Raw genomic sequence first — 57671 nt, 5'->3', positions numbered from 1 at the left:
TCAGAGCCAATCATGAAATCAACGTGCGTTTGTGATAAGTTTTGACCGAGGGCTTGACGTGCATCATCATCAAGCGTTGTTCCATTTTTAACGTTGAATGGATAAGCAGCACCGAGGGCTAAGTGATCAGAAGCATTTTCATCAATAAGAGTATTGAAGAACACAATACCTGATTCAGAGATTGGTGAGTGGAACGGTACTAGTGAAACTTCACCAAGTGAACGTGAACCTTCATCGGTATCAAGTAACTTGATAAGGGCCTCTTCACCCTTTGAGGCATGGGCTTCGATGACTTGTCCATTTTCAAAAGTTAGTTCAATATCTTCAATTAGCACGCCGGCATATGAAAGTGGTTTTGTTGAAACTACTTTACCGTGGATGTTATTAAAATCAGGTGAAGTGAAAACTTCTTCTGTAGGCATGTTAGCAACAAATAAATTACCTTGGCGATCAACTGAATCGGCCGCTTCCCAGATATGATCCTTAGCTAAACCAATAGTAAAATTAGTTACTTTACTAGAATATTGCAATTCCTTAAAGTTCAATTCATTTAACCACGTCGCTTTATTTTTAAGTGTCTTGATGTGTTCATCCCAACCAGCGATGGCATCATTAGTGTCATCAATACGGACAACCTTAAAAATTTCTTCCCATAAGCGGTCAACTGCAGCTTCACCAGTTAAGTCTGGGAAAACTTTTTCAGCCCATTTTTGGCCAGCAGCAGCTACAACTAACCATGAAATATCATTGCTCATAGTAGCTTGACGAATAACGCGTAAAGCCTTACCACTAGCAGCTGTGAATTTAGCAACTCGTTCTTGATCTAAATCACCATATGCATCAGGATCACTTGAAATCAATGAAATACGTGACGCATTTTTAGCCATGAGTTCTTCAGCTTCAACAGTCAAGTAATTAGGAATGTTCACTAGGCGTTCGTCAGAAGTGTTTTCAAGGAAAGCATGAACAATGTGACTATCATTCCACTTAACAATTACTTCGTTGGCACCAGCCGTATAGGCAGCGTCAACGATTTTACGTGCCAAAATAACATTTTCAACATCCGCATATAAAATAATTGTTTGCCCTTGTTGGACATTGACTCCGGTTTTTACGATTAGATCGGCATATTTGTCGAGTTTCAATTCAAAATTTGTGCTCATAAGTAAGCATCCTCCGTTAAAAATTAAAGTATAGTAATTATAACATGTTAAATACATGAGTAACGCATTAAATTTATTTAATGTTAGTAAATGAGGATGTTTTTGATTTAGTGAGGAACGGCTTGGGATTTATTAAACCAATAAGACAAAGTGTTTTTGCAATGCTATAATAATAAAGATTAGTATGTAAGAAAATTAATAAGATTTAGGGAAGGGATACTTATGATTAGTTTAAAATCAGCACGCGAAATTGAAGCAATGAAAGCTTCAGGAGCGATTATTGCGGGAATGCACCAAGAATTAGCTAAAATAATTGAACCTGGCATGGAAAGTTGGGCAATTGAAGAATTTTGTCACAAATACATCGAGGAACATGGTGGTGTTGCCGCACAAATTGGCTTTGAAACTTACAAATACGCAACTTGTGTTTCAATTAATGACTATGTTTGTCATGCCATTCCTCGAAAAGGCGTATTTTTAAAAGCCGGTGATATCGTTAAAGTAGATACAGTTGTTGAACTTGATGGTGCTTTTTCAGATTCATGTTGGACCTTTGCCGTTGGTGAAGTTAGTCCTGAAGTTGCGGGCCTTATGGAAGCAACTAAAAAGGCATTATACTTAGGAATTGATCAAGCCGTAATTGGTAACCGCATTGGTGACATTGGCGCCGCTATTGATGGTTACTTAACTGAACAAGGTTATGGTAATGTACGTGAATATATTGGTCATGGTATTGGACCAACAATGCATGAAGAACCATCTGTACCTCATTTTGGTAACGCTGGTCGTGGTTTACGTCTTAAAGAAGGGATGACAATCACGATTGAACCAATGGTGACGCTTGGTGGATGGCAAACACGGATTGTTGCTGAAGAAGCTGATTGGGATGCGGCCAAGACGGCTGATGGCTCATGGTGTGCCCAATATGAACACACATTAGCCATTACTAAAGAGGGCCCTAAGATTTTAACGTCACAAGACGCCGAAATGGATGCTAAATACTTATAATTATTAAAAACAGAGCCGACTTATAAAATGAGCCGACTCTGTTTTAATTAGATAGATATGAGTGTGTCAGGGATTGATATTTGTTACAATATAATTAGTAAAATTTATTATTGATGAGGTGACGAAAATGGTTTTAAAAATTGGAACAATTGGAACAAGCTGGATTACTGAACAATTTATTGAAGCAATTTTGGCAAGTAGTGCGTATGATTTAGGGGCAATTTATACGCGTGACGCTAGTAAAGCAGCGGTAATCAATGAGAAATTTGGAACTAAAGCAGCTGCATTTACTGATTTAGATGCTTTTTTTGCCAGTGATATTGATGTTGTTTATATTGCATCACCAAATGCCTTGCATTATCGTCAAGTGTTACAAGCAATTGAAAATGATAAACATGTGATTGTTGAAAAGCCAGCGGTAATTACACCAACTCAATTTGAGATGGTTTATTCTAAATTACGTGAGCATCCCAATGTCCGTTTCTTTGAAGCCGCTCGCCACATTCACCAACCTAACTTCAAAAAAATTGCAGAACAAATCAAGCAAATGGATCGTATTCAAGGGGCAACTTTTGTTTACAACAAGTACTCATCACGTTTTGATGCGTTCTTAGCTGGTAAAAATCCGAATGTCTTTAATCCAGACTTTGCTGGTGGTGCCATTGAAGATTTAGGAATTTACCCCGTTTATGCGGCCGTGGCATTATTTGGTTTACCACAAGACTGCCAATACTTTGCAACAAAATTATCAAACGGTGCTGATGGTCGCGGAACGGCCATTTTACGATATGCTGATTTTGATGTTACGTTGATTTTTGGGAAAAATTCAAATTCATACTTAGCTTCTGAAATTTATGGTCTTGAAGATTCAATTGTGATTGATAATATTGCGGAATTAAATAGTGTCCTTTACCACCGTAATCCGACTGAAGCTGAACAAATTGCTGATTTACCACATGAAAATCCAATGTTAGCCGAAGTTATGGTCTTTGCGGAAATTATTAATAATTTTGATGCACACAGTGAAGAGTATCAAAAGCTATTAATGCTTAGTCAACGTGTAAACAACGTTGTTTACCAATTACGTCAAACTGCTGCTTTATCTTTCCCAGCAGATCAGGAAAAATAAAGCTCGAAATTAGAAACGAGATAGAATATGCTACAAATTTTGCAAGACCACTTTAATGCTAAAGGGTTTACTCAACAAACTCCAATTCAACACGCTGTCTGGGAACCCTTAGTTCAAGGTGAGTCAATTATTGGCTTATCACCAACTGGTTCCGGAAAAACAATTGCGTTTACCTTGCCGTTATTAGCTAACCTTGTACCTAAAGATGGTACCCAACTTTTAATCTTATCACCATCACAAGAGCTCGCAATGCAAACGACTCAAGTTGTTCGAGAATGGGCGGCATTACTTGAATTAACAGTTACATCAATTACTGGTGGAGCTAATGTAAAACGACAAATGGAAAAATTAAAAACTAATCCTGAAATTGTCGTTGGTACACCTGGCCGTGTATTGAATTTATTGGCAGATCGCAAGTTAAAACTGCATAACTTACAAACAATGATCATTGATGAAGCGGATGAATTATTAACTGATGAAACATTACGTGATATTCAAGATATTGAACGTTATACCAGTTCAGATGTTCAGTTTGGCTTTTTCTCAGCAACTGATAAACCAGTCTTTGATAAACTTGCGGACTTGTTTGGGACGGAAGTTAAAACAATTGATGTTCGTGATATTGATAATACTCAAGGGGTTGTCCGTCACGGATTAATGATGGTTAATAATTCCCAAAAAATTGCGATGTTAAAGCGTTTTAGCCACATTAAAGGGTTTAAGGCGTTGGTGTTCTTTAACCAATTACCAAACTTAAAATATGCAGCTAGTAACTTAAAACATGAACATGTTAACATCGCTGTTTTAGGTGGTACCCAACGTGGAACAGACCGGGCCGATGCATTACGGTTATTCCGACAAGGAAAAGTGCAATACTTATTGACAACAGATGTCATGGCGCGGGGATTAGATATTGCTGATTTACCAGCTGTAATTAACTATGATTTACCAAATAGTGCCTTAACGTATACCCACCGGGTTGGTCGAACAGGTCGAATGGGTAAAGAAGGCACCGTTGTTAACTTTGGTAATGACCATGATTTACGTAAGTTAAAGCAACTAGTTGGTAAAGCCTTTGATTTACAAGCAATGTATTTTGCGAATAATAAATTAGTTGATCAAAAGCCAATGATGACAGGTAGTCAACAATCAGGTGCTCAAACGAGTACCCGAATTACGGTTGATAACAAGCCAAGCAGTGTTAAAACTACTGGTAGTTCTACTAATAAAGTTAGCCGTACTAAGGAGCTTTCACCTGTGGTTGCTGAACCGGCTAAATTATCTAAAAAAGAGCAAATTGCTGCTAAAAAGAAAGCTCGTTCACGTAAAGGATCGCAAAAGAATAAGGGAATGCGTCGCAAGAAAGACTAGCCCAAGTAAAAAATTCTTACATTTGTAAGAATTTTTTTTTGGCATAAATTTAGTATGAAAATATGCTATAATAACCCAGTTAGTCTTTTGACCCTATAGTTTAACTGGATAAAACGACTGCCTCCTAAGCGGTTGCTCCCAGTTCGAGTCTGGGTGGGGTCATTATTTGTAAAAAGGTGGAGTTATGGTGCAAACAATTAAAGCGGTTATTAATAAGTATTCAGCACAACTTTTGTACTTGATTTTTGGGGTATTAACGACAGTTGTTAATATTGCAGTTTTTGGAATTGGGATGAAATTGGGATTGAGTACAACGATTAGTAACATTCTAGCTTGGTTTTTATCAGTGTTAGTTGCCTATTTGACGAATCGAATTTGGGTATTTGGTTCAAAAGCAACGGAATTTGGCGAAAAGTTACGGGAAGTTATTGCATTCTTTTATTATCGAGGGCTTACGTTAATCCTTGATTTAGTGATTATTTATGTAGGGGTTAACCTTTTACATGGACAGCCATTACTTTGGAAAATTATTGATAATGTTGTTGTGATTATTTTAAACTACGTCTTGAGTAAGATGTTTATTTTTAAAAGTAATAAAATGGAACGTAACTAGTTATTACTTATTGATTTATAATTAAAATAGGCTTAGAATTATTAGTGTTATTTATTGCGCATTCGCCAAGGTGGTAAGGCAGTGGACTCTGAATCCATAATGCACTGGTTCGAATCCAGTATGCGCAATTGAGCAGGTTAACTTATTTAAGGCCGAAATGATTAGTGCATCGATTAGATTACTCATAATAACTAGTACACGTAAAAAAGAAAAGTGGTTGGAAAATTTTTTCTAATCGCTTTTCTTTTTTTATATAAATTGAATTTCGTTATTTATAATCGCTTAAATTTGTATGGAAGTATAATTGTTGTATAATATATATAGGGATAAAAACTACTATGAATTAGGAAATAACTATTTAATTTAGCGTCACGCATTAAATAGTCGACATGATGAATTAATACTATATAAATAAAAGCAACGTAAAAAATTGGGATTACTACCTTTACGTTAGATGATTTTTTAAGGGGGAAGTTCAATCGTGAAATCAGGAATTAAAGTTTTTAGTGGTAAGTATTTAGAAGAATTGGTTAACGAATTAGATCAATGGTTGGAACAAAATAACGCATCATTGTTCGGACAAGGTGCCATTAAGCAACGACGTTTAGCTGATGAAACTTACGAAATAACGTTAAAATATGTTCTTAATCATTAAAATTAATGAAACTATGGTCAAATTATTATGAAATTTATTTGACTATCGACTTTGTTTCGTCTATTCTTTTGATTAGCGATTGTTTACATGTTACGAAAATACAATTCTTTTGTGGTAAAAGTAGCATTATAGCAACGTTTGTGCTAACATTTTATGTGCTGAAGGTTCAGTACAAAATTTTAAATAAATGAGGAGTCTCCACATGGCTAACAAACAAGATTTAATTGACCAAGTCGCATCTACAACTGGTTTGACTAAGAAAGATTCTGCTGCTGCAGTAGAAGCTGTATTTAGCTCAATTCAAGATTTATTGGCAAAGGGTGAAAAAGTTCAATTAATTGGCTTTGGTAACTTCGAAGTTCGCGAACGTGCTGCCCGTAAGGGTCGTAACCCACAAACTGGAGCAGAAATTGAAATTGCTGCTTCTGTTGTACCAGCATTCAAGCCTGGTAAAGCCTTGAAGGATGCTGTTAAGTAAACTTAACAACACATTTAATTAAGTATGATTGTTATTGACTGATTAGTTAACAAGCATACGAATAAAAAAACGAGAGAAAAGTTATTTTTCTCTCGTTTTTTTATTTATAACAATGTGCCAGCTTATAAAAAGATATCTTTTTGTGCCAAGTTAGCTAAACATTCTGCCAGGTAATCTGCATCATGTTCTGGATAAATAGGCGTTGTCATTGGACAACTTTGCAAGTCTGTATAAGGCGTTGCCGTTTGACCGCGATAATTAGCATCAGCCCAGCGTAAGTCGGGTTTATAGCCGCGCTTTTGCATTTCAGTCATAATAAGTTGGTGATACTGAAAAAGCTTATACGGCGAATGGGTAAAGACGTAATTAACAGTTTGGTGTGGTCGGCCCCAACCCCGGCCACGCAGAGCACAACATTCACGATGTTGGCCTAAAAGTTGTTGTCGGGGGAGTACGGAAATTAAATTTTCATGCCATAAACGCATTGATGAACCTCCAAGAGATAATTTTAGTAGGGTAAACCTTTTCTTTTAATTATATGCCAAAAATATAATTCGTTTAATAATTTTATGATTAAGCCCGTTAAACTATGATAAAATTAACCAATGTAAAATATTTAGGATAGGTGAGAATCATGGCAGAAACAGAATTGACACGTGAAGAAGTCCGTCACGTGGCGGGCTTAGCAATGCTTGAATTTAATGATCAAGAACTTGATTACTTTAAAGAACAACTTGATGACATTATGAATTTAATTGACATCTTAAATGAAGTTGATACAACTAATGTACCTGCTACTTTTACTGTTACTGAAGATCATAATGTTCTTCGGGCAGATGAAGGCATCAATGCACAGCAAAAAGCTGAATTATTGGCGCGCGCACCTGAAAGTGAAAATGGCTTAATTAAGGTTCCAGCAATTATTAATGAAAGTGCAGGTGCTAAATAATGAATTATTTTGAAACCGACTTAACAAAGTTACACAACCAATTGGTTAATAAAGAAATTACATCAGTTGAATTGACAGAGCAAACAATTGCGAACATCAAAGCGACTGAACCAAAAGTCGATGCATTCATTACGATTGCTGAAGAAGAAGCTTTGGCTCAAGCAAAGGCCGTTGATGAACAAGGTATTGATCCTAATAGTTTATTTAGTGGTATTCCTGTGGCAATCAAGGATAATATTTTGACAAAAGATATCTTGACGACTGCGGGATCAAAAATGTTGCACAATTTTAAACCAATTTTTGATGCAACGGTAGTTGAAAAGTTGAATAACGCCGGAGCCATTATGGTTGGTAAGGCAAATATGGATGAATTTGCCATGGGTTCAACAAGTAAAAATTCATACTTTAAAATGACTAAAAATGCTTGGGACCAAACGAAGGTGCCAGGTGGTTCATCAGGTGGTTCTGCAGCCGCAGTTGCAGCCGGTGAAGTTTTGGCTTCACTTGGAACTGATACCGGTGGTTCAGTACGGCAACCTGCTGGTTTTAACGGAATCGTTGGTTTTAAACCAACTTATGGCCGCGTATCACGTTGGGGAGTAATTGCGTTTGCATCTTCACTTGATCAAGTTGGTCACTTAACACGTACAGTGCGTGATAATGCGGCAATGCTTAATGTTTTAGCTGGTGCTGATCACCGTGACCAAACCACTTCAACACGTGAAGTTCCTGATTTCACAGCTAATTTGAATGGTGATATCAAAGGGATGAAGATTGCTTTACCAAAGGAATACCTTGGTGAAGGTGTTTCAGCGGGTGTTCGTGAAACAATCTTAGCCGCTGCTAAACAATTTGAAGCGCTTGGTGCAACCGTTGAAGAAGTTAGTTTACCGCACTCAAAATATGGGGTTGCAGCATACTACATTATTGGTTCTGCCGAAGCGTCTTCAAACTTACAACGTTTCGATGGTATCCGTTATGGATTCCGTGCCGAAGATGTTAAAAATTTAAATGACTTATACATTAAGACTCGTTCACAAGGATTTGGGGATGAAGTAAAGCGTCGGATCATGTTGGGAACATTTTCACTTTCAGCTGGTGCTTATGATGCTTTCTTTAAAAAGGCTGCACAAATTCGGACATTATTAATTCAAGATTTTGATAATGTCTTTAAAGATTACGATTTAATTATTGGACCAAGTGCACCGTCTGTTGCATTTGGAATGGACTTCACACCTGAAGATCCAGCTGAATTATACATGTATGATGTACTTACAATTCCATCAAACTTTGCTGGCTTACCAGCAATTTCAATTAATGCTGGTTTCTCAGAAGGTTTACCAGTTGGATTACACATTATTGGTAAAGCATTTGATGAAGATACCGTGTATCGTGCGGCGTATGCCTTTGAACAAGAAACCCAATTATTTAAGCAAGTACCTAACTTGGGAGGAAACGACTAATGAATTTTGAAACAATAATTGGACTTGAAGTCCACGTCGAAATGAAGACAAATTCAAAGGCATTCTCTCCTTCGCCAGTTGCGTATGGAGCCGAAGTAAATGCTAATACTAACGTGATTGACTGGGGTTACCCAGGTGTCTTGCCACAAGCAAACAAAGGGGCGATTGAATTTGGAATGCGGGCAGCATTAGCCTTGAATGCTGAAATCACACCTGAAACACACTGGGATCGTAAAAATTACTTCTACCCAGATAATCCTAAAGCGTACCAAATTACGGAACATGATAATCCGATTGGCCGCAATGGTTACTTGGAAATCGAAGTTAATGGGGAAACTAAGCGTATCGGGATTCGTGAACTACATGTTGAAGAAGATGCGGGTAAAAATACCCACAACCCAAATGGTTACTCATATGTTGACTTGAACCGTCAAGGAACACCATTGATTGAAATTGTTTCAGAAGCTGATATTACTAGTCCAGATGAAGCGTATGCTTATCTTGAAGCATTACGCCAAACAATCCAATTTACTGGGATTTCTGATGTTAAAATGGAAGAAGGTTCAATGCGGGTTGATGCTAACTTATCAGTCCGTCCAATTGGCCAAAAAGAATTTGGTGTTAAGACTGAATTGAAAAACTTGAATTCATTTAACTATGTTCGTAAGGGGCTTGAATTTGAAGCTAAACGTCAAGTACAAGTTTTACTTGGTGGTGGTGAAATCAAACAAGAAACTCGTCGTTATGATGAAGCAACAGGTACGACTATTTTGATGCGGGTTAAGGAAGGTGCTGAAGATTACCGTTACTTCCCAGAACCAGATTTAGCACCACTTACAATTGATGATGAATGGATTGCAAAGGTTCGTGCTGAATTGCCAGAAGGTGCTAAAGCACGTCGTCAACGTTACGTTAGCCAACTTGGTATTGAAGCTTATGATGCGGAAGTTATTACACAAACGCTTGAAATGTCAGACTTCTTTGATGCGACCGTTACTGCCGGAGCGGAAGCTAAACGGGCTGCTAACTACCTTATGGGTGACGTTAACGCCTACATGAATGATAAAAAGGTTGAACTTCAAGATACTGATTTAACACCAGCTAACTTGGCGGGGATGATTAACTTAATTGAAGATGGTACTATTTCAACTAAGCAAGCCAAGAAAGTCTTTAAGGCGATTATGGAAGGTGAAGAACCAGTTGCTTACGTTGAAAAGAATGGGTTGAAACAACTTTCAGATCCAGCCATCTTGCAACCGATTATTGATGGTGTGCTAGATGCTAACGAACAATCAATCGAAGACTTTAAGAACGGTAAGGATCGGGCCGTTGGCTTCTTAGTTGGAGCGATTATGAAACAAACTAAGGGTCAAGCTAATCCAAATGTTGTTAATGAACTTTTGATGGCTAGTTTGAATGCACGTTAATCATTAATATATCTTTATTGACCAATCTAAGGTAAAATAGTTCTTTGTGGTTAAATAAAATTGAATCGATGGTCCCATTAGTGGGGACATCGGTTTGTACATAAATAAAATTTTTAAAAGGGGGGTTTGCGCATGAAACGTGCTCGAATCATTTACAATCCGACGGCAGGACGTGAACTAGTTAAACGTCAATTAGTCGATATTTTACAAGTTTACGAAGAAGCCGGTTATGAGACGAGTGCGTTTGCAACAACGCCTGAACCAAATTCAGCCGAAAATGAAGCTAAGCGAGCTGCTTTAGCCGGCTTTGATTTAATTGTTGCTGCCGGTGGAGATGGAACCATTAATGAAGTTGTTAATGGAATTGCCCCACTTGAAAAGCGCCCTAAGTTAGCAATTATCCCCGCTGGGACGACCAATGACTATGCGCGGGCTTTACGGATTCCGCGGGAAGATCCACTTGAAGCCGCAGAAGTGATTTTAAAAGGTAAAACGTTTAAAATTGACGTGGGGCAAGCTGGTGATGCTTATTTTGCCAATATTGCAGCTGGCGGAATGTTAACTGAATTAACATATTCAGTTCCTTCAAAATTTAAGACATTGTATGGATACTTTGCATATTTGGCAAAAGGAGCTGAATTGTTACCCCGGTTACGGCCGGTTAATGTAAGTATAGAATATGATGGTGGTAAGTATGAAGGTGCTGCCTCAATGATGTTTTTAGCGTTAACTAACTCCGTTGGTGGTTTTGAACAATTAGTACCGGATGCCAAGCTCGATGATGGTAAATTCACGTTATTAATCGTTAAAGCAGTCGGAATTGCTGATTTATTACAAATTGGGGCGGAAATCCTTAATGGTGGTAAGCACGTCGATGATCCACGAGTGATTTATAAGAAGACGAGTAAGGTGGTTGCTAAGCCGCTTTCAGATGATCGTTTAATGATTAACCTAGACGGTGAATATGGTGGCGATGCACCAATGCAATTTACTAATTTGCAACAACATATTGAAGTTGTTGCAAACATTGATGACATGCCAGATAGTGCCTTAACATCGCGTGAAGATAAAAAGTTACGCGAATATGAAGAAAAATTTATTGAAGAGTCAAAACACATAAATTAATATTTTTATTAATTTACATGTAGAAAAAAGGATATTTTATGAGTAAGAAAAACGCACCTGTTTCAAAAAATCAACAATTTGATGTTGAAATCTTTGACCTTACATACTTAGGTATGGGGGTTGCTAAAATTGATGATTTCCCAATTTTTGTCGCCAATGCTGTACCTGGTGAAACTGTAAAAATCGGAATCACTAAAGTTGCCAGTTCATACGCTTTTGCGCGGGTTATTAAAGTTTTAGTAGAATCAGATAATCGTAACAATGATGTTGATGCTGATTTGGTTACAACTGGTATTGCACCATTAGCTAATTTGAAATACCCAGCTCAATTGAAATTTAAGCAACAACAAATTGAAGCCTTATTGAAGAAACAACACTTGGATATTCCAGTTGCCGAAACAATTGGGATGGAAAATCCATTTGGGTACCGTAATAAAGCGCAAGTTCCAGTTCGTGAAATTAAAGGCCAATTAGAAACTGGTTTCTACCGTCGTAATTCACACAACTTGGTTCCAATTGAAAATTACTTTATTCAAGATCCAGAAATTGATAAAGCAGTTAATACTGTTCGTGATATTTTACGTAAGTACCACGTAGCCGCTTATGATGAAGTTAACCACCGTGGGGTTGTCCGGACAGTGATGGTTCGTCGGGGTTACTACAGTCACGAAATGATGATTGTAATTGTTACAAAGTCACGTAAATTGCCAATGCAAGAAGTAATTGTCGATGAAATTCGAGCTGCTTTACCTGAAGTTAAGTCAATTATTCAAAATATTAACCAAGAAAAGACTAACGTTATTTTAGGTGAAAAGAATGTTGTTCTTTGGGGTAACAAAGTTATCTTTGATACATTACTTGGCTTGAAGTTTGCCATTGGACCAAACTCATTCTACCAAGTTAACCCACAAACAACCGAAAACTTATATACTTTGGCAGCACAAAAAGCTGAATTATCTGGTGATGAAGTTGTTATCGATGCCTACTCAGGAATTGGAACAATTTCACTTACAATTGCACCTAAAGTTAAGCAAGTTTATGGTGTTGAAATTGTACCTGGTGCGATTGATGATGCTAAACGGAATGCTGACATGAACAACATTAAAAATGTTAAGTTCACGCTTGGTAAGGCTGAAGAACAAATGGTTAAGTGGGCGGAAGCTGACTTGAAACCGGATGTTATCTTTGTTGATCCACCACGTAAAGGTTTGACTGGTGAATTAATCACGGCAGCCGTGGAAATGGCACCAAAGAAAATTGTTTACATTAGTTGTAACCCAGCTACATTAACACGTGACTTGGAAGAATTTAAACAATTAGGTTATGAAGTTAAAGGTTCAATTCAACCAGTTGACCAATTCCCACAAACAACCCACGTTGAAAGTATTGCCGTTTTAGAAAAAAAGTAATATCAATTGGATAATTACAACATAACTAGATTTTAGTAGTAATTTGCTGGTCAAAGGCATTTTAGAAATCTGATATATTCAAAATATACACAAAAAGATCCGGAAAAAATTATTTTTTCGGATCTTTTTTTGGTTCTATTTTTCTTTTCGGATTTTTTTAATAGCTTGGGTACTATCTCCGGGGATATGCGTGGGGATGTAATTTAAGTAAACTAAATATTGGTAACTTAACGTATTCTCTGATAGATTTATTAATAATATTAACAAATTAGGGAGATAATGTTATGGTAGCAAAACTTTCATCACAAGATATTAATGAATTAGGTAAGTTAATGTTACTTCGTTTTAATGAAGACGAAGTCGCTACATATCAAAAAAATGTTCAAGTTTTTCTTGATTTAACTGCAAATTTTGCTGAATGTGATTGTACAGATGTTGAACCGACATATGTCGTTACGGAAGAAAATGATGGCTTACAAAATGATACAGGATTAACGATGATTCCCTCAGCGTACTTTAAATTGGAGGAACTATAACGATGAATTATTTTGAGACAGATTTAGTTACATTACACCAGCAATTAGTCGCTAAAAAAATTAGTGCTGTGGAATTAACCGAACAAACCTTGGCCCGAATTAACGCTACCGACGATAAATTAAAAGCCTATATTTTAGTGACAAAAGAACATGCATTAGAACAAGCGGCTGCAATTGATGCGCAAGGTATTAATCCGAATAGTTTGTTTAGTGGAATTCCTGTTGCAATTAAAGATAATATTCTAACGAAAGATATTATTACAACTGGAGCATCAAAAATGCTGCAAAATTATCAGCCAAGTTACGATGCCACAGTTGTTAAAAAATAACCCACGCTGGTGCTATTACGATTGGTAAAACTAATCTTGATGAATTAGCAATGGGATCAACTAGTGAAACTTCTGGGTATCAAGTGACCCGTAATGCCTGGAATCAAGATAAATTACCAGGTGGATCATCAGGTGGTTCCGGAGCAACAGTTGCAGGGGGGCAAGTTTTAGCAGCTTTAGGTTCTGATACTGGAGGATCTGTACGGCAACCAGCTAGTTATAATGGCATCGTGGGAATGAAGCCATCTTATGGCCGTGTTTCACGAGCTGGAGTTATTGCATTTGCATCTTCATTAGATCAAGTTGGACCATTAACCCGAAATGTGCATGATAATGCTGCACTTTTAAATGTGTTGTCTGGCTTTGATGAATTAGATGATGCAAGTTCACACGAAATTCTACCAGATTTTACTGCTAAGTTGACTGATAGTATTAAAGGCATGAAAATCGGGTTACCAGTTGAGTTTATGGGACCAGGCGTTTCTGATGGCGTTAAAACGCAAATTTTAGCTGCTGTACGCCAATTTGAAGCGTTAGGGGCTCATGTAGAAGAAATCAATTTACCCCACGTTAAATATGCGCGTAGTGCGTGGTATGTGATGTCTTATGCAGAAGCTGCTATTAACTTCGCTAATTTTGATCATAATACGAGTGGTTATCGGACTGAAAATTTAGATATTTTACAAGATTTTTATACAACTATCCGTTCAGAGGGCCTTGGTGAGAATGTCAAAAGTTGTTTGATGTTTGGGACCTTAGCCCTTGTACCGGAACAGTATCAAAATTTATATCGTAAAGCAGCGCAAATTCGGACGTTAATTAATCAAGATTTTGACCAAATATTCGCAAAATATGACTTAATTATCGGACCAACAACGCCGATAGTCGCTTATGGTGATAACTATCAAGAACCAACCCAGGCTGAAGCCGATATGTTTGATATTCTGGTGACACCGGCCAACTTTGCAGGGCTACCAGCGCTTTCAATCAATGCTGGTTTTTCAGAAGGGCTACCAGTTGGGTTACAGATTATTGGACCACGTTTTAGTGAACAAAAAGTTTATCAATTAGCGTATGCATTTGAACAAGTCAGTGACTTATTAAGTAAATATCCTAAGTTATAATAACGATTTGCCGATTCAGAAATAGGGATTAGCGGTCAAGTGGTATAGTTAAACATATTCTTAATAGAAAGTGGGATATTAAAATGTTTTTTTATGATAACGAACAGACATTGCAACGTGTTGATGATAATAGTTTACGTAAAGTCTTGGCTTATGGCGATGGCCTAATGAATACGTTAGTGGTTTTTGAACATGGGCTAGCAGTTGGGTCACCAATTCCATATCATCAACATAAGCACGTTCAGACAACTTTTGTTTTGCAAGGTAGTTTCGAATTTACCATTCAGTATCCTGATCATATTGAACGTCACCAAGTCCAAGTAGGTGATTCAATTTATTTTCCAAGTAATTATCCACATGGATGCATTCCTTTAGTTGATGATAGTAGGTTACTTGATTCATTTACACCGATTCGAAAAGACTTTCTATAGTATTTAAATTAGGAGAGTTAACTAGCAAGCAATTTATAAAAGATACCTTAATCAAATTGAATACATTATTAAGACTTTTGTAATGTGTTTTTAGCTGTTTTTTTGATAAGATAGATACTTATAAGATTTACTATTAAATTGTAAGCGTTTTTTTAACGAAAAGTAGAACCGGGAGGAAAAACTAAATGTCGCATTTTATCCAGACATTGATTTCAGAACGTTTTAATTTGTTCAATGCGATTTTGCAACATATTGAGATATCATTAATTGCGTTAGTAATTGTCATTATCATCGCAGTTCCAGTCGCTATTAGTGTTTTAAACCATAAAAAAGTTGCGTATGTGATTACACAATTTGCCGGAGTTTTACAAACGATTCCGTCATTAGCCCTGCTAGGTTTGTTAATTCCGTTCGTCGGAATTGGACAGGTGCCAGCCGTAATTGCGTTGGTGGTTTATGCAATTTTACCAATTTTTCAAAATACGTATATTGGATTAACGTCCATCGATGAATCACTTGATGAGGCTGCCGATGCATTTGGGATGACAAAGTTTGAGAAATTAACGAAGGTGCAATTGCCCATTGCGTTACCAACTATTATTGCGGGTATTCGCCAGGCCTTGGTAATGATTATTGGAACTGCAACACTAGCCGCTTTAATTGGGGCCGGTGGTTTAGGGAATTTGATTCTTTTAGGCATTGATCGTAACGATAATACGTTAACGATTATCGGTGCTTTGGCAGCAGCAATATTAGCGATTATCTTTAGCGCTTTAATTTACGTTCTGCAAAAAGGTAAATTACGCTATTCAATTGCCGCGTTGTTGTTAATCGTGGCAATTCCAGTTGGTAATAGTGTGTATCATGCCGTGCAGCCACAGCAAACTACCATAACAATTGCTGGTAAGCTGGGTTCAGAACCAGATATTTTAATTAACATGTATAAAGAGCTAATTGAAGCTAAAGATTCAAATACGAAAGTTATTTTAAAGCCTAATTTTGGACAAACGAGTTTCTTATTTAACGCCTTAAAAGCAAAACAAATTGATATTTATCCAGAATTTACTGGAACGGTATTAGAAAGTTTAGTTAAAACACCTAATGGGCAACGTGATACAGGGGTATCACCAGAACAGCTATATGGATATGCCAAAAAAGACTTAAAAGATCAATTTGGTTTTGATTACTTACCACCGATGGAATATAACAATACGTATTCAATTATTGTTACGAAAGCCTTTGCCGATAAGTATCATCTAAAAAACATTTCTGATTTACGCAATATTGAGGCTAAATTACATGCTGGTTTTGATTTAGAATTTCTCAATCGGGCTGATGGCTATAAAGGGTTGCAAGCGAAATATGGACTATCAGTGACTTCACAATCTGTTGATGCGGCCCTTAGGTATGAAGCATTACGAAGTGGAAAAGTTAATGTGATTGATGGCTTCTCAACGGATTCACAAATTCGCCAATATAATTTTGTTGAATTAAAAGATAATCATCATTTATTCCCAGTTTATCAAGGTGCACCGTTAGTTTCAGCTACACTGGCAAAAGAGCATCCAGAAATTATTGATACCTTGAATGTTTTGGCTGGTAAGATTACTGAAGATGAAATGCGAGAAATGAATTATCAAGTTAACGTTAAAGGTAAAGCACCAGCGGTTGTTGCTCGTGATTTCTTAGTTACGCACCATTTGTTAGGAGCTAAAGAAAAATGACAGACACATTAATTAAATTAGATAACGTTACCAAGATATATCAGGATAAGACCGTAGTAGCTAATTTATCACTTGATGTTCAAGCTGGTGAATTTTTAGTTTTAGTTGGTTCATCAGGAAGTGGTAAGACAACTACGCTTAAAATGGTTAATCAATTAATTACGCAAACTAAGGGTAATGTTATTTTTAAAGGTAAGAATGTTACCGAATATAATTTACGTGAATTACGCTTGCAAATTGGCTACGTTTTACAACAAATTGCGCTTTTTCCTAATATGACGGTTGCGCAAAACATTAGTTTAATTCCCGAAATGAAAAAACAACCTAAAGCGGCAACAAATAAAATGGTCGATGATTTGTTACGGGAAGTTGACATGGATCCGGCAAATTATCGTGATCGCATGCCCAATGAGCTTTCAGGTGGGGAACAACAACGGATAGGTATCTTACGAGCTTTTGCAGCCAATCAAGATGTGGTCTTAATGGATGAACCATTTAGTGCCCTTGATCCAATTTTACGGGGTCAATTACAAGCATTGGTTAAAAAAATCCATCAACAATTTGGAACAACCATTATCTTTGTGACGCATGATATGGATGAAGCTTTACGGTTAGGAGATCGCATTGCCGTTATGCGCCATGGCGAAATCCTACAAGTTGATACGCCAGAAGAAATTGTTCAAAATCCAACTAATACATTTGTTAGTGAAATGTTTGCTAACTCAATGGCTAAAGATGTCTTTGGCGTATATTTAAGTCGCCTTATTTTATTGGGGTACGTCAGTGTGCAACCAGATGCAACGGTAGTAAGTGATTTAGATACTACGGCGACGGTTGGTGAGGCCATGAAGCTTCTGGAAAACCGTGACTCGATTACGATTGAAACAAAAAGCCAAGGAACTAAGGTGTTGACAAAAAGCCAACTCTTTAAGTTTGTTAGTGATTTTCAAGATATGTAAATGATAATATGTTTTGCATGTAAAACTAGCCAATCCACATTAATCTGGGTTGGCTAGTTTTATTATTTTAACGCTTAAATCTTGGTGGAAATAATGACAAAGCACTAAATATTTCTCATAATCTTAGTTTTATTGAGCAAGGCTCTTCACAAACGTCGTAAAATTCCTTATTATTAATGAGTGTTTCTATCAGCCAGCGATTTTATTTAGAAAGAAGTGGATATTCATGATTTATTTTGATAATTCAGCAACAACGCAAGCTGATGCTTCAGTTTTAGAAACCTACACGAAAGTTTCGCAAAGTATTTGGGGCAATCCAAGTTCATTGCATAATTTTGGTGAAAAGGCCGATAAGTTATTAAGTCAATCACGCCAACAAATAGCTGCTATTTTAGGTGTGAAAAAACAAGAAATCTTCTTTACCTCCGGTGGTACAGAAGGTGATAACTGGGTAATCAAAGGAACGGCCATTGCAAAACGTGCCTTTGGTAAGCATTTAATTACCACCCAAATTGAGCACCCAGCTGTAATCAATACAATGCAACAACTCGAACAATTAGGCTACGAAGTAACGTATTTACCAGTTGATCGTACCGGACGGGTGAGTGCCAGTGATGTGGCAGCTGCAATTCGGCCGGATACCATCTTAGTATCAGTCATGGCTGTGAATAACGAAGTTGGATCAATCCAACCAATTGATGAAATTGGGGCAGTATTAGCTGACTATCCAACAATTCATTTTCACGTCGATGCTGTCCAAGCCGTTGGTAAAGGCTTACGTGATTTAGTATTTAATCCCCGCGTTGATTTTGCGACCTTTTCAGGGCACAAGTTCCATGCGCCTCGGGGGACTGGCTTTATTTACATGAAAGCTGGTAAAAAATTAGCACCGTTAATGTCAGGTGGTGGTCAAGAAAGTAATTTACGTTCAGGTACGGAAAATGTACCGGCAATTGCTGCGATGGCCAAAGCATTGCGGATGGTTACGACTGATGAAACGGTAAAAAATCAGCAAGAACAAACGGTTCGTAAAACGATCATCGACCACATCAAAGGGCAACCTAATATCACGATTTTTTCGGGAACTGATGACCATTTTGCCCCCCATATTTTAACGTTTGCGATTGAAGGTGTGCGAGGGGAAACAATTGTACATGCATTTGAAGATCATGGCATTTACATCTCAACGACGTCTGCTTGCTCTTCAAAAAAGGAACAAGTTTCAGGCACGTTAATGGCGATGCATACCCCCGAACATTTAGCCACATCAGCAGTACGGGTTTCACTCGATGCGACCAATACACTTGCTGAAGCAGCGGCGTTTAACCAAGCATTTGACACTATTTATGCCGGCTTTGGTAAAATTATGACCAAGCGTAACGCATCAAACTAGAAAGAGGTATACTTTGGAATATACAGAAATTATGGTTCGCTACGGTGAACTGTCAACCAAAGGGAAAAACATCAAAGATTTTATTAATCGGTTAGGTTCTAACACGATTCGGGCTTTACATGATTTTCCAGAAGTTCACGTTTATCCAAAACGTGACCGGATGCACGTTGTTTTGAATGGGACTGATCCAGAACCAATCATGAAACGGTTGAAGCTTATCTTCGGAATTCAGACTTTTTCACCCGTTGTGCAACTCCCAAAAGATATTGAAGTGGTTAAAGAAACAGCCATCACTATGATGCGTGAACAAGTTAAACCAGAAATGACTTTCAAGGTCAGCACAAAACGTTCAGATAAAGAGTTTCCCATGGATACGAATGCTATTAACCGTGAAGTTGGTGGGGCCGTATTTGAAGCATTTACAGAATTAGCGGTGGATGTTAAAAATCCTGACGTTGAAATCTTAGTTGATGTTCGTCAAAACGGTATTTTCATTTCATCTGAAACGATTAAAGGAGCTGGTGGTTTCCCAGTTGGAACGGCTGGTAAGGGGATGATGATGCTTTCTGGTGGAATTGATTCACCAGTGGCAGCTTACCTTGGAATGAAGCGCGGAGTGGACATGGAAATGGTCCATTTCTTTAGTCCACCATATACAACAGAACAAGCTTTAGCTAAATCAAAGCAATTGACGGAAGTGCTCTCACAATCAGTGGGGGCAATCAAGTTTATTCAAATTCCATTTACTGAAATTCAAGAAACGATTAAGGAAAAAGTTCCGGAAGGTTACTTGATGACGATTCAACGTCGTTTGATGCTCCGTTTGAGTGTCGCAATGGCTGAACAACGTGGTGGGATGGCAATTTTTAATGGGGAAGCGCTTGGTCAAGTGGCTTCACAAACCATGGAATCAATGATGGCCATCAATGATGTGACAACGATGCCGGTTATTCGGCCAGTTGTTTCAATGGATAAAACTGAAATCATTAAGGTTGCCGAAGAAATTGGCACGTTTGATCTTTCTATTATGCCGTTCGAAGATTGCTGTACTATTTTTGCGCCACCTTCACCTAAGACACGACCAAACTTAGAAAAAGCACGCCAATTCGAACAATTAATTGATGTTGAAGGATTAATGGAACGTGCTTTAGCTGGTACTAAAATTGTGACGATTAAACCGGGTGAAAACTACTTAAATCCAGATGAAGATATTTTTGCGGAATTATTGTAAAAATACCTTTGCATAATTAAGATTAATGTGATATCATAATTGTTATGCGATGAGTCGAGAATAACCAGCTGGTTTTACCGGTGCAAGTAATTGCCTAGTGGTTTTCGAAGGCAGGGCACATATACCACCGAATTGTGGGTGCTTGTTAAGGGGATTGTGGAATCTACCTTTTCTACTCATGACTACACTAATTTATTAGTGGAGTACTGCCGTGACGGAATTAGAAATAATTCCCCGGGCTTGACCGGTTATTCAAGCAAAATGCCAAATCGAGCTGTAGGGTAATCCTACAGCTCTTTTCTTTTGTCCCAAAATGACTATAATGGTATTTAAACATTTCTAGGAGTAGTAAGATGCGTAGTGGTGGTAAAGCCCAAACTAAGAAAATAATCCAACAAAAACAACGGGTTAGACAACAACAAACACATGAATTAGCCCCGTTTGATGCCGTAAAGTTTCACGAATTTATGCGTGTCCGTTGGTACTTAACAACCAATCAAGTTTTAACCGTTTATCAGCGAAATTTAAGCGAGTTATGGCTAGTAACTTTACTTGATATGATGATTAACCAACGACCAATGGCAGCTACTAAAGTACAGTCTTTAAATACACATGAACTCATCACTGAAAGTTTAAAGCACCTCCAAGGTTTTAAATATCAACACTTTTTAACGTTATTAGATTTGGCACCACGATTATTTAAATTTCTGAAACGAGAATTAGCAGTTAATCCATATTTTGTTTTAGATGCGATGCCAGATAAAGCTGAATTTACCGGCATGGTAGCCAGGGTATTAGCGCAAAATTTAAGTTACAGTCAAGGATTCAGTAATCAATTGACTAACCAGTATACAGCTTTATTTTTACCAGCTGACCAACTTGATTTAGCAACAATTAGTGAGTTATATCGAGGACAAACAACAATCCCGGTAAACGCAGAGCAAGCTAAGGCTGATTTAGCCACGTTGAGTACGTTAAAAACAGCATTAACGGCTAAGCTTTCGCAGACGGATACAAACGCATTTGCTTTGAGAGCTATTTGTAGCGATGCAGCGTTTTTGACGGCGCTTAGTCATCAAAGTGTCGATGAATTATTACTTAGTCCGTTTGCCATTATCCCAAACAGTTGGCAGCCGACTAATGAAACCTTACTTGGCATTGGTCATCAAATTGCAACTATTGTATCGACGAGTGAAATCAGTAATGCATTTTCGGCTGAGACTTGGCAACAGTTTGATGGCGTATTGGCGGTTGCAGCGCTGAATAGTTTAGTTAATTAAAAAACGACAAGGTGTTAGTTAAGCACCTTGTCGTTTTTTATATTATTAATCAACAATTTTTGTCCCGTGGACTTGATAAACGGTTAATGTTTTAGCAATGGTTTCGTAGTTTGCACTCGTAATACCACCAGGTAAGATACCAATATGGTTAGCAGCATGTGCAAGGAGTTCTTTTAAGTGGTTGATATTGGCATCAATTGGAGTTGCTAAGTCACCACCGTGGGTTAAAATACGTTCAACGCCGTGGTCTGTTAGCCAGTCGATTGTGTGAAGTTGTTCTTCATGATCAAGCGCATCAAAGGCCATGTGCATGGTGATCGTCATACCACCAGCAGCAGCAATCAAATTTTCCATGGCATCTTCATCGAGGGTGTTTTCATCAGTTAATGCCCCAAAGGCAACCCCATCAGCACCTAATTGTTGCGTTTCAAGAATATCGGCTTCCATAATTTTAAGTTCGATATCATTGTAGACAAAATTACCACCACGGGGACGAATCATAACTGTAATTTCTTTATCGTGATCATGGACGTATTGGATTGCTTCTGCAATCATCCCCTTTGATGGTGTAATACCACCAGCTGCTAAATCTGCATTAAGTTCAATGCGATCAGCTCCATTTTGAATAACGCGGACAAGGTCAGGGAAAGTTGCCACGACGGCTTCTTTAATAATTGCCATATTAAAACTCCTGTTCATTTTCTTAGTTAGATAATTGTATCAAAAAATTGAAAGAACACCAAATTATCTAGAGATGATTTGGTAAGTTGCTATCTTTAGACAGTAAAAACGAATCTGTATCACCAGATTCGTTTTTATTAATATTATTCGAAGTGAACACGGACACCTTCTGGTAATGCAAAGTCTTTTTGGACCAAGCTCAATTTACCAGTTGTAGCATCACGGCTAAGTAAAGATACGTTATCAGTATCTTGGTTAGCGACAACAATGAATTCTTCAGTGCTGTTAAGAGCAAAGTCACGAGGGAATTCACCTTCAGTACTGATTGTTTGAATTAATTCGGCGTGACTACCAGCTTCGGTAATTGCGAAAACAGCAATTGAGTTGTGGCCACGATTTGATGTGTAGACAAATTTACCATCGCTAGTTACACGAATTGCAGCGGTACCATTAAATTCAGTCCAATCAGCTGGGAGCGTTGCAACGGTTTGTTCAACATTAAAACTACCATCAGCTGAATTGTAAGTTAAGACGCTTAATTTAGATGAAAGTTCACCAAGTAAGTAGGCGTGCTTACCATCAGGACTGAAACGAATGTGACGAGGTCCAAAACCAGGTTCCGTTGTTAAGGTCGCAGCATGGGTTAATTTACCTGAATCTGCTACATCGTAAGTGTCAACACGATCAGAACCAAGGTCAACTACGACAAGACGTTGATCAGGTGTTAAACCAGTGAAGTGGACATGGGCAGAGCCTTGTTCAGGACGAGGACCGTGGCCTTCATTTTTAATTGAATCAACTAATTCAAGACTGTCACCATTAATTTTTAGGACTTCAGTCAAACCAATGTGGTAGTAACCAGCATAAACAAGTTGACGGGCTTCATCAACAGCAACATAGGCTGGTGCTGCTTCAAGCATGTGGTCAGAAAGCTTAGTTGCTGGTCGGGTTGTGTTATCTAACACAAAAACCCCACCTTGATCACCATGCTTATCAACACTGTAAAGCTTACCTGCTTTTGAGGTTGTAAGGTAAGTTGGATTACCAACCTTAGCAACTAAAGTCGCATTCGTTAATTCGCGTTTTTCAGTGTCAAGAATGGCTTCATAAATACCTTCAGACGTCTTTTTTGTGTATGTACCAAAGAGAATTTTTTCTTGCATCGTAATTGTGCCTCCAAAAAATTTTAGTTATAACGATAACGCTTTCATTATACCAGAAAAGTAATTATAATTGCGGGTTTCATAAATATCATGTTAAAAAAATGAGACCCCAGATAAGTCATTTTTTAAAAAATTTTTCCTAGTTAAAAAATATTAAAACTAATCGTGAGATGCTAATAAGCATGGAATAATGTATACTTAATAATGGAATTTAAGCAAATGAGGTTATTATGAAAAAAATAGACAAAGGACGTAAATTTGTCCAAGACAATTTGGCCTTGTTCCAATGTCCAAACTGTCAGGCGCCATTTATAAATGTCGTTGAAAATACGGTTAGCTGTGCTAATCAGCATGCTTTTGATTTGTCAAAAAAGGGGACATTATACTTTTTAAATCATGCCGTAAATACTGAATACGATGATGCTATGTTGGTTTCACGGCGCAAAGTATTAACCGCGGGTTTGTTTGATGGGATTGTTACGGCAGTAGCCGCCGCCTTACCAACAGATAAACAAACCATTTTAGATGTTGGGACTGGTGAAGGGACACCGTTTGCTAAGTTATTGGCCCAACGTGATAATATCGATACAGCTTTAGCATTTGATATTAGTAAAGCTGGGGTTAATCTGGCAACGCAATTAGAAACCGATGCTTTTTTTGCGGTTGCTGATTTAGCACAATTACCATTTGCTGATGCAACTTTTTCAAGTGTTGTGGAATTTTTTTCGCCTAGTGCATACGCAGAGTTTAATCGGGTTATTCAACCTAACGGAACGTTAATTAAAGTCGTGCCTAATCATTTTTATTTACGTGAATTACGTGAAATGCTTTATCCGGCAGGATCAAAGCACCATACGTATGATAATCAGCAGGTTGTTGATTTATTTATGCAAAATTATCCCAATACTGAAATTAGAGATGTTACTTATCAATGGAACATCCCCGCAGATTTATATGCTGATTTATTACACATGACTCCATTACATTGGGGTGCTCGTCCAGAAGCTCAACAAATGGCTGAAAATACACCTTTGACATCTATTACAGTGGATGTTCAATTATTAATTACTAAGTTTGATTAAACATATTGATGGAGGAAGTTGACATGATAAAAAAAGGACCGGATATGCTGAAAGGAACTCTTACCCGGCATGAGCGGGAGGCTGCTGCTATTGAGGCTGCTGCTCATAAAAAGCGGCGTACTCGCGCACGCATAATTGGCGTGCTAATTGGGATTGTAGTTGTGATTGTAATTGCAATTGGTGCCGTTATTGGCTTAAACCTTACACATAGTCACAATAAGGCAGCAGTTAGTCAAGCAACAAGTAAAGTGGTTACGAAGTCAGCCACAACAAGTAGTATGGCATCTTCAAGTAGCCAAGTACAACCAAGCAATCTTTTTGGTGATGCGGCGACTGAAATCTCACCGGTAAAATATATTAAAGAAATTTACGGTAAGACCGATGTACTATACTTAATTGTCGGTGATAGTAAAGATCCACGAACACAACAATTAGCCCAAGCGTTTAAAGATGATCACAATACTTTACATGCTCAAGTGCCGGTTTACTTTATCGATGCTAACAGCTTCTTACAAGGAAATGATGCAAAAGAAAAAATTGCGACATTGCAATTGTTAAATGGCCTTGGATTAGCAAAGGTTACGGGTAAGAGTGTGCCATCAGAAGTTAAATTTACAAGTACATTGTATGCTAATAAGTTGACTGATGTTGATGGTAAAAAAGCGTATACTAGCTATACTGCCGATGAAAACACCTTTACTGATCGGAATGCCCTCCAATCATTTTTATCAGCTGCCAACGATAAGCTTGGCATCAAGTAACAAATTAACTATTTAAAAAAGGAAATTAAAATTAATGAAAAACCATATTGTTTTATTTGAACCTCTTATGCCAGCTAATACTGGAAATATTGCCCGTACATGTGCCGGTACTGATACTGTCTTACACTTAATTGAGCCACTTGGCTTTTCAACTGATGACAAGATGATGAAGCGGGCGGGCCTTGATTACTGGGACAAGGTTGAAATCAAGTACCACAAAAATTTACCGGCATTCGTTGAATCACTTGGTGAAAATGATCGCCTATACTTAGTTTCAAAATTTGCGGAAAACAGTTACCACCAAGTAGACTATACAAACGAAGATTTAGACTACTATTTCTTATTTGGTAAAGAAACAACTGGATTACCAGAACCATTTATGCGTGCTAATCCTGAAAAGGCCATTCGCATCCCCCAAGATGATGAAAATATTCGCAGCTTGAATTTAGCTAACTCTGCAGCGATTGTTATCTATGAAGCATTGCGTCAACAAGATTTTCCTAACTTGGAAACAACGCACTTGTACGAAAACGATAAATTGAAGGATTAATATAGCTCGTGAACGCGCCTGATTTTTTTAGGCGCGTTTATGCTTGAAAGGAGGTTAGCATGCCAGCCAGAAAACAAACAACTACAACACCTCGTAAACGAAATACGACTAAAGCCAAGCCGAAAGCTAAACCACGTACGAGTAGTACGAAAAGTGAAGTTTTTATGTATCGTAATAACTTAATTGGTGTGGCCACGGTCTTTGTCTTATTATTAGCGATTTTAAAAGCCGGTGAACTTGGCTTACTCTTAGCGAATGGGTTACGTTATGTTGTCGGAAACTCATACCAAGTTTTTGCTAGTTTTTTAGCAATTTTATTTTTATATTTTGCGGTTTACGGTAAATGGGTGAATCTAAAAGGACGGGTTTATGTTGGCTTTGGTTTGACCTATTTAGGAGTCTTAGTCTGGCAAGCATTAGCATTTTTTACTAATGCTAATGTGCATAGTGGTAGACTAACGGTTTTAAGTAATGTCATTAAGTCTGATATGGTTAATCATCTTGCTCAAAGTGATATTGGTGGTGGGGCGATTGGGACTTTAGTTTATCAATTATTTGAACCGCTAGTCGCTAACTGGGGAACAATTGTCATTGCCTTAGGGTTGATAATTGCCGGTATTATTGTGCTATTTGATTTACCATTGCAAAAGACGCTAGGCATTTTCTTTAACAGTTTAGGTATTTTTGGACATAAGACAGCTCAATCAGCCCAAAAAGTTAGTGAGGAACTGCAAAAGCGGACTGAGCAAATTAAGACGGAACTTGAAGCAACACGTGAAGCGGAGCGACAAGCCCGAATTGATAATATTTTAGACCAAGATTTATTTCCAGCTACGAAACCATTACCAACACCTAAAGCAATGGCACCAGATGATAGCGGGACAAAAGGTGCCCCTAAAATAGTTGAGCCTAAAATCTCAACGTTTGATGTGAACCAATTAGATCAATCACTTGATCCGGTTGAACCATTAAGCGAACCGGTAATACCACAAATTAAAACGAATCAAGCCCCTGAAGCCGTTGTTGAAGCTGCAGTTGTGCCAACCACTGATTGGACATCTAAGCCGGCTAAAACCCCAATAATTGATGATGAATTTGACTTACCAACTGATACTGGCACGAATACTGTGCAACCACCAGTCCCAACAATGGCGGCGGCTAAAGAAGGTGGGTTTGATGAACAAGCTTATCAGTTACCATCAGCCAATTTATTAGATCAAGTTAAACAAACGGATCAATCGGCGGATTATCAACAAATTAAAGAAAAGTCACAGATTCTGCAACAAACCCTTAAATCATTTAATATCGATGTGACGGTTGAATCCGTGGCTTTAGGACCAACCGTAACGCAATACGAAATTAAACCGGCCATTGGGACGCGCTTATCTAAAATTACCGGTTTGGCGCAAGATTTAGCTTTAGCTTTAGCTGCTACGAGTGTCCGAATCGAAGCCCCAATTCCAGGGAAGTCATTAGTTGGAATCGAAGTGCCTAATGCGCATCAAGCGATGATTGGGTTCCGAGATGTCTTTGAAAATGCCCCCCAAGATGAGGAAGGGCAACTTGAAGTGCCTATTGGGCGTGGCATTACCGGTGAGGTTGTAACTGCTGATATCGGTAAAATGCCCCACTTATTAATTGCCGGTCAGACTGGTTCTGGTAAATCAGTCGCTATTAATGGGATTATCGCTGGTTTATTGATGAAAAATAAACCAAGTGATTTGAAAATGGTGATGGTCGATCCTAAGCAAGTTGAATTATCAATTTATAATGATATTCCGCACTTGTTAACGCCAGTCGTGTCTGATCCACGTAAAGCCGCCCGCGCATTACAAAAAGTGGCTAAAATCATGGATGATCGTTATAAATTACTTGCGACCGTTGGTGTGCGGAAAATTAGTGAATATAATAAGCAAATTGAAGCTTACAATGGTGAGCATCAGACGGGATATGTCAAGATGCCATATATTGTCGTCGTCGTTGATGAAATGGCTGATTTGATGATTCAAGTTAAATCTGAAGTTGAACAACCAATTATTCGGATTGCTCAATTGGGCCGGGCAGCTGGGATTCATATGATTTTGGCTACTCAACGACCAACAGTTGATGTTATCACCGGATTGATTAAAGCCAATGTGCCATCACGGATTGCTTTTGCGGTGGCATCTGGAATGGATTCACGGACGATTTTGGATAAAAATGGTGCGGAACAATTGCTTGGGCATGGTGATATGCTGTTTGAACCAAGTGGTAAACCATCTCAACGGGTTCAAGGGGCCTTTATCTCTGACCGTGATGTTAATAATTTAGTTGATTTCATCAAAGCCCAGACTACAGCTGATTACGATGATTCAATTACTGAAGAAATTGAATCTGAAACCGATGGTGGTGACGGTGATAATGGTGCACCGGCTCACGATATGCAATGGGCGGATGTCCTAGAGTTTATTGTGCGTGAACAAAAAGCCTCAACGTCATTATTGCAACGGCGGTTTGGCTTTGGTTATAATCGAGCAGCGCGAATTATTGACCAACTCGAAGCAGAAGGTTATATTGGACCAAATAATGGCTCAAAGCCACGCGAAGTATACTTGCAATCACTAGAAGATGCTAAATAAAAAACAGACGCCCCGGCGTCTGTTTTTTATTTGTTTTCAGCTATAACTTGGTCGGTGTACCATGCGTGTAATTTTGCATTTTCATTAGTCTCTAAGTAGCGCAATGTTAGCCGTGCAGCATGACTCCCTTCACGAATGACAAAATCTAAATGATGGGTAGTTCCTTTGACCATAAAAATTGATTGGTGATGATTAATACTTTGCAATTTGTGAGCCCGTAACAAAAAGATTTTTTTAGTCATGAAGACATTTGTTTGGATGTTTAATTGGTCAGCTGATATCGCATATTTAGTCTCTGCATTATCTAGCCATGCCCAAATGGTAATACATACAGCAATTAGGATCACGGTCATAATTACAGGAACATACCACCCAAAATACCATGGGATGATGCCTAAAGGTAACCAACAGAACCACAACCAACCCACCCGCCAGAAGTTCCAGAAATGGGATTTAGGATTATCACGGCTTAATTTATTAAAATCAAAATCATATTCAGGTAATAATTCGTGTAAGACACTTGGCAATGAGCGATGATCAATCACAGGAATTAAGACGAGTGATTGGTCATTGGCATCTTCTAGTTTATTGGAACCAGAGATGAATAATTTGACGGTATATAACTTAAATAACCGGCGTAAAAATGATTGTTCAATCGTGATACCTTGAATTTTACGTTGATCAAAGTGCACAGTTGTTTTATTCAAAAAACCTTTACTGATAGCAAAAGAATTTTTATTACGAGTGACTACGTGATGGTAATAGCGATTGATGATTTGTAATAAACTGACTAGCATGCCAAATAAGATGGCAAGAATTGCTAAAAGAATAATAATAACAATAGAACTTTTAACAATGGTCGTATTAGCGGTATCTAGAAGATCTTTTGGAACAAATTCATTAAGTCTAGAATATGCTAATAGTAAGACTGAGATACCTGGTAAGATTCCCAATGATGTTAGGCCATAAATCAATAAATCATGCATATTGATCTGATAGCTAATTTCATTTGTTGTTGGTGTTGTCGCTATCGATGTACTTGTCGGTGCAACCGAATTAGGGTAGAGAACTTCAACGTGCGGTTGAACTTGTTGATGATGCTTCCGGGTGTTTTCAATTTCATCAGCGGCGTTGAGTGAAAGTGCGGTGAGAATAACTGGTTTGTCATCTTGACTAGCGGTTTCAATTTTTAATTGAACTAGGTGGAATAACTGCATATACCATGGCTGAATGCGTTCAATTGACTGAATCCGATTATATGGAATATGGCGGGCTTGTTTATTAATAATCCCGGTCTTAAAAGTAAATTCTTGGGGCTCTAATGTATAGGTAGTGATTATATAGTTAATGATTGGTCCCAAAATATTTAATAAAATTACCACGATAAATAATCCCACGATAAGCCATAAAGGTAACTTGAATTGATTAGCGATAATCATAATTAGCACACAGGTCCCAATTAGATCGAACAGGCCAGAAACAATTGAAATGGGGATTAGTAGCCAGTGTAAATGTTTAGGCATTTTCTTCCCTAGCCTTTCTTGCCGCAGTAACAATTTGGTTACGCAATGTGTTAGCCTCATCCTCCGTGATCCCAGCAATTGAAAAACCATCGGCAGCTGTTACGACTTTGAGTTCTTTTAAATGAGCAAATTGCAAGAGGGGGCCTTGTTCTAAATCAACATTTTGAATTCGATTAATTGGAATGGTTTTTTGTTGCCGAATGAAAAACCCAGATTGAATAAAGACAAAATCATTATTGATCTCGTAACGCCAAAAACGGTAATAATAAGGAATAAGGGCTAAATTAATTAAATAGATTGCGCAAATAATTGCCGCAATTCCGAGAATATACGGGGTGCTAATGGGCCAAAAACGTTGACTAAAGTACCAGGCGCCACCACTGATAGCTAATAAGATAACAAGCCCAATTAACTTACTGACAAGCCAGACTGAAATTATTTTTTTAGGAAGTGCTTTTGTTTGTGTCATGACGACTCCTTTCTTGTTAAAATTTATAAAATGATAACATATGTTTATTTAAAAACCAAATTAACATCGAGTGCATTTAGATATTGTCGTTTGTTTCCTCAACGTGTTAAAATTTAATTAATCTAAATTACAAATGAGGTGGATACACATGGACATTTTCGTAGGTGAAGATAAATTTCAAACAGTTGGTGAACCAGTTTCAGTAGGAATGGAATTACCACACTTTAAGTTGGTTGATGCACAAGGTAACAAAGTTAAGACGGCAGACTTATTAGGTAAGGTTACTTTGATTAGTGTTGTACCAAATATTGAAACTGATATTTGTGCTTTACAAACTAAGCACTTTAACACTGTGATTGATAAATACAGCGATATTAACTTTATTACTGTATCAACTAACACCGTTGAAGAACAAACTAAGTGGTGTGCAGCAGAAGGTGTTGAAAACATGAAGATGCTTTCAGATAAAGAAGAATCATTTGGTTACGCAACTAACCTCTTTATTGAAGCAACTGCATTCGATGCCCGTACAATCTTCATTATTGATGAAAACGGCCAAATCGTTTACCGTCAAATCGTCGAAATTACTGGTAACGAACCAGATTACGCTGACGCACAAGCTAAGTTGGATGAAATTTTAGCTAAATAAGTAGTAGCGGATATTTTTTGAAAATGTTAATATAAAATGCAATGAAGTAAGAGGATTAGTAAAAATTCCTAATTTTAGCGACAAGGTGGTTGGTGTGAACCTTGATAGGAACTTACGAAGGTAGCTTACAATGCATCTGATTCTGAACTAATAGTAGGAATTAGCGGTTTAACAACCCGTTAATATTGTTAGAGTGGACCCTCAATTATTTGAGCGGTCAATTCAGGTGGTACCACGACTTTTACAGCCGTCCTGATTGCTAAGATGCAATCGGGACGGTTTTTTATTTTAGAAAGGGATTTTTATGGCAAAAGATATCGATATGTCAACCAAATATGACCCAACTTCTGTTGAAGCGGGTCGTTACCAAGCGTGGAATGAAGCAGGGTTATTTAAACCATCCGGCGACAAAACGGCCCACGCATATTCTGTTGTGCTCCCACCACCTAACGTGACTGGTAAGTTACACTTAGGTCACGCCTGGGATACAGCTTTACAAGATATTATTGTGCGTCAAAAGCGGATGCAAGGTTTTGATACAGTGTGGGTACCAGGAATGGACCACGCCGGAATTGCAACGCAAGCGAAAGTTGAAGCCCGTTTACGTGAAGAAGGTGTAACTCGTTATGATTTAGGCCGTGAAAAATTCATCGACCAAGTGTGGTCATGGAAAGATGAATATGCTTCAATCATTAAAGCCCAATGGGGTAAATTAGGTCTTTCACTTGATTACTCACGGGAACGGTTCACCCTTGATGAAGGACTATCAAAAGCAGTGCGGAAAGTCTTTGTTGACCTTTACAATAAAGATTTAATCTACCGTGGTGAATACATCATTAACTGGGACCCGCAAGCACGAACAGCCTTATCAGATATCGAAGTTATTCACCAAGATGACGAAGGCGCTTTCTACCATGTTAAGTATCCATTTGTTGATGCTGATGTAACTTACGATGGTAAAAACTACATTGAAATTGCTACCACACGTCCTGAAACAATGATGGGGGATGTGGCAGTTGCTGTGCACCCAAGCGATGAACGTTACAAGGATTTGGTTGGTAAGAAAGTTATGTTACCACTTGCTAATCGTGAAATTGAAATTATCGCAGATGAATATGTTGATCCTGAATTTGGAACTGGGATGGTTAAAATCACACCAGCGCATGATCCAAATGACTTCTTAGTTGGTAACCGTCACAACTTAGAACGGATTAACACGATGAACGATGATGCGTCTATGAACGAAAAAGCCGGTAAATACAACGGTATGGATCGCTTTGATGCGCGTAAAGCGATTGTAGCAGATTTAGAAGATCTTGGTTTAATGCTTGAAATTGAACCAATTGTGCACTCAGTTGGGCACTCAGAACGGACCGGGGTTCAAGTTGAATCACGCCTTTCAACGCAATGGTTCGTTAAAATGAAGCCACTTGCTGAACAAGCATTAGATATGCAAAAGGGTGAAGACCGGGTTGAATTTGTACCTGCACGTTTTGAAAATACCTTCACTAGTTGGATGGATGATATCCATGACTGGGTTATCTCACGTCAATTATGGTGGGGTCACCAAATTCCAGCGTGGTACAACAAAACGACTGGGGAAACTTATGTTGGTGAAGAAGCGCCTAAGGATATTGAAAACTGGGAACAAGATAATGACGTGCTTGATACGTGGTTCTCAAGTGCCTTATGGCCATTTACAACGATGGGTTGGCCAGATCTTGATGAAGAAGACTTTAAGCATTACTTCCCAACATCAACCTTAGTTACTGGGTATGACATTATCTTCTTCTGGGTTGCGCGGATGATGTTCCAATCTAAGGAATTTACTGGTCGTCGACCATTTAAAAACGTCTTGATTCACGGTTTAATTCGTGACGAACAAGGCCGTAAGATGTCTAAATCCCTCGGTAACGGGATTGACCCAATGGACGTGATTGAAAAGTACGGGGCTGATGCTTTACGTTGGTTCTTATCAACTGGTTCAACGCCTGGACAAGATGTTCGTTTTTCATACACGAAGATGGACGCTGCTTGGAACTTCATTAACAAGATTTGGAATGCGTCACGTTACGTAATCATGAACCTTGATGAAAATACCAAGCCGGAATTACCAGCGACTGAAGACTTAACATTAGCTGATAAATGGATTGTTTCACGCTTACAAGCAACAATCAAACAAGTTACCACAATGTTTGATAAGTTTGAATTTGGGGAAGCTAACCGGGCTCTTTACAACTTTATCTGGAATGATTTCGCTGACTGGTACATCGAAATGACAAAGGAAACTTTAAACGGGGATGATGCTCAAGCCAAAGCGAATGTGCAAAATACTTTGGCGTACGTCTTGGATCAAACATTACGCTTGCTCCACCCAACAATGCCATTTGTAACTGAAAAGATCTGGTTATCAATGCCACACAACGGGGAATCATTAGTTGTTGCGGCTTACCCAACTTATGACGAGACATTAGCTAACCCAGTTGCTGAAAAGCAATTCCAAAGCTTAGTTGACTTAATTACGGCTGTACGTAACATTCGTAGTGAAGCTAATGCTGCTATGTCAACGCCAATTGACTTGTTAATCAAGACTAACGATGCTGACTTACAAACAATTTTCAATGAAAATGCCGATTACATTAACCGCTTTGCACATCCAAAAGATATGCAAATTGGGGCCGATGTAGTGGCACCTAAGTTGGCAATGACCCAAGTTATTACGGGGGCTGAAATTTACGTCCCACTTGCTGAATTGATTGATATCAAAGATGAAATTGCCCGCCTTGAAGGGGAAGTTAAAAAGCTACAAGGTGAAGTAAAACGTGGTGAAGGTAAGCTTGGTAATGAACGTTTCGTTAACAATGCACCTGAAGACGTGGTTGCTGAAGAACGCCAAAAACTTGCTGACTGGCAAGAAAAATTAGTTATTACGCAAGCGCGTTTAACTGAATTGCAAAACGCCTAAAGTTATTAGCATAATTTAAAAAGACTGTGAAAATTTTTCGCAGTCTTTTTTGCTAGGAATTACATCTGGTTAATGCTTTGTTATCGAATTAAAATGTTAAAATGATATATATATTTAGGATATGTATTAAGGGGGGGATATTGATGGTACCGATTATTGAATTAAAAGATATTACAAAAAAATTTGGTAAGTTTACGGCTTTGAAAAACATTTCGTTTCAAATTAACTCTGGGGAAGTTTTAGGCTTTATTGGCCCAAATGGTGCTGGGAAATCAACAACAATTCGAATTTTATTAGGAATTTTGCGAGCTGATTCTGGGACGGTAAAAATTTTAGAACAGGATGCTTGGCAAAATAGCGTAGCCGTTCACCGACAAGTGGCATATGTCCCAGGCGATGTCTATTTATGGCCAAATTTAACTGGCGGGGAAGCAATCGATTTATTGCTCAAGATGAATGGTGGTCAGCACACGGAACGAACCGAGGAGTTGATTACTAAATTTGGGCTAGATGTACGTAAAAAAGCACGAACTTATTCGAAAGGTAATCGCCAAAAAGTGGCGTTAGTTGCAGCATTATCAATGGATGTGGCATTATACATTTTTGATGAACCTACTTCTGGGTTAGATCCCCTAAATGAAGCAACTTTTCAAAAAGAAGTTTTAACACTAAAAGAACAAGGAAAAAGCGTGCTGTTATCAAGTCATATTTTGTCAGAAGTTGAAAAAATATGTGATCAAATTGTGATAATTCGAAATGGTGAAATTGTCGAAAGTGGTTCATTATCACAAATGAGGCATTTAACCCGTACCAATCTTCGCGTTAAAACTAGTCAACCAATTACTGATATTCAATTGCAAGTCAAGGTGATGAACCTTATGCAGCAAGCCGATGGTACGGTTACCATGACAATTGATCAACAAGAATTATCAGCTGTAATGGCATATTTAGCTCAAAAAGGTATCATTAGTTTGGTAAGTACGCAACCATCTTTGGATGAGTTATTTATGGAATATTATCAAGATGCCAATGATGCACGAAAGTATTGAGGTTAATCATGAGAAAAAATAACTTCAGCAAACTTGGATTATTAATTAAATTAAATTTAAAACGAGATTGTATAAAAATAACACTATGGATTGGGATTATTACGATCTTAATAATTGGTATTGCAAACAAATTTAGTACGATTTATAGTAATCAAGCCGCATTAGATACAATTGTAACTACGCTTAAGAGTCCTGCAATGGTAGCGATTATTGGTCGTTTTAGTGGGCCCGCTACGTTGGCAAATGTATTCGGTAATGAACTGTTAACATTTATGGCACTGTTGTGTAGTATTTTTAATATACTGACTATTATTAAAAATACTCGTGGCGATGAAGATGCCAATATAACAGAATTATTGATTGCTCGTAATGTCGGTCGACTTGCGCCAACAATGAGTAGCGTTGTTGAATTGTTAATAACTGATATGCTCTTAGTCATTTTGGTAGGAAGTGGTCTTTCAGTAATAAATTTAGCTGGGAACAATATTACTGGTAATTGGTTATTTGGTATTGGCATTGGCATTATGGGTTTGGTGATGGGCTTATTGGCGGTGATTATGGCCCAAATTTTTAGTAATGCTGTTAATGCTAGCATTGCAAGTTTTTTAATTTTGGGTTGTATGTATGTTGGACGTATGATTACTGATAATTTTGCAGTAAAATGGTCATGGCTTTTTCCGATTGGTTGGCTCGGAAAACTTGGAATCTATCACGAAAATAATTGGTGGCCAATATTATTTTTAGTCCTCCTAGCACTAGTTTTTTTATGGCTTGCGTTTCGCTTAATTCAAATACGCGATATCGGTAGTGGTTTAGTTGCCCCAAAAGAAAGTCAAGCGCGAGCAAATAGATTTTTACAAGGGGAATTTAGTTTGCTTGGCCGATTGTTGGCTCCGATGATTGTGATTTGGGCTGGAGCCTTATTGGTTTTGGGTAGTGCATATGGAGCAGTATTTAATTCAGTTGGTAATATTGCTAAAGCTAATCCAACAATTGCTAAATTAATTGGCACAGCTGCGGTTAAGACCGCTAATTTAAATTTAACACGGCACTTTTTGGCGTTAATCATTGTAGTCATAGCCATTATAGCGACAATTCCCGCTCTACAAATTATTAATCGGTTGGTTACAGATCAACATAAAGGTTATATTGAGTTGGTCGCAACTCGGGCGGTTAGCCGTACAAAAATCTGGGTTAGTTATATTGGCTGGAGTTTACTTAGTGGGACTGTAATTTTTAGTATGGGAACCATTGGCTTGGCGGTCACTGCACAGACTACAATGCGGGTGCCATTAAGTTGGCATGATTTTATGGTTTGTTTTTTTGGTTATTTAATAGCAATGCTGTTGATAATTAGTTCTGCAGTCGTTTTGACAAGTTGGATACCTCGTTGGCGAATCTTAATGTGGGGCTGGTTAGGATTTAGTTTTTATGTAGTGTATTTGGGTAAATTATTAAATGTTCCACACTGGGTAGTAAAAGCGTCACCATTTGGGATGCTTGGACAACTACCATTGAATAAAATAGATGGAAGTACAGTATGTATGATGATTGTGGTTTCTTGTGTGATGCTGCTAGTCAGTTGGTGGAAATTTCAAAAACAAGATTTAATCTGAGAGGAGAACTATATGCAACGCTGCCAATGGATTGTTGGACAACCAGATTTTTATGTTGATTATCATGATCATGAATGGGGGCGCCCAGTATATGATGACCAAGCATTATTTGAAGTTTTGGTGCTTGAATTATTTCAAGCGGGTCTAAGCTTTAAAACGATATTGAATAAACGAGCTAACTTTCGTACGGCTTTTGCTAATTTTGATATTGAAAAAGTGGCTCACTTTACGGAAAGTGATGTTGAACGGTTAATGCAGGATGCGGGGATAGTCCGGCATCGTGGTAAAATATTAGCCGTCATCACAAATGCCCAATGCATTTTACAATTACAAGCAAATGGGCAAACATTTGCAGATTTTGTTTGGCAATCTGTGGATAATACACCTATTGATCACCAAATTGAGCAACTTTCAGATATTCCTGCAAGTTTACCAGCAGCAGTGGCGTTACAAAAAGATTTGAAAAAAACGGGCTTTAAATTTGTCGGTGGTAAAACAGTCTATGCTTTCATGCAAGCCGCCGGATTAGTAAATGATCATCAAATAGCCTGTGCCTTTCACGGCTAACAATTTTACTAGCTTAACGCCTTCAATTATGTTAAAGTATACGGTAGATTGTCATTTGAAATTTATAAACGGAGGCCACAGACGTGTACGATATTTTATTAATTGCATTATTAGTAATTAGTGTGTTAATTATTATTGCGGTAATGATGCAACCATCTAAACAACAAGATGCATTAAATGCATTGACTGGTGGAGCCGGTGAATTATTTGCTAATCGCAAGGCTCGAGGATTTGAAGCCGTTATGCAACGGGCAACTGCAATCCTTGGCGGATTATTTTTCGTAATTGCATTAGTTTTGGTTTATTTATCAGCTCATAAATAATTACAATGTTAATCCCCAGGTAGTTCGTTACCCGGGGTTTTTATATATAATGTTCTTGTAGTAATGTTATTGCTGGCCTTGATGCTTTTTATGAGCTTATACAGTTGATAAAAGGTGTTAAGTAGCAAACATGACTACTAGAACAGAAACAGTGAGTTGAATTAGATCATAAATAAGTTTTGAATATGGGGATAAGTTTATGTATCAAGCACCAAAATCATTTTTCTTTGCAAACGGACAGGCGACCAAAGCCGTCGTAATGTTTCATGGGTATGCGGGTTCAACTAATGATATGCGGATGTTAGGCCGCTATTTACAGCGTCATGGGTATGCTGTTTATTGTGCTAATTTTGCTGGCCATGCTACTGGTGAACCACGTGATATTTTAACCAAAAGTATTGATGACTGGTTACAAGATGCGCGTGATGCCGTTAGTTATGTCCGTGATCGTGGTTACAAAGATATTGCGGTTTGTGGCCTTTCATTAGGAGGCCTAATTGCTACATGGATGCTAGCCGAATGTCGGGATATTAAGACCGGTATTGCAATTAGTGCCCCATATATCATGCGTGTTTCGGAACATTTTTATGATCAATTTATTTATTACGCCAATTTAACTTATCAAGCACAAGTAGTTGATACAGCAACAATTGCGATTAACGATCGTGCTTTACGGCAAGCAGTACCCAAACAAGTTGCTGAAATTACCCATTTGTCAGAAATGGTGAATAAGCGGACTCGAGATATTCATCAACGAATCATGATAGCTCAAGGTGAAGCTGATGATATGCTTAATTTAGGTAGTGCGGCGACTTTTGCTAGTCAGTTGCCAATAGAACCAATTATTAATTATTATGCTAACGCGGGGCATGTTTTAACAGTTAATGAAGCCCATCATGCATTAGAGGCAGATATTTTACATTTTTTAGATGACAATCTGTAAAAAATGTTAAGAAAGAGGAATTATATGAACGAACAAACTTTGCAAGCGCAATTAGCAAGCTTTTTAAAAGCTAACCACACTCAAAGCTTTTCGGCGCAAGTACTTACAGATGGACTTCGTTTGGACGATGCAAATGCATTTACCAAAGTAGTTCAAGCATTAGCTCAATTAGAACGAGACGGGAAAGTGATTGTTAACGAAGCAAGTGAATTTACTTTTGCACCCGAAAATCAAAAAATGGGTATTTTCCACGGTAATGAAAAGGGCTTTGGTTTTGTTAAATACGATGAAAATGAACTAGATGTATTTATCAGTCCAGCCAATACCTTGAATGCCCTTAATGGCGATGAAGTCGCTATTGAAATTACTCGTAAATCAACTGATCCTAGCCGTGGACCAGAAGGTAAAGTTACGGAAATTATGACCCACCACTATGAAAAAGTGGTGGGTCAATTTAGCCTTGGTTCAAACAAACCAGGCATTATCGGTTCAATTAAGTTAACTGATAAAAAGATTTTGACATATGAATTTTTCGTTACGGATGCTGGTTTAACACCTCAAGATGGGGAAGTGGTTACTGCCGACATCGTTACTTATCCAACGGCCGAAAACCCTAAAGAAATTTATGGTGTCGTAACCGAAGTTATTGGTTTCAAAGATGAACCTGGGATTGATATCTTACAAATTGTCTACAATCACGATGTGCCACACGAATTTCCAGCCGAAGTTTTAGAACAAGCCAAGGCAATCCCAGATCACGTCTTGGATTCTGAGAAGGCTGATCGAGTTGATATCACTGATCAAACATTAGTGACTATTGATAGTATCGAATCAAAAGATTTGGATGATGCCGTTGTGGTATGGAAATTACCAAATGGAAACTTCCACCTTGGAGTTCACATTGCGGATGTTTCAAACTATGTTGTTGAAGGTACACCTTTAGATGCTGAGGCTTATAACCGGGGAACGTCAGTTTACTTAACTGACCGTGTTATTCCAATGTTGCCTCGTAACATTTCAAATGGGATTGCTTCTTTGAACCCAGGGGTTGAACGTTTGGCAATGTCAGCGGATATGGAAATTGACCATAATGGGGAAGTTGTTAACCACAAGTTGTACACTTCTGTTATGAAGTCACATGCCCGCATGACATATAAAGCCGTGAATAAGATTTTGACGGATCAAGATGCCGATACACGTGCGGAGTATCAAGAATTAGTGCCAATGTTTGAAGCCATGGAAGAGTTACACTACATCATGGTTGCTAAGCGTAAGCGGCGTGGGGCTATTGAATTTGATGCCCCTGAAGCCAAAATTATTGTTGATGAAAATGGTAAGCCAACCGATATTGAATTACGTGAACGTGGTTTATCAGAACGCATGATTGAATCATTTATGTTGGCTGCTAATGAAACGGTTGCCGAACACTTTGACCGCTTACACGTGCCATTCCTTTACCGGATTCACGAAACACCAGATGGTCAACGGGCCCAAAGTTTCTTTGAATTTGTGCAAGCTTTAGGCCACCCAGTTAAAGGTGATCCTAACAAGTTATCACCTAAGTTATTCCAAAATATCTTAGGTGAGTTAGCTGAAACACCTGAAGAACGTATGGTGTCAACAATGATGCTTCGTTCAATGAAACAAGCTAAATACTCTAACGAACCAGTTGGGCACTTTGGTTTGGGGGCTGAATACTACACCCACTTTACTTCACCAATTCGTCGTTACCCTGATTTGACAGTTCACCGTTTAATTAAGTGGTACGAAAAGAATGAGCTTGGCGAAGAAGCTACGGCGAAGTATCGTGATAAATTAGCCCAAATTGGTGAAGATACTTCACAAAAGGAACGCCGAGCAGTTGATACTGAACGGGATACGGATGCAATGAAGAAGGCTGAATTTATGGAAGAACACGTCGGTGAAACATTTGACGCTGTTGTTTCATCAGTCTTGAAGTTTGGGATGTTTATCTCACTTGAAAATACCGTTGAAGGTTTGATTCATATTTCAAACATGACCGATGATTACTACCAATATATCGATTCACACATGGCCTTAGTTGGTCGTCGTAGTCACCGTATTTTCCAAATTGGTCAAAATGTTAAGGTCCGCTTGGTGCGGGTTGATAAAGCGCAAAGTGCCCTTGACTTTGTTTTAGTTGATCCAAAGAGTGCCCCAACAACAACATTACGTGCTCCAGAGCCACAAAACAACGGTAACAACCGTGGTGGTAAACGTCGACCAAATGATCACCGCAGTAGCAACAAACCTGGTAGTAAGCCAGGTAATGCTAATAAAGGTGGTAAGTTTGGCGGCAAGTTTGGTGGTAACCGTGAAAAATTCGGTGGTGGCGGTAAAGTCGGTGGCCGTGGTCAAAAAGGCCTTGGTCGCCGGAAACCAACTAGTCCAACACGGGGTTCATAATTAATTATTAAAAGGAGGAGTCGCTTATGGCCCATCAGCTAAATGACGCTCTTGCTAGTAATAAAAAAGCCCGTCATGAGTATTTCATTGAGGAGACTTATGAAGCGGGGATGGTTTTAACCGGTACCGAAATAAAATCTGTTCGTGCTGGTAAAATTCAAATTGCCGATGGTTATATTCAAATAAAAAACGGCGAAGCTACTTTGTTAAACGTGCATATTGCACCTTTTGAACAAGGAAATCGCTTTAATGTTGATCCATTACGCCCACGTAAATTACTTTTACACAAAAAAGAAATTAGCAAACTCGTTAAAGCTACCCAAGCAACTGGGATGACAATTGCCCCTTTAAAAGTGTATCTAAAACATGGGTATGCCAAAATTTTAATTGGGGTTGCTAAGGGGAAACATGAATATGATAAGCGCCATGATTTAAAGAAACGGGAACAAAACCGTGAAATTGAGCGCGTATTGAAACATCGCTAATATTACGAAATATATCAAAAAATGCTATTTCCAAATGGAAATAGCATTTTTTATTACGATTTTACGTAACAAAAGACTTTTATTTGTTATTTTAGAAATATATGTTTCTTTTGTGTTACAAGAATGTTACTATTGTTATATAGAAAAAAGCAATTATAAATTTAGCGCTTGGAGGTTAAGCAAATGAAATCATTAAAAAAGGTATTTGTAATTTTAGTCGGATTAGTAGTCGCAATACTATTCATTGGGGGCAGTGTTCAAAATACTATCGCTTCATCTGTTAGCCACAGTACTAGCGCTAAAATTGTTAAAACACCTGCAACCCCACAAATTATTACCCAAAAGATTCAAGGTTCATGGTACTTCTTTGATAACAAAGGCCAACAACACAAAGTTGTCATTACTGGTAATACTTTCCAACTTGATAACAAGACCGCTACTGTTAACAAAGATGGGTTCATCTACTATGCTGCCGATGGCATTTACCAATTAGGCTACAACTACTCAGATAATGGATATGCCTTTAAAACTAAAGTCCAAAAAGTAAACGGTAAAGCAGTTAACACATTACAAATGATTAGTGCTAACTTTGCTGGGACCAATGTACTTACACAAGGAACTGCCCATCACTTTGGTGCCCAAGCATTCTTTTAAAAAATAACTTAACAATGATAATGGAGACCTAGTGAAAATGAGTAGCTAAGGTCTTTTTATTTAACCTTAATTTAACGCAAGTTTGTTAACCTTCTTAAGGTAAATCCAATAAATAATTATATGTAGTTTAATGCTAACTGTTTTAGGATATGGTATAATACAAAAAGTTATCAAACAGGAACGAAAGGAAGTAGCAACGTGTTATCATTTGGACAACGAAACATTGGAATTGATCTGGGGACAGCAAATACCCTTGTTTATATTGAAGGTAAAGGGATTGTGTTACGCGAACCATCAGTCGTAGCACGCAATACTCAAACAAACGAGGTTGTTGCCGTCGGTGAGGCTGCCCGTGAAATGATTGGTCGTACACCAGGTAGCATTCGGGCAATTCGCCCAATGCGGGATGGAGTCATTGCAGATTACGATACAACAGTTGCAATGTTAAAATACTATTTAGAAAAAGCACTTGGTGGCCACGGTCAAAAACCATTTGTTACCATTGGGGTACCATCAGGGGTAACCACTGTTGAAAAACGAGCAGTTATTGACGCTGCTCGTGTAGCCGGTGCTCGCGATGCGTATGTAATTGAAGAACCATTTGCAGCAGCAGTTGGTGCCGGGTTGCCAGTTATGGAACCAACCGGTTCAATGGTTGTTGATTTAGGTGGTGGAACTACCGATGTAGCGACAATTTCACTTGGAGGAATTGTTTCAAGTCGTTCAATTCGGAAAGCCGGTAATGCGCTTGATGAAGCAATCATTAACTACATTCGTAAAGAATACAATATTACAATTGGTGAACAGACTGCCGAACGTTTAAAAATTGAAATTGGTTCTGCCGATGTTGAAGCTGCTAAAAACCTTGACGGAGCACAAGCACGTGGTCGTGACTTAGTTTCAGGTTTACCAAAGACAATTACAGTTACAGCAGAAGATGTTGCTATCGCAATTAAGGATGTTGTGGCGGAAATTATTGTTGCTATTCGTGAAACACTCGAAGAAACATCACCTGAAATTGCAGCCGATGTAATTGACCATGGGATTGTTCTTACTGGTGGTGGTGCAATGTTGAAGCATTTAGATGATGTTATCTCAGAATCAACTAAAGTTCCGGTATTTATCTCACCAGAACCATTGGATGCAGTCGCAATTGGAACCGGTGAAGCTTTGAAGTCAATCGACGCATTACGCAAGACAAAATAACGACTAAGTAAATGGCGTGCGTGGGAAACCTGTACGCCATTTCGCTTTATAAAATTCTTTAAATTTGAATTAATCTAAGCTGCGAAGGGAGGAAGATGATGAAGTTTTTTTCAACACGACGACTTGTATTTGTCATAATTGGCTTTGTTGTCACTGTAGCACTATTAACTGGTTCGGTCCTTGTACGTAATCGACGTGATACCCCACCAGTTATCCAACAATTTGGTAATGATGTAGCGGGGGTTGTTGCCCGGGTTGTCAACTGGCCAGTCGCCGTCACTCACGGGGGGTATGATTCCGTTGCTCAACTTTTAGATACATATCAAGAAAATACTCAGTTACGGGCAAAAGTTGATGCATTGGCTCAAGAAAAAGTCCGTGCTCAGTTACTTGAAAAGCAAAATAAAGCGTTAAAAGATCAATTAGACTTGAGTGAAACATTAACGGATTACTCATTAATTAATGCGACCGTAATTAGTCGGGCACCTTCCGCATGGTTAAGTCAGTTAGTTATTAATGCGGGACGGAATGCTGGTATCAAGAAAAATATGCCAGTCGTTTCTGGTAAAGGTTTGATTGGCCGTATTAGTGAAGTTGATCGCACAACATCAAAAGTGGAACTGTTATCTGATGATAGTGGTGCTGCTAACCGGTTTGCAATTCAAATTACTAACAAAAAAGGCGATGCTATGTATGGAATTGTGACAGGCTATAATCGTAATGAAAATCGCTTAATCGTTGGTCAAATAACGGCAGATATTAAATTGCATAAAGGTGACCAAGTATTAACAAGTGGTTTGGGGGGCATCACTCCTAAGGGATTATATGTTGGTGAAGTTGATTCTATTCGTAATGATGCCAGTGGATTATCAAAATCAATTTACATTAAGCCAGCCACTGACTTTGGTAATATCAACTTTGTTTCTGTGGCAGTTGAAAAATAAGGAGTAATTATGTTTGGTTTTTTTAATGGTTACCACGCAAAATTAAAATGGATTTTTGCGATAATTACCTTCTTTTTACTTTTTTTTGATGGGGCATTATTTGCAAATATGGCGGGGATTTTAACTAAAGGTCAAAGCCATGTAATGCCAATGTTATTAGTAATCTGGTTTGTTTATGCAGTTTTATTTGAACTTGATTTGGATTTGCCAATATATATGTGGGCCATATTAGCAGGGCTAATTTATGATGTATTTTATTTTGGTGTTATTGGTGAATTTACGGTGGGACTACCAATTATGGTATGGGTAAGTAAACAATTACGGTATTATTTATCTGACTCAATCGTATCTTTATGTATGATAATTATTTTATCAATAACAGCATTACAAATTTTTACGTACGTTGCAGCTTTGATTGCAGGGTTAGATGTTGGTAATGCAGCTGATTATGTTGTCCATACATTTGCACCATCTTTAGCACTTAATGTGGTGGTGGCAATTATTTTATACTTGCCAATTCGACAATTATTCCGTAAACTGAAAGAAATTTAAAAACTTTGAACAGAAGAGTAGAGTTTAGTATTAGTGACAGCGAGTCTAGGGGGGTGTAAATAGACCTATACTAAAATCGAACCACATCTGGGAGTTGGTTAACTGAAATTGATAGTAAGTTAATTCGGGTGGTCGCGTTATTGACTTAGGTTTTATACAATAAAACCTATTAAGGATCCTTGTGTGAATAAGGATTGATTTTGAGGTGGAACCGTGCAAAGCACCCTCTTAACACAATTGTGTTAAGAGGGTGCTTTTTTATTTTCAGGAGGTTAGAAGATGCAGTATATCGAAACAATTTTACCATCCCTTTTAGCAGGGGTTTTGGTAACGTTGAAAGTTTTTGTACTCACAATTATTGGGGCATTACCGTTAGGGATTTTGGCTGGATTAGGTCTTAAATCGGAATTCAAAATTATTCGTTGGTTGTTGAATGGGTATGTTTGGTTAATGCGTGGGACACCATTACTTTTGCAATTAATTTTTGTTTTTTATGGCTTACCATTAATTAATATTACTTTTGATCGCTTAGATGCGGCATTATTTGCATTTATTTTAAATTACGCCGCTTATTTTGCCGAAATTTTTCGGGGTGGTTTTCAAGCGATTCCAATCGGCCAGTATGAGGCTGCCAAAGTATTACGCTTAACACCATGGCAGACCCAACGAAAAATTATTTTACCCCAAGTCATTAAAAATGTTATTCCACCAGTTGGAAATGAAGTAATTAATTTGATTAAAGACTCATCGTTAGTATATGTGATAGGAATTGGTGACTTATTACGGGCCGGTAATATTGATGCTGCACGTGATGTGACCTTAGTACCATATATCTTAGTCGGCGTAATTTACTTATTGCTAACAGCTGTCACCACAATTGGCTTACGACGTCTAGAAAAATATTATAACTATTATCGTTAAGGAGCAAAAGCATGATTGAATTAAAAAATATAAAAAAATCTTTTAATGGTCGCCCAATTTTAGATGATATTAATTTAACAATTAATGATGGTGAAATTCTTGCAATTGTTGGCCCTTCAGGAGCGGGGAAGACGACATTGTTACGTGCCTTAGCAGGCTTAGGTGATATTGATAGTGGTGAAATTCTCCTTGACGGCAAACCATTTGACCCGCGGAGTAGTGATTTAAAAAATAATGTCATTGGCGTTGTTTTTCAAGACTATAATTTATTTCCAAATTTAACGGTGTGGGAAAATGTTACATTAGCACCGAAGATGGTTTTGAAAATGACGAAAACGGCATTAGAAAATGAAATCAAGCCAATTTTAACCCATTTAAAATTAGCCGGCAAAGAAGGTTTGTATCCATTTGAACTATCTGGTGGGATGAAACAACGGGTTGCCATTGCTCGGGCCTTAGCAATGAAACCGAGCGTTTTAGCTTATGATGAACCAACTTCTGCCCTCGATCCATCGATGCGGACGGAAGTTTCGAATCTACTGCTAGATTTGAAAAAAGATGGTGTTACACAAATTGTGGTCACACACGATATTGAATTAGCCGACAAAATTGCCGATAAAATTTTTAGGGTTAACGCAATAAGTTAGGAGGTCCGATGGGAAAACGAATTATAACAAGTGTTATTGGTTTTGTAATCGCAATTGCGTGGCTTTTAATCATTGTGGGTCACGGTGTTACGGTTGGCCATAATTTCAACCATGCTGATAACTGGTCGCAATATGAGCAAAAGAAAACCATCACAGTGGGCCTTGATGATACTTTTGTACCAATGGGTTTTCGGGACAAAGAAGGGCACATTGTCGGGTATGATATTGACTTAGCCCGGGCTGTATTCAAGCAATATGGGATTAAGGTTAATTTTCAACCAATTGATTGGCTAATGAAAGAAACTGAGTTACGAAATGGGACGATTGATTTAATTTGGAATGGTTACTCATATACTCCAGAACGAGCAAAAGTCGTTGGCTTTTCAAAGCCATATTTTGCAAATGGACAAGTATTGGTTAGCTTACGCAATAATCATATTTTAACCGCTGCAGATATGAAAGGAAAGGTACTAGGGGTTCAGTCGTCATCAACTGGAGCAACCGACTTAGATGCCAATCCACAAGTATTAAAACAATACATTAGTAATCACCAGCCAATTTTATACGATACATTCATGAATTCAATGAATGATTTAAATGCTGGTCGGATTCAAGGTGTTTTGATTGATCGGGTTTACGCGGATTATTATGTAAGTCATTTGCCTAATCCAGGAAAATATCGAATTGTCGAAAGTGGCTTCCCTGTTGATCAATTTGCTGTTGGAATTCGGAAGTCTGATGTAACGTTACAACGTAAGGTTAATGCTGCGATTAGTAAAATGCGAGCGAATGGTGAATTAGCTAAGATAAATCAAAAATGGTTTGGCGAAGGAAATATTAAACAATAGTAACTGTATAAATTAGAAAAATTCGAGTGAAATTTTAATTTCACTCGAATTTTTGTGTATTTACAGAAAGTAGGTATTGTTAATTCAAAATTTGTTATAATTATAAAACGAACAAGTGTTTGATTTTTAAGATGAGGATTCACAAAATGAAATTTATTCATACAGCTGATGTGCATTTAGGACATCCGTTTACCGGATTAAATAACGTACCTAATAATTTAATGCAACAAGTTGAACAAGCTACGTTTACTAGTTTTATCCAGTTAATTGATTTTGCATTAACAGAAAACGTTGATTTTATTGTTGTTACCGGAGATTTATTTGACACGCAACATCAAAGTGTTCAAGTGCTTGATTTTTTAGTCACCCAATTTAAGCGCTTGGAAGCCCAACATATTATGGTTTACCTTAGTTTTGGAAATCATGATTTTAATCAAACGATTGCGGGATTTGACTTTGGTAGCAATGTGACATTATTTTCAGGTGATGTGACGATTAAACATCAAACGACGCAGCAAGGTGAAACGGTTAATATTGTTGGTTTTAGTTATCAAGAACAACATATTCAAGAACAAGTTATTGATCAATTCCCAATGAAAGGGACGGTTGATTTTCAAATTGGGATGTATCATGGAGCAGTTGACGGTCCTTATGCACCTTTTAGCATCGCAGAAATGCGGGCTAAACATTATGATTATTGGGCACTAGGACATATTCATAAACGGCAAGTTTTATCTGAGCAACCATTTATTATTTATCCCGGTAATTTACAGGGACAGAATATTAAGGAAGCCGGCATTAAAGGTTTTTATTTAGTCACTAGTCAAGGTGATACGTTAGTTCCGGAATTTATTCCAGGTGCTAATGTAATTTGGGAAACCCAAACCATGGAAATTCCAACCGTAGCAACACAAACTGATTTATTGAACTTATTGTTACCGAAATTAGAAACGATTGCAAAACAACAACCGACGTTGACCATGACACGAATTGAACTTGTTAGTGAGTTTGCATTACCACATCTATTAGAATTACGTTTACTTGATGGGGCGACCGTAACGCAATTAAATCAAGCATTACGCGCTAACGGGATAACTCAATTATGGATTAATGATTTGGTATTGCGGCAACCGGATGAGAATCAAGTTTTAGCAGGAATGGATCGCCAAGCTTGGTTAGCGGCTGCGGAAGTTGTATTTGCGCCCGAAAATATACATGTTACTGGTCTAAAAAATGTTCCTGAAGCCTTTGTTACGAGCCATTTTGATCAACCGGAAGTCCAAGCACAATTACAGCATCGTGCACAATTATTACTAGAATTATATTTAAGTGAGGATTTTATGGATGAAGATTGAAGTAATTAAAATATATGGTTTTGGAAAATGGGTTAATCAAACTTTTACATTACCAGAATCAATGATGGTTTTTTATGGTGAAAATGAAGCCGGAAAATCAACGTTAATGGCATTCATTAGTGGCATGTTATTTGGTTTTGCGAGTAAAAAAAGTAAATTTATTAATACATATGAACCCAAGGAACAAGCCGTGTATGGCGGCGAGATTCAATTTTTACACCAAGGGAAGAGCTATCGTTTGATTCGGCGCCATCGCACGAACACCGAGCTGGAATTAATTGATTTACAAACTAATGAAGCCTTTGCTAATCCACAACCGATTTTAGATGATATTTTAGGGCCGATTACTAGTGAAACATTTCAACAAATTTATGCAATCAATGCCGATGAATTAGCTGAAGTACGTAGTTTAACCCCGGCTGAACTTGAGCAACGGTTGCTTAAAATTGGAGCAGTCGGCGCTACGGAATGGCTAAGTGTAGCCAATCAATTTGAAAAAGAAGCCCAAGGTTTGTTTGCGGCAAATTCAAAAAATGGGAAGCGTCCATTAAATGGCTTGCTTAATGAATATCGCCGAACAGTGGATAATCAATTAGAAATTCAACGGCAATTACCAACTTATTTTGCTAGTTTGGAAAGTTTACAAAATCAACATGTAGCGATTGAAAAATTAAAAACTAAAATCACTGACCAACAAAATAGTTTATTGGAATTGAACGAATTAGCGCGCCTAGAACCATTGTATTTACAAATGCGTAAATTGGAACAAAAACAAGCGCAACAAGTTAAAAAAATTAATGAGGATACCAAGGTCCGCTTTGAACAGCTCCAATTTCAAAAAGCTAATTTAATTGAAGAACTTACGCGACTTGAACAAACAATGCAAGCCGATAATACGAATAATATTCAAAATAGTAATTTGAGTGAAGCAGTTACAAAGTTACAACCACGGTTAGGCATGTTACTCGAAATGGCGGCTAATTATCGCGCCATGGACCAGCAAATTAATCAATTGACGCGTCAATATCAACAGATGCGTGCGGAAGTTAGTAATTTTGCTGAAACAACACCGATGCAACGACAACATCCAATGAATTCTGCAAGTTCAAGTGATATACCTAAATGGAAACTGGGCCTTGGCGTGGCGGTAATCGCCATTGTGTTATTGATGCCGATTAATTTAGTGGTGAAGGTATTACTTGCATTAATAGTGGGTGGTGGTGTTTGGTTGACAGGGAACCGAAATGCGGATGCACACAAGGTTGACCAACCAGCAAAAGAAGCACCAACGGACCAACTTGCACAAACGCAATTGAATCAATTACAAGCTCAATTGCAAGCAAGTCAAGCCCAGTTAAGGCAATTAGAAGAAACGATTAATGCTGAGCAGTCCAATATTAATGGCTTTAAGTTAGCTAGTGTTACCAACACGATGGCGGCGAGCGATTTTAGTATGCAACTGCAACAGCTTAGTCAGGTCATTAATGAGCATGTGGCCGAACAACAAGCGCATGCACTTGGTAAGGCTGATCAAGTATATCAAGAACAATATTACAAACAACGCCACCAACAATTAGCAAATGTGCAACAAGAAATGCAAACGGTCTTAGCTAGTATTGGAGTTGCTGATGAAGCTGAATTTCATTTACAAATTGTTAAACAAAATGTTGATAAGCAACAAAATCAAGAATTAATAGCGATGCAAAAGCAATTCAATGACCAACAAATTACACGCTTGGCAAGTTTAACTAGTCCGGTTACGGATATGATTACAACTACTAAGATGCATTTAACCCAAAATAATGTCCAATTAGCAGCACTGGAACAACAATTACAAAGCTCGCAAATTCAACATCTTAAAGTTGTTAGTAATGGTACGATTAACGAGATTGAACAGCAAATTGCTAATCTCCAACGCGATGTTATTGCAGGGCTAGAAGATTTTATGATTAAACAATTGAGTGCTCAATGGATTAATGAAGCGCTTAAACAGTCATCACAACAACGGATGCCACAAATTTTAACACTGGCAACCAAATATTTTCAAATGCTTACGGGTGGAAACTTTATTGCAATTAAAATGAAAAGTAATATGATATCCTTAATAACAGCAACTGATGAACAGTTTAGTTTAGCTGAATTATCCAAAGGTACGAGTGAACAATTGTATGTTGCATTTCGAATTGCCTTTGCACAAGTATTAGCAGATATGATTGAATTTCCAATTATTATTGATGATGGTTTTGTAAATTTTGATGCACAACGTTTGGGCCGCATGCATGGATTGATGCATGAATTAAGTATTAATCAGCAAGTTATTTATTTTACGTCAAACCCAGTTGTATTGACTGATTTTACAACACCACAGATTGTTACTTTATAGACGAAAAATCTAAATAAGAAAACGGTGGAAGATTAACATGAGTGATAAATTGTTGCATGATTACAATCTTGGTGAACAGATGAATATTCCGGTGTTAATTAAAAATGTGGTTACTAGAACTGCGAAAACCGGTAAGCAGTATTTAGCTATTGATTTTGAAGATAAATCGGGTGAGATGGAAGGTATGTATTGGGGCGTGACACCTGAAGAAATTGAAATCTTTGTGATTGGAACGGTGGTACAATTACACGCAACTAAACAAATGTATCAGGGAACCCCCCAACTGAAGATTGCTAATATTAAGCTGGCTACTGGCAAAGTTGATTTGAAACCAAGTGATTTTATTACAAGTGCACCCGTACAACGCCAACGGATGGAAGAAGAAATTAATCAGGTCTTATTTAGTATTACCAACCCCGAATGGAATCGCATCGTGCGGCATCTTTTACGAAAGCATCATGATGCTTTTTATACGTTTCCGGCAGCTAAAAAAAATCATCATGCTTACACCGGTGGATTAGCATATCATACGTTGTCAATTGTGCACTTAGCGCAAAAAATTGGCCCCTTATACCCACAAATTAATCAAGGATTATTACTGGCCGGAGCGATATTACATGATATTGGTAAAACGCTTGAACTTTCAGGACCAGTCGGCACAACTTATACGGTTGCTGGAAATTTACTTGGGCACATTGCGATTTCTGATGCAGAAATTGTGTTGGCAGTGCAAGATTTACATTTAGACCCAAATGATGAAAATATCATTCTTTTACGGCATGTTATTTTGGCCCATCATGGTTTATTGGAATATGGTTCATCAATCAGGCCAGCAATTTTGGAAGCGGAAGTCTTACATCAATTAGATGAATTGGATGCTAGCATTGAAATGTTTACTCACGTTGCTGAACAAACAGAGCCTGGCAAATTTTCAGAGCGTGTATATGCATTAGATAAAAGGATGATTTATCATCCTAAAAGTTTAGATTAAAAAAACGTCTGGCAATGATAGCCGGACGTTTTTTATAATTATAAGATTTTTTCTTGCAGGATAACGGCTAGTGATTGGGCATCGATTTTTAAGCGATATTGTTCTAATTCACCATTTTTCCGTAAGGTAACACCACCATTATAAACGGTATATTTGGTGTTATTAGTGAAATATGTTTCAGTTTCATGATTAATCCATGTGCCTTCAATTTTGCCATAGCTAGTAAATTCATCATGAATTTTACTAATTAATGCGGCATGAGTTTTGGCGTTTGATTTTTCCTGGGCACTTTTACCACCAATTACAGCTGCTATCCCAAGACTTCCAATTACACCAGCGATGATACTCAAACCTTTTTTGTTCATGTTAAATTTCTCCTACTCGTCTCCCAATCTAACCTATAAAATAGCATAATCTCACTTAAAAATAAATTAAAAAAATACTTTGTAATCATTTCGTATTTTTTTAATTTTTTAGATGATGTAAAATAAGCCTAATAGCTAAAGTAAGTGTTGAGAGTCTTTGATGAAACTTCGCTAAATTAAAAGATTTGTTTGAAATGAGGATGGTAAGGAATGGACGAAAAAGATTTTTTGCGCGTTAAAAAATATACGGAAATTCAAGGGACTAGTGGTTTTGAACATCACGTTCGGGATATGTTTAAAGCAGATTTGGCTCCTTTGGTTGCTGAAGTTAAGCAAGATGGTTTAGGGGGTGTTTTTGGTATTAAACCTAACCAAGATACAACAGCACCTAAAATTATGTTTGCCGCACACATGGATGAAGTTGGTTTTATTGTGACTAACATCACGCCAATGGGGCTATTTAACGTTGCAGCGGTAGGTGGATGGAATCCATATGTGGTTTCATCACAACGTTTTACTTTATTTACACGTCATGAAAGTATGCCAGTTGTTTCCTCTTCAGTATCTCCACACTTATTACGTGGCAATAGTGGCGTTAATGGCACGCCAAAAGTTGATGATATTTTATTTGATGCTGGTTTTACTTCAGCTGAAGAAGCGCACGCATTTGGTGTTCGACCAGGTGACTTCATTGTTCCTCAAGTCGATACAGTGATGACGGCTAATAAGAAACGGGTGATTTCTAAAGCCTGGGATAATCGTTTTGGGATGGTGACGGTTTTAGATACTCTGGAGGCCCTTAAAGATGTTCAGACACCTAATACATTAATTATGGGAGCTGATGTACAAGAAGAAGTTGGGTTACGTGGTGCTCATGGAGCAGTTAACATGCTTAATCCTGATCTTTTCTTTGCTATTGATTCTTCGGCTGCCGATGACATTAATGGTAAAACAAATCATCAAGGTCATTTAGATGAAGGAACATTACTTCGGGTATTTGATCCAGGTGTCGTTATGCCATTACGTTTGAAGGAATTTGTGCTTGATATTTCAGAAACAAATAACATTCCATTCCAATATTTTGTTTCAAAAGGTGGTACGGATGCATCAGCAGCTCAATTACAAGCCCATGGTGTACCTTCAGTTGCTTTAGGGGTGGCATCACGCTATATTCACACGCACCAAACAATGTGGTCAATTCGTGATTTTGAAGCTGCTAAGGAGTTAGTGAAGCAATTGGCATTGAATCTTGATAAGAGCGCAGTTGATACAATTATTGGGCGTTAAGCTTGAATGCCGAGCTAGATGTGCTATAATTTAGTTACAAAAAATAAGTGAATGGAGAAATGAAATGAAAACATTACCACAAATGGATCAAAAAACATTATTAACTGATATTGCTGATAAAAAAGTTATCTTATTCTTTACGGCTGATTGGTGCCCTGATTGTCGTTTTATCAAGCCGGCAATGCCTACAATTGAAGAAAAATACAGTCAATTCGAATTTATTACGGTTGACCGTGATGAAAACATTGATTTGTGTGCTGAACTTGATGTTTACGGAATTCCAAGCTTCATTGCTTTTGAAAATGGCCAAGAATTAGGTCGTTTTGTTAACAAGGATCGTAAAACTCAAGCTGAAGTTGAAAACTTCATTGATAGTTTATAAAAAAACATGGTGGAAGGACGTTTTTTAGTTGAAAAGCGTACCACTTACCACTAAACTAAAAGTTGGACGCAAAAGTTGGCGTGCCAACTTTTTTTATTCAAATACTTAAATAGGCAGGAAACGAGATGTTAATTGCAAGTTACAACCCCCAACACGTTGGTGATACGTTAATGTTGTTGCTCCAACCAGATGTTGCAACGCAAGGAAGCGAAAAGAAAGGTCAAATCGTACGTCTTTACGACGAAACAACGCAAGCAACGATTGGCTTTAATTTCTTTGAAATCAGTAATTTACTTGATTTACCAGCTGAAGGTGGTCAAGTATTTTTAACTGATATGCAAATTGATAAGTTAAACGAAGCATTAGTAGCGGTTGGCTTTGAAGCAGAATTAGTTAACGATGAAGCTCCTAAATTTGTGATTGGCTATGTTGAAAGTGTTACTCCACACCCAGATTCAGATCATTTACAAATTACAAAGACAAAAGTTGGTGAAAATGAATACGAACAAATCGTATCAGGTTCACCTAACATGCAAGCGGATATTTATGTTGTCGTTGCACGAGTTGGTGCAATGATGCCAAGTGGCTTAATTATCTGGCCAGGTGAGCTACGGGGTGTAGCTTCAAATGGGATGATTGTTTCTGGTCGAGAACTTCAATTACCTAACGCGCCACAAGTTCCAGGGGCTTTGATTTTACCAACTGATTTCCAAGCCGTTGGTGAAGCATTTGACTTTAATAAAGCACAAGGTCTATTTAGTTAATCTTGATAGTGCATTCAACATAGATTGTGCTATGATTTAGAGAGTAATCGAACCGGTTACTCTTTTTTTGTTGCCAGTAGTTACTTGTAATTCAATGGCAATGAATTCAATATTTAATTAATACAGGGTAGAAGGAGTTATTGTCACAATGGCAAACAAATATTATTTTATTGGTATTAAGGGGTCAGGAATGGCTTCACTTGCTTTGATCTTACATGATCAAGGATATGAAGTTGCAGGTTCAGATATTACTGAATACACTTTTACTCAAACACCATTAGAAGAAGCTGGCATTCCAATGTATCCGTTTGATGCAGCTAACTTAGCGACAGGTTGGACAATTATTCGTGGAAATTCATTTGAAGATGATCAAGTTGAAGTGGCTAAAGCAATTGAAATGGGCTTAGACATCAAAACATATCCGGAAATGGTTGAACAATTAGTTAATGAAACCACATCAATTGGGGTGGCAGGCGCGCATGGAAAAACAAGTACAACGGGATTGTTAGCACATGTTTTATCCGGAGTTGCTACAACTAATTTCTTAATTGGGGATGGTACAGGTAAAGGTATGCCCAATGCCCGTTTCTTTGCTTTTGAAATGGATGAGTACCGTCGCCACTTTATGGACTATACGCCTGATTATGCAATCATGACTAACATTGATTTTGATCACCCAGATTACTACACTGGCATTGATGATGTTCGTTCTGCCTTCCAAGACTTAGCTAATCAAGTTAAAAAAGGAATTTTTGCGTGGGGGGATGATCCACAATTACGTCAATTAAAGACGGATATTCCAGTTTATTATTATGGATTAAATACCACTGATGATTTCCAAGCACAAAATATTGTTCGAGATCAATCAGGAGCTACTTTTGATGTGTACTATCATGATGAAAATCTAGGTCAGTTCAAGACTAATCAATTTGGACAACATGGTATTTTAAATACGTTAGCAGTAATTGCCGTGGCCTACTTTGAAAAACTCGATCTTGATTTGGTTAAAAAGGAATTATTATCATTTTCTGGGGTTAAACGCCGTTTCCAAGTAACGCCTTTATCTAATGGGGTTATGATTGATGATTATGCACACCATCCATCTGAAATTAAGGCCACTATTGATGCAGCACGTCAAAAATATCCAACACAAGAAATTGTAGCGATTTTCCAACCACATACTTTTTCACGAACACAAGCGTACTTTGATGATTATGTAAAGATTCTTGATACAGCAGATAAAGTATTCTTAACTGAAATTTTTACATCTGCTCGTGAAACAAGTGGTGATATTAAATCGGCTGATATTGGGGCAAAATTAACAAACTTTGGTGGTATTCTTCGTGAAGATACCATGGAACAACTCTTAGCATTTGATAATGCTGTCTATGTGTTCATGGGTGCTGGTGATTTACAAAAATACGAAATGATTTTCAAAAAGCTATTAAATAAATAGTGATTTGTTTATTTACGTTGTTTCAGGTATGATTATGTAAAGTAATGATATAAAGGAGAACGTTAAATGAATAATGATAATATGGGTTATGTTAATGATAACCGTACTCAAAGTGGTGATGTTGCAGGTTTGGCTGGGTTCTTCCGTCGGATGTACCGTTACATGGCCTTGGCTTTATTGGTTTCAGGGGTAACAGCCTATGTAACAGCGACTATGTTTCCTCAAGTAATGCAAGCTTTAGCCTCTAATCGTTTTATGTTTTATGGGTTAATGATTTTTGAATTAGTATTAGTAGTTTTAGTTAATACAAAAGCAATGCGAAATGCGGTGATGGCGTTGCCATTACTCGTGCTATATGCCGTTGTAAATGGATTGACGATGTCCTTTATCTTTGCGGTTTATGCGGGTGCTTCTATTTTAGGAGCATTTGCCGGTGCTGCAGCGATTTTTGTAGGGATGTCAGCCTATGGATATGTTACTAAACGTAATATGGCTGGTTTAGGTACCCACTTATTTGGATTATTGATTGGCTTGTTAGTTGCGTCAGTTGTAAATATTTTCTTACACAACTCTGTAATCGCATTGGTTCTTTCATGGGCCTCAGTAATTATCTTTACGTTATTATCAGCGTATGATACTAATAAGATGAAGCAGTTATACATTGAATTTGGTAACCAATCAACGGAAATGGGCCTAGCTGTTAGTGGTGCATTGACGTTGTACTTAGACTTTATTAATATTTTCTTGAGTCTTTTACAAATTTTCGGCGGTTCAAACCGAGACTAATATAGTAAATAAAAACGTTGTATGAAAAAATTCATACAACGTTTTTTATTTACTAGTAAGCTTTTAATGGATAAATAGGTGATGTTAATAGTGTTATAGAAGGTGATAAATGCCCACTATAATAGCTATTTAAGGTAGATGCCGTATTTTATTTAATTTATTTCAAAAAAATGCTTGCAGATATTATGAATTCACGGTATTATATTTAAGTTGTCTTGTGACATTAATAAATGATGTTTAAACAAAACGACAACCACTTAAATAAATATTTCAAATTAATTTAAAAAGTTATTGACTTGTTAAATTAAAGAGAGTATTATTAATAAATGTTGTTACGACATATTAAGTTGTTAACAACAACGTAGATCTTTGAAAACTGAATAAAGTTTTGACAATCAAATGTGTAAGTACTTTGAAACTAGATTTCAGAGTTAAACAAATTTGCGAATGTCAATTTCGCTA

At 37.8% G+C, this 57671-nt stretch carries 53 protein-coding genes, 2 tRNA genes, 1 pseudogene and 2 other annotated features (1 of these 58 running past the window's edge); of the genes and pseudogenes, 49 read left to right on the top strand and 7 right to left on the bottom strand.

Translation table 11 applies throughout. From position 1 onward, the window contains the following. On the bottom strand, window positions 1-1163 hold the 5' portion of the coding sequence (locus LQZ75_RS08310; RefSeq protein WP_230097362.1) for an aminopeptidase. The gene continues 73 nt to the left of window position 1, outside the view; the window shows 1163 of its 1236 coding nt (coding positions 1-1163); the start codon lies at window positions 1161-1163; its stop codon lies off the left edge, out of view. Window positions 1164-1385: 222 nt separating this feature from the next. Here LQZ75_RS08310 and map point away from each other — a divergent pair, with 222 nt between their 5' ends. The 8 genes from map to LQZ75_RS08270 all read left to right on the top strand — a co-directional run bounded on the left by map (window position 1386) and on the right by LQZ75_RS08270 (window position 6417). Further along, window positions 1386-2171, top strand: a complete 786-nt coding sequence (gene map, locus LQZ75_RS08305; protein WP_230097361.1) for a type I methionyl aminopeptidase — start codon at window positions 1386-1388, stop codon at window positions 2169-2171. A 127-nt stretch (window positions 2172-2298) separates the two neighbouring features. Then, window positions 2299-3300: a Gfo/Idh/MocA family protein gene (locus LQZ75_RS08300; RefSeq protein WP_230097360.1), complete on the top strand. Its 1002-nt coding sequence runs from the start codon at window positions 2299-2301 to the stop codon at window positions 3298-3300. Between the two features lie 27 nt (window positions 3301-3327). Next, window positions 3328-4671, top strand: coding sequence for a DEAD/DEAH box helicase (locus LQZ75_RS08295; RefSeq protein WP_230097359.1), 1344 nt, complete (start codon window positions 3328-3330; stop codon window positions 4669-4671). Between the two features lie 89 nt (window positions 4672-4760). Beyond that, window positions 4761-4833: transfer RNA gene (locus LQZ75_RS08290), tRNA-Arg, on the top strand. Window positions 4834-4855: 22 nt separating this feature from the next. After that, window positions 4856-5284, top strand: a complete 429-nt coding sequence (locus LQZ75_RS08285; protein WP_230097358.1) for a GtrA family protein — start codon at window positions 4856-4858, stop codon at window positions 5282-5284. A 55-nt stretch (window positions 5285-5339) separates the two neighbouring features. Continuing rightward, window positions 5340-5412: transfer RNA gene (locus LQZ75_RS08280), tRNA-Gln, on the top strand. Between the two features lie 353 nt (window positions 5413-5765). Further along, window positions 5766-5939: a hypothetical protein gene (locus tag LQZ75_RS08275; RefSeq protein WP_230097357.1), complete on the top strand. Its 174-nt coding sequence runs from the start codon at window positions 5766-5768 to the stop codon at window positions 5937-5939. 202 nt (window positions 5940-6141) lie between these two features. Next, complete coding sequence (locus tag LQZ75_RS08270; protein WP_168722320.1) at window positions 6142-6417, top strand: HU family DNA-binding protein; 276 nt, start codon at window positions 6142-6144, stop codon at window positions 6415-6417. 122 nt (window positions 6418-6539) lie between these two features. Here the strand turns inward: LQZ75_RS08270 and LQZ75_RS08265 are convergent, their stop codons facing one another. Further along, on the bottom strand, window positions 6540-6902 hold the full coding sequence (locus LQZ75_RS08265; protein ID WP_230097356.1) for a TIGR02328 family protein: 363 nt from the start codon (window positions 6900-6902) through the stop codon (window positions 6540-6542). 149 nt (window positions 6903-7051) lie between these two features. On the opposite strand from LQZ75_RS08265, the gene gatC reads away from it, so the two are divergent. The 13 genes and pseudogenes from gatC to LQZ75_RS08200 all read left to right on the top strand — a co-directional run bounded on the left by gatC (window position 7052) and on the right by LQZ75_RS08200 (window position 21797). Further along, window positions 7052-7366 carry an Asp-tRNA(Asn)/Glu-tRNA(Gln) amidotransferase subunit GatC gene (gatC, locus tag LQZ75_RS08260; RefSeq protein ID WP_230097355.1) on the top strand — a complete coding sequence of 105 codons (315 nt, stop codon included), beginning with the start codon at window positions 7052-7054 and terminating at the stop codon, window positions 7364-7366. Continuing rightward, window positions 7363-8829: an Asp-tRNA(Asn)/Glu-tRNA(Gln) amidotransferase subunit GatA gene (gene gatA, locus LQZ75_RS08255; protein WP_230097408.1), complete on the top strand. Its 1467-nt coding sequence runs from the start codon at window positions 7363-7365 to the stop codon at window positions 8827-8829. The genes gatC and gatA (LQZ75_RS08255) overlap by 4 nt, the downstream gene beginning before the upstream one ends. Then, on the top strand, window positions 8829-10256 hold the full coding sequence (gene gatB / locus LQZ75_RS08250; protein WP_230097354.1) for an Asp-tRNA(Asn)/Glu-tRNA(Gln) amidotransferase subunit GatB: 1428 nt from the start codon (window positions 8829-8831) through the stop codon (window positions 10254-10256). The genes gatA (LQZ75_RS08255) and gatB overlap by 1 nt, the downstream gene beginning before the upstream one ends. A 132-nt stretch (window positions 10257-10388) precedes the next feature. Next, entirely contained in the window at window positions 10389-11381 is a 993-nt protein-coding gene (locus tag LQZ75_RS08245) for a diacylglycerol kinase (RefSeq protein ID WP_230097353.1), read from the top strand. 38 nt (window positions 11382-11419) lie between these two features. Next, window positions 11420-12790, top strand: a complete 1371-nt coding sequence (gene rlmD / locus LQZ75_RS08240) for a 23S rRNA (uracil(1939)-C(5))-methyltransferase RlmD (protein ID WP_230097352.1) — start codon at window positions 11420-11422, stop codon at window positions 12788-12790. Window positions 12791-13074: 284 nt separating this feature from the next. Further along, a complete protein-coding gene (locus tag LQZ75_RS08235) occupies window positions 13075-13326 on the top strand; it encodes an Asp-tRNA(Asn)/Glu-tRNA(Gln) amidotransferase subunit GatC (RefSeq protein WP_230097351.1) in 252 nt (83 codons plus the stop codon). A gap of 2 nt (window positions 13327-13328) precedes the next feature. Beyond that, a pseudogene (gene gatA, locus LQZ75_RS08230) lies at window positions 13329-14779 on the top strand (Asp-tRNA(Asn)/Glu-tRNA(Gln) amidotransferase subunit GatA). An 83-nt stretch (window positions 14780-14862) separates the two neighbouring features. Then, a complete protein-coding gene (locus tag LQZ75_RS08225) occupies window positions 14863-15210 on the top strand; it encodes a cupin domain-containing protein (RefSeq protein WP_230097350.1) in 348 nt (115 codons plus the stop codon). A gap of 185 nt (window positions 15211-15395) precedes the next feature. Then, entirely contained in the window at window positions 15396-16934 is a 1539-nt protein-coding gene (locus tag LQZ75_RS08220) for an ABC transporter permease/substrate-binding protein (RefSeq protein ID WP_230097349.1), read from the top strand. Further along, entirely contained in the window at window positions 16931-17893 is a 963-nt protein-coding gene (locus LQZ75_RS08215; protein ID WP_230097348.1) for an ABC transporter ATP-binding protein, read from the top strand. Before LQZ75_RS08220 ends, LQZ75_RS08215 begins: the two co-directional genes overlap by 4 nt. A gap of 226 nt (window positions 17894-18119) precedes the next feature. Next, complete coding sequence (locus LQZ75_RS08210) at window positions 18120-19286, top strand: cysteine desulfurase family protein (protein WP_230097347.1); 1167 nt, start codon at window positions 18120-18122, stop codon at window positions 19284-19286. Window positions 19287-19299: 13 nt separating this feature from the next. Next, window positions 19300-20517, top strand: a complete 1218-nt coding sequence (gene thiI / locus LQZ75_RS08205; RefSeq protein WP_230097346.1) for a tRNA uracil 4-sulfurtransferase ThiI — start codon at window positions 19300-19302, stop codon at window positions 20515-20517. A gap of 353 nt (window positions 20518-20870) precedes the next feature. Further along, window positions 20871-21797, top strand: coding sequence for a hypothetical protein (locus LQZ75_RS08200; protein WP_230097345.1), 927 nt, complete (start codon window positions 20871-20873; stop codon window positions 21795-21797). A 45-nt stretch (window positions 21798-21842) separates the two neighbouring features. On the opposite strand, the gene LQZ75_RS08195 is transcribed toward LQZ75_RS08200, so the two are convergent. Beyond that, window positions 21843-22472, bottom strand: a complete 630-nt coding sequence (locus tag LQZ75_RS08195) for a copper homeostasis protein CutC (RefSeq protein ID WP_290368225.1) — start codon at window positions 22470-22472, stop codon at window positions 21843-21845. A 149-nt stretch (window positions 22473-22621) separates the two neighbouring features. After that, the gene (locus tag LQZ75_RS08190) at window positions 22622-23641 is read right to left on the bottom strand and encodes a lactonase family protein (RefSeq protein ID WP_230097343.1); all 1020 of its coding nucleotides are present in this window, start codon (window positions 23639-23641) and stop codon (window positions 22622-22624) included. A 230-nt stretch (window positions 23642-23871) separates the two neighbouring features. Here LQZ75_RS08190 and LQZ75_RS08185 point away from each other — a divergent pair, with 230 nt between their 5' ends. Genes LQZ75_RS08185 through LQZ75_RS08170 form a run of 4 tightly spaced genes read left to right on the top strand, consistent with a single transcriptional unit; the run spans window position 23872 to window position 28652 of the window. Further along, entirely contained in the window at window positions 23872-24723 is an 852-nt protein-coding gene (locus LQZ75_RS08185) for a methyltransferase domain-containing protein (RefSeq protein ID WP_230097342.1), read from the top strand. A gap of 23 nt (window positions 24724-24746) precedes the next feature. Next, on the top strand, window positions 24747-25484 hold the full coding sequence (locus tag LQZ75_RS08180) for a hypothetical protein (protein WP_230097341.1): 738 nt from the start codon (window positions 24747-24749) through the stop codon (window positions 25482-25484). A gap of 34 nt (window positions 25485-25518) precedes the next feature. Continuing rightward, window positions 25519-26034, top strand: a complete 516-nt coding sequence (trmL, locus tag LQZ75_RS08175; protein ID WP_230097340.1) for a tRNA (uridine(34)/cytosine(34)/5-carboxymethylaminomethyluridine(34)-2'-O)-methyltransferase TrmL — start codon at window positions 25519-25521, stop codon at window positions 26032-26034. Between the two features lie 59 nt (window positions 26035-26093). Then, complete coding sequence (locus LQZ75_RS08170) at window positions 26094-28652, top strand: FtsK/SpoIIIE family DNA translocase (protein ID WP_230097339.1); 2559 nt, start codon at window positions 26094-26096, stop codon at window positions 28650-28652. Window positions 28653-28678: 26 nt separating this feature from the next. Here LQZ75_RS08170 and LQZ75_RS08165 read toward each other — a convergent pair whose 3' ends face one another. Both LQZ75_RS08165 and LQZ75_RS08160 read right to left on the bottom strand, forming a co-directional pair. Continuing rightward, on the bottom strand, window positions 28679-30175 hold the full coding sequence (locus LQZ75_RS08165) for a PH domain-containing protein (protein ID WP_230097338.1): 1497 nt from the start codon (window positions 30173-30175) through the stop codon (window positions 28679-28681). Continuing rightward, window positions 30168-30644 carry a PH domain-containing protein gene (locus LQZ75_RS08160; RefSeq protein ID WP_230097337.1) on the bottom strand — a complete coding sequence of 159 codons (477 nt, stop codon included), beginning with the start codon at window positions 30642-30644 and terminating at the stop codon, window positions 30168-30170. The genes LQZ75_RS08165 and LQZ75_RS08160 overlap by 8 nt, the downstream gene beginning before the upstream one ends. Before the next feature lie 148 nt (window positions 30645-30792). On the opposite strand from LQZ75_RS08160, the gene LQZ75_RS08155 reads away from it, so the two are divergent. From LQZ75_RS08155 to LQZ75_RS08065, 19 genes are all read left to right on the top strand, one after another. Next, window positions 30793-31293, top strand: a complete 501-nt coding sequence (locus tag LQZ75_RS08155) for a thiol peroxidase (RefSeq protein ID WP_230097336.1) — start codon at window positions 30793-30795, stop codon at window positions 31291-31293. A 32-nt stretch (window positions 31294-31325) separates the two neighbouring features. Continuing rightward, window positions 31326-31551 (top strand) — a binding site (T-box leader). Between the two features lie 46 nt (window positions 31552-31597). After that, the gene (locus tag LQZ75_RS08150) at window positions 31598-34258 is read left to right on the top strand and encodes a valine--tRNA ligase (protein ID WP_230097335.1); all 2661 of its coding nucleotides are present in this window, start codon (window positions 31598-31600) and stop codon (window positions 34256-34258) included. A gap of 140 nt (window positions 34259-34398) precedes the next feature. Then, window positions 34399-35307, top strand: coding sequence for an ABC transporter ATP-binding protein (locus tag LQZ75_RS08145; protein WP_230097334.1), 909 nt, complete (start codon window positions 34399-34401; stop codon window positions 35305-35307). Window positions 35308-35315: 8 nt separating this feature from the next. Further along, on the top strand, window positions 35316-36923 hold the full coding sequence (locus LQZ75_RS08140; RefSeq protein WP_230097333.1) for an ABC transporter permease: 1608 nt from the start codon (window positions 35316-35318) through the stop codon (window positions 36921-36923). Between the two features lie 12 nt (window positions 36924-36935). After that, window positions 36936-37490, top strand: a complete 555-nt coding sequence (locus LQZ75_RS08135) for a DNA-3-methyladenine glycosylase I (RefSeq protein WP_230097332.1) — start codon at window positions 36936-36938, stop codon at window positions 37488-37490. Between the two features lie 83 nt (window positions 37491-37573). After that, the gene (gene secG / locus LQZ75_RS08130; protein ID WP_230097331.1) at window positions 37574-37813 is read left to right on the top strand and encodes a preprotein translocase subunit SecG; all 240 of its coding nucleotides are present in this window, start codon (window positions 37574-37576) and stop codon (window positions 37811-37813) included. Window positions 37814-38012: 199 nt separating this feature from the next. After that, on the top strand, window positions 38013-38756 hold the full coding sequence (locus LQZ75_RS08125; RefSeq protein ID WP_230097330.1) for an alpha/beta hydrolase: 744 nt from the start codon (window positions 38013-38015) through the stop codon (window positions 38754-38756). A 24-nt stretch (window positions 38757-38780) separates the two neighbouring features. Continuing rightward, a complete protein-coding gene (gene rnr / locus LQZ75_RS08120) occupies window positions 38781-41183 on the top strand; it encodes a ribonuclease R (RefSeq protein ID WP_230097329.1) in 2403 nt (800 codons plus the stop codon). A gap of 26 nt (window positions 41184-41209) precedes the next feature. Then, on the top strand, window positions 41210-41668 hold the full coding sequence (gene smpB, locus LQZ75_RS08115; RefSeq protein ID WP_230097328.1) for an SsrA-binding protein SmpB: 459 nt from the start codon (window positions 41210-41212) through the stop codon (window positions 41666-41668). 183 nt (window positions 41669-41851) lie between these two features. Continuing rightward, complete coding sequence (locus tag LQZ75_RS08110; protein ID WP_230097327.1) at window positions 41852-42322, top strand: hypothetical protein; 471 nt, start codon at window positions 41852-41854, stop codon at window positions 42320-42322. Window positions 42323-42520: 198 nt separating this feature from the next. Then, a complete protein-coding gene (locus LQZ75_RS08105) occupies window positions 42521-43528 on the top strand; it encodes a rod shape-determining protein (protein WP_230097326.1) in 1008 nt (335 codons plus the stop codon). Between the two features lie 95 nt (window positions 43529-43623). Beyond that, window positions 43624-44472, top strand: a complete 849-nt coding sequence (gene mreC, locus LQZ75_RS08100; protein ID WP_230097325.1) for a rod shape-determining protein MreC — start codon at window positions 43624-43626, stop codon at window positions 44470-44472. Window positions 44473-44481: 9 nt separating this feature from the next. Further along, the gene (gene mreD, locus LQZ75_RS08095; protein ID WP_230097324.1) at window positions 44482-45024 is read left to right on the top strand and encodes a rod shape-determining protein MreD; all 543 of its coding nucleotides are present in this window, start codon (window positions 44482-44484) and stop codon (window positions 45022-45024) included. Beyond that, window positions 45021-45255 (top strand) — a binding site (T-box leader). (Overlaps the previous gene by 4 nt.) A 48-nt stretch (window positions 45256-45303) precedes the next feature. Continuing rightward, window positions 45304-45945, top strand: coding sequence for an amino acid ABC transporter permease (locus LQZ75_RS08090; protein WP_230097323.1), 642 nt, complete (start codon window positions 45304-45306; stop codon window positions 45943-45945). 11 nt (window positions 45946-45956) lie between these two features. Beyond that, a complete protein-coding gene (locus LQZ75_RS08085) occupies window positions 45957-46592 on the top strand; it encodes an amino acid ABC transporter ATP-binding protein (protein ID WP_230097322.1) in 636 nt (211 codons plus the stop codon). Window positions 46593-46600: 8 nt separating this feature from the next. After that, complete coding sequence (locus LQZ75_RS08080; RefSeq protein WP_230097321.1) at window positions 46601-47440, top strand: amino acid ABC transporter substrate-binding protein; 840 nt, start codon at window positions 46601-46603, stop codon at window positions 47438-47440. Between the two features lie 146 nt (window positions 47441-47586). Beyond that, window positions 47587-48795 carry a metallophosphoesterase family protein gene (locus LQZ75_RS08075; RefSeq protein WP_230097320.1) on the top strand — a complete coding sequence of 403 codons (1209 nt, stop codon included), beginning with the start codon at window positions 47587-47589 and terminating at the stop codon, window positions 48793-48795. Beyond that, a complete protein-coding gene (locus tag LQZ75_RS08070) occupies window positions 48785-51178 on the top strand; it encodes an ATP-binding protein (RefSeq protein ID WP_230097319.1) in 2394 nt (797 codons plus the stop codon). The genes LQZ75_RS08075 and LQZ75_RS08070 overlap by 11 nt, the downstream gene beginning before the upstream one ends. 37 nt (window positions 51179-51215) lie before the next feature. Further along, window positions 51216-52169, top strand: a complete 954-nt coding sequence (locus LQZ75_RS08065; protein ID WP_230097318.1) for a 3'-5' exoribonuclease YhaM family protein — start codon at window positions 51216-51218, stop codon at window positions 52167-52169. 38 nt (window positions 52170-52207) lie between these two features. Here the strand turns inward: LQZ75_RS08065 and LQZ75_RS08060 are convergent, their stop codons facing one another. Continuing rightward, window positions 52208-52534, bottom strand: a complete 327-nt coding sequence (locus LQZ75_RS08060) for a hypothetical protein (protein WP_230097317.1) — start codon at window positions 52532-52534, stop codon at window positions 52208-52210. Window positions 52535-52744: 210 nt separating this feature from the next. Between LQZ75_RS08060 and pepA the strand changes: the two genes are divergently transcribed. The 5 genes from pepA to LQZ75_RS08035 all read left to right on the top strand — a co-directional run bounded on the left by pepA (window position 52745) and on the right by LQZ75_RS08035 (window position 57209). Beyond that, window positions 52745-53821 (top strand): glutamyl aminopeptidase, encoded by a 1077-nt coding sequence (gene pepA, locus LQZ75_RS08055; RefSeq protein WP_230097316.1) that lies wholly within the window; start codon window positions 52745-52747, stop codon window positions 53819-53821. Between the two features lie 43 nt (window positions 53822-53864). Continuing rightward, window positions 53865-54203 carry a thioredoxin family protein gene (locus tag LQZ75_RS08050; RefSeq protein ID WP_290368224.1) on the top strand — a complete coding sequence of 113 codons (339 nt, stop codon included), beginning with the start codon at window positions 53865-53867 and terminating at the stop codon, window positions 54201-54203. Window positions 54204-54328: 125 nt separating this feature from the next. Continuing rightward, entirely contained in the window at window positions 54329-54967 is a 639-nt protein-coding gene (ytpR, locus tag LQZ75_RS08045; protein WP_230097314.1) for a YtpR family tRNA-binding protein, read from the top strand. A gap of 148 nt (window positions 54968-55115) precedes the next feature. After that, window positions 55116-56423, top strand: coding sequence for a UDP-N-acetylmuramate--L-alanine ligase (gene murC, locus LQZ75_RS08040; protein ID WP_230097313.1), 1308 nt, complete (start codon window positions 55116-55118; stop codon window positions 56421-56423). Window positions 56424-56489: 66 nt separating this feature from the next. After that, entirely contained in the window at window positions 56490-57209 is a 720-nt protein-coding gene (locus tag LQZ75_RS08035) for a Bax inhibitor-1/YccA family protein (protein WP_230097312.1), read from the top strand. The last annotated feature ends 462 nt before the right edge of the window (window positions 57210-57671 follow it).

This window comes from Periweissella fabaria (assembly GCF_918814575.1).
In the GTDB taxonomy this organism is placed as follows: domain Bacteria; phylum Bacillota; class Bacilli; order Lactobacillales; family Lactobacillaceae; genus Periweissella; species Periweissella fabaria.
This window is presented reverse-complemented; position numbering and strand designations above follow the sequence as displayed.

Excerpts from the sequence above, each read along its gene's own strand:
- map (WP_230097361.1), top strand. The coding sequence starts at position 1,386 with ATGATTAGTTTAAAATCAGCACGCGAAATTGAAGCAATGAAAGCTTCA.
- LQZ75_RS08300 (WP_230097360.1), top strand. The coding sequence starts at position 2,299 with ATGGTTTTAAAAATTGGAACAATTGGAACAAGCTGGATTACTGAACAA.
- LQZ75_RS08295 (WP_230097359.1), top strand. The coding sequence starts at position 3,328 with ATGCTACAAATTTTGCAAGACCACTTTAATGCTAAAGGGTTTACTCAA.
- LQZ75_RS08285 (WP_230097358.1), top strand. The coding sequence starts at position 4,856 with ATGGTGCAAACAATTAAAGCGGTTATTAATAAGTATTCAGCACAACTT.
- LQZ75_RS08270 (WP_168722320.1), top strand. The coding sequence starts at position 6,142 with ATGGCTAACAAACAAGATTTAATTGACCAAGTCGCATCTACAACTGGT.
- LQZ75_RS08265 (WP_230097356.1), bottom strand. The coding sequence starts at position 6,902 with ATGCGTTTATGGCATGAAAATTTAATTTCCGTACTCCCCCGACAACAA.
- gatC (WP_230097355.1), top strand. The coding sequence starts at position 7,052 with ATGGCAGAAACAGAATTGACACGTGAAGAAGTCCGTCACGTGGCGGGC.
- gatB (WP_230097354.1), top strand. The coding sequence starts at position 8,829 with ATGAATTTTGAAACAATAATTGGACTTGAAGTCCACGTCGAAATGAAG.
- LQZ75_RS08245 (WP_230097353.1), top strand. The coding sequence starts at position 10,389 with ATGAAACGTGCTCGAATCATTTACAATCCGACGGCAGGACGTGAACTA.
- rlmD (WP_230097352.1), top strand. The coding sequence starts at position 11,420 with ATGAGTAAGAAAAACGCACCTGTTTCAAAAAATCAACAATTTGATGTT.
- LQZ75_RS08235 (WP_230097351.1), top strand. The coding sequence starts at position 13,075 with ATGGTAGCAAAACTTTCATCACAAGATATTAATGAATTAGGTAAGTTA.
- LQZ75_RS08225 (WP_230097350.1), top strand. The coding sequence starts at position 14,863 with ATGTTTTTTTATGATAACGAACAGACATTGCAACGTGTTGATGATAAT.
- LQZ75_RS08220 (WP_230097349.1), top strand. The coding sequence starts at position 15,396 with ATGTCGCATTTTATCCAGACATTGATTTCAGAACGTTTTAATTTGTTC.
- LQZ75_RS08215 (WP_230097348.1), top strand. The coding sequence starts at position 16,931 with ATGACAGACACATTAATTAAATTAGATAACGTTACCAAGATATATCAG.
- LQZ75_RS08210 (WP_230097347.1), top strand. The coding sequence starts at position 18,120 with ATGATTTATTTTGATAATTCAGCAACAACGCAAGCTGATGCTTCAGTT.
- LQZ75_RS08200 (WP_230097345.1), top strand. The coding sequence starts at position 20,871 with ATGCGTAGTGGTGGTAAAGCCCAAACTAAGAAAATAATCCAACAAAAA.
- LQZ75_RS08190 (WP_230097343.1), bottom strand. The coding sequence starts at position 23,641 with ATGCAAGAAAAAATTCTCTTTGGTACATACACAAAAAAGACGTCTGAA.
- LQZ75_RS08185 (WP_230097342.1), top strand. The coding sequence starts at position 23,872 with ATGAAAAAAATAGACAAAGGACGTAAATTTGTCCAAGACAATTTGGCC.
- LQZ75_RS08180 (WP_230097341.1), top strand. The coding sequence starts at position 24,747 with ATGATAAAAAAAGGACCGGATATGCTGAAAGGAACTCTTACCCGGCAT.
- trmL (WP_230097340.1), top strand. The coding sequence starts at position 25,519 with ATGAAAAACCATATTGTTTTATTTGAACCTCTTATGCCAGCTAATACT.
- LQZ75_RS08170 (WP_230097339.1), top strand. The coding sequence starts at position 26,094 with ATGCCAGCCAGAAAACAAACAACTACAACACCTCGTAAACGAAATACG.
- LQZ75_RS08165 (WP_230097338.1), bottom strand. The coding sequence starts at position 30,175 with ATGCCTAAACATTTACACTGGCTACTAATCCCCATTTCAATTGTTTCT.
- LQZ75_RS08160 (WP_230097337.1), bottom strand. The coding sequence starts at position 30,644 with ATGACACAAACAAAAGCACTTCCTAAAAAAATAATTTCAGTCTGGCTT.
- LQZ75_RS08155 (WP_230097336.1), top strand. The coding sequence starts at position 30,793 with ATGGACATTTTCGTAGGTGAAGATAAATTTCAAACAGTTGGTGAACCA.
- LQZ75_RS08150 (WP_230097335.1), top strand. The coding sequence starts at position 31,598 with ATGGCAAAAGATATCGATATGTCAACCAAATATGACCCAACTTCTGTT.
- LQZ75_RS08140 (WP_230097333.1), top strand. The coding sequence starts at position 35,316 with ATGAGAAAAAATAACTTCAGCAAACTTGGATTATTAATTAAATTAAAT.
- LQZ75_RS08135 (WP_230097332.1), top strand. The coding sequence starts at position 36,936 with ATGCAACGCTGCCAATGGATTGTTGGACAACCAGATTTTTATGTTGAT.
- LQZ75_RS08125 (WP_230097330.1), top strand. The coding sequence starts at position 38,013 with ATGTATCAAGCACCAAAATCATTTTTCTTTGCAAACGGACAGGCGACC.
- rnr (WP_230097329.1), top strand. The coding sequence starts at position 38,781 with ATGAACGAACAAACTTTGCAAGCGCAATTAGCAAGCTTTTTAAAAGCT.
- smpB (WP_230097328.1), top strand. The coding sequence starts at position 41,210 with ATGGCCCATCAGCTAAATGACGCTCTTGCTAGTAATAAAAAAGCCCGT.
- LQZ75_RS08110 (WP_230097327.1), top strand. The coding sequence starts at position 41,852 with ATGAAATCATTAAAAAAGGTATTTGTAATTTTAGTCGGATTAGTAGTC.
- mreC (WP_230097325.1), top strand. The coding sequence starts at position 43,624 with ATGATGAAGTTTTTTTCAACACGACGACTTGTATTTGTCATAATTGGC.
- mreD (WP_230097324.1), top strand. The coding sequence starts at position 44,482 with ATGTTTGGTTTTTTTAATGGTTACCACGCAAAATTAAAATGGATTTTT.
- LQZ75_RS08090 (WP_230097323.1), top strand. The coding sequence starts at position 45,304 with ATGCAGTATATCGAAACAATTTTACCATCCCTTTTAGCAGGGGTTTTG.
- LQZ75_RS08085 (WP_230097322.1), top strand. The coding sequence starts at position 45,957 with ATGATTGAATTAAAAAATATAAAAAAATCTTTTAATGGTCGCCCAATT.
- LQZ75_RS08080 (WP_230097321.1), top strand. The coding sequence starts at position 46,601 with ATGGGAAAACGAATTATAACAAGTGTTATTGGTTTTGTAATCGCAATT.
- LQZ75_RS08075 (WP_230097320.1), top strand. The coding sequence starts at position 47,587 with ATGAAATTTATTCATACAGCTGATGTGCATTTAGGACATCCGTTTACC.
- LQZ75_RS08070 (WP_230097319.1), top strand. The coding sequence starts at position 48,785 with ATGAAGATTGAAGTAATTAAAATATATGGTTTTGGAAAATGGGTTAAT.
- LQZ75_RS08065 (WP_230097318.1), top strand. The coding sequence starts at position 51,216 with ATGAGTGATAAATTGTTGCATGATTACAATCTTGGTGAACAGATGAAT.
- LQZ75_RS08060 (WP_230097317.1), bottom strand. The coding sequence starts at position 52,534 with ATGAACAAAAAAGGTTTGAGTATCATCGCTGGTGTAATTGGAAGTCTT.
- pepA (WP_230097316.1), top strand. The coding sequence starts at position 52,745 with ATGGACGAAAAAGATTTTTTGCGCGTTAAAAAATATACGGAAATTCAA.
- ytpR (WP_230097314.1), top strand. The coding sequence starts at position 54,329 with ATGTTAATTGCAAGTTACAACCCCCAACACGTTGGTGATACGTTAATG.
- murC (WP_230097313.1), top strand. The coding sequence starts at position 55,116 with ATGGCAAACAAATATTATTTTATTGGTATTAAGGGGTCAGGAATGGCT.
- LQZ75_RS08035 (WP_230097312.1), top strand. The coding sequence starts at position 56,490 with ATGAATAATGATAATATGGGTTATGTTAATGATAACCGTACTCAAAGT.